This window comes from Myxococcales bacterium (genome assembly GCA_012517325.1).
Classification (GTDB): domain Bacteria; phylum Lernaellota; class Lernaellaia; order Lernaellales; family Lernaellaceae; genus JAAYVF01.
Window position 1 is genome coordinate 57672 of record JAAYVF010000007.1, and the last position, 42371, is coordinate 100042.

The window sequence follows — 42371 nt, forward strand, 5'->3', positions numbered from 1 at the left end:
AATCGGTGACCACCGGCAACGGCATCGGCGCCTTCCCTTCCCTCGCCGTGGACGGCGACGGGGTGCCGTACATCACCTTCAACACCGGCGGCGCGGTCCGGTTGGCCGTGCGCACGGCCAAGGGCTGGTCGATCGACGATCTGTCCGACAGCGTCTCGATCGGGCGCGCCAGCGGCGTGGCGATCGACGGCAGCGGCGTTTGCCACGTGATCTATCACGCCACCGACGCGTCATCGAATTTGCGCCACGCGTACGGCGAGGCCAAGGCGCTGACGAGCGAATTGATCCCCGGCGCGACTGGCGTCGGCGACACCCTCGCCATGACCGTGGACGACGACGACGTGGTGCATTTCGTCTATTACAACTCGTCCCTCGGCGCGCGCTACGGCAACAACGCCGCCAAGGATTGGCAGATCGCGACGATCGGCAGCGCCTATCCCGTGTATATCGCGGCCCGGTCGGTCGACAACGTCGCCATTTCCATCGCCCGCCTCGGCGTTTACCGCCAGACCGGCTGCGGCTGGCAGCAGCTTTATCTCGATAACGGTTTCGTAGCCCAGGACACGGCGCTGGATCGCGACGCGGCCGGCCACTTGCAACTGGCCTACATCGACGACGCCCAAACCATCTGGCACATGACCGACGCCGGCGGGGAATGGACCCGCGATCAGGTGACCGGGGTGATCGGCAATACGGCGCTGAACATCGATCTGAAAACCGACGGCAACAACCACGCGCACATCTGTTACTACAACGGCGTCGCCTTCCAACTGGAATACGCGACCAACGCGACCGGCTCCTGGGTCAGCGAAGTGGTCGACGAGGGCGATCTGTCGGGCCGCCACTGCGCCATGTTCATTTCGAACGACAACGTCGTCCACCTCAGCTATTCCGATGAGACCAACGGCACCCTGATGTACGCCAATAACGCCGGCGGCGGCTGGACCTCCACCAGCGTCGACGACGAGGGTTACGTCGGCACGTGGTCGGATATCGTGGTCAAGGCCAACGGCGAAATCGCCATCGCCTACGTCGACTTGACCGACAACGACATCAACCTGGCCCGCGGCGACGGCACCGACTGGACGATCGCCACCGTCGATCCGGAGGGCGGCGACAACGTTTCGCTCGCGGTGGACGACAGCGGTCACTACCAGTTGGCCTACATCGGCGCCGGCTTGCGGCACGCGCAACAAATCGACGACCAGTGGGTGCTATCGACGATCGACGCGGTAGCCCAGGACGAGGAAACCGGGATCGTCGCCGGCGACCCGGACCACGTGATGATCGCGTATCAAAGCATCGGCACGGATTTGAGCATCGCCTGGCGGCTGGCGACCGCCTGGCACCTGACCGTCGTGGACCAGCTCGGCTCGATGGGCGACCATCTGTCGATCACGGCCGGCGGCGCCGATCAGGCCTACGTCAGTTACCTGGGCCAGGAAGCGATCTGGCTGGCCACGGTGGGGTTTTAGCCGCCCCTACTTGGCCGAGTAATTGTAAAGCACGGTTTTCGTGCGGCTGATGCCTTCCAGGCCGTCGAAGCGCACGCAGTGGTGCGGCGCTTCCTTGGCCATGTAAATGTACAATTTGGTCGGCAGCATCCCGACCAGGCCGGTCGGCTTGAGTTCGAGTTTGTAAACAGCGATCGTGCCTTGCGGGGTCGCCAGGTTTTCCTCGCCGCGGTGAATGATTTCGCCTTTCAGCACGGTGCCGTCGCCGTTGACGACCTCGCCCTTCATCGACGTGCCGGCCCCCTTTTCGAACGGGAAACCGCGCAACACCAGGTAGAGGGCGTCGCCCGGGATCGCCGCGTCGCCGAAGGACAACGTCTTGCTTTCCTTCTTGCCGGTCGCGCGGTCCGCGTATTTGTAGTAAGCCTTGTGAGCCGCCCAATCGTACTTCAATTCCCAATCCATCTGTTCGGCGCCGGTGGAGGATTTCTTCCAGTACAACGTGCGGTAACCGGTGGGCACCTCCTCCAGTTTGGCGTCCTCGGTCCAGTCGATGCGGTCGGCGCCCTTCTTGCCGTTATCGCCCTTGAGTTGATAAACCAGGACGTTCTTGCCGCCCTCGGTCGTTTTCGTATAGGTCCACGACATGTTGTAGAGCAACTCGTCGTTCTTCATCAGCAGGTCCTTGTAGACGCCCGATTCCTGCGCGAAGACCTGCGGTCGCGCCATCTGCGCGCGCGCGTTCGAGGAAAACAGCAGCGAAACCGCAACGAACGACAACAAGACCAACAGTTTCATGAAAAGCCCCTTTTTCGGAAGGACAAACGGTGCCGGCATCGGTCTTCCCTCGTTGGTAAATGGAATCGACAAGCGGTGAACGGGCTTATCCTAGCAAAGGTCGGCGGCGGAGGAAAATCGCCCCCGGATTTGAACGCCGGATCAATAATCCAATTGATATACGTATCCGTGATGCCCGACGGCCACGACCATCAGGATGAAAACCGCCGTCACCGCCAGCCAGCCGATGGTTTTAAGCGCGAAGGTTCTCTTTTCAGCAGGCAGCGCCTGCGCCAGCAAAACCAATCCCAGCGGCAGAATCACCAAGGCACGGAACGCATTGCGGGCGTGGGTTGCCGGCGAGAGTTCACCCCAGTAAACCAGATCGATCAGGGGCAACAGACAAAACAACGCGGTCAGCGGCGTGCTGCCCTCGGCGAGCATCCGGCCGATGAACCACGCGCCGGCGATCGCCAGCCAGGGCACCAACGGGATGCGGTACCAACCGAAGGAACGGTCCGAACTGATGGTCAGCGCCATGAAGAGCAAATAGATCACGACGGGCCAGATCAGCAGGTTGGCCTTGCCGGCGGGCTGTTCCGTGGCCCGGTCCCGCTCCATCCAGAAAAGGCCGAACGAGAACCAAAGCCAGAGAAACGTCAGGGAAAGGTATTTTTTCGAGGCGACGGCGATCTGGGTCAACAGCGACCACATGCCGCGGGTGCTGATCGAAAGGCCTTTTTCGACCGCATCCATCTGCCGGGCCTGTTGCGCTTGAAATACCGCCCAGAAGGTGTGCCAGTCGTAATAGGCCCCGTAAAGAAAATAGAGGCTTAAAAACGCCAGCCCGCCCCCAACAACCCACAGCGCTTCCCGCCAGCGCCGTTCGGCCATGAAAACCGCGGCGGTGCCGCCGACGATCGCCAGGCCGGTGACCTTGAACAGGCAGCTCATTCCGGCGAACACCACGGCCGCAGCCAAGGCTTTTTTACGACCGTTGTCGAGGTAGCGCGCCGCCGCCAGTAGACTGGCCAGCGAAAAGGCGATGAGAAAATTCTCTTCCTTGAAGAGCCGGCCGGAATACACCGCCACCGGATACAGCGCGTAAAACAGCACCGCCGTCAACGCCAGGGCACGGCGGCCCAAAATCCGTCGCGCCAGGAAATAGAGCAGGACGGCGTTCAGGACGAACATCCCGATCGGCAGCCAGCGTGTTTTGTCGTTGAAGAAGCTTTGGTAGCGATCCTGGTAGCGCACTCCCAACAGCCGCAACCAGATTCCGCCGAGCAGCGACAGGCCCGGCGGATGGTCGAAAAACGGCTCAACGATCGTGAACGGTTCGCCGAAAATCCGGCGCGGCTCCTTCGACTGATAAACGTAAAACTGCGACCACGAGCTCGGGACGCCGCGATAAACGAGGTTGATCCCGTTCAGGGCGTAATTGTACTCGTCGGCCGTTTCATTCGGGTACGGCAGGCGATCGTATCGATATAGACGCGCCGCCAGCCCGGCCAGAATGATCAGCGTCAACAACAGGGCGACGCGCCGCGCCGATAGAAAACCCAGCAATGCTTCGGTGACGGCCGGCCGATACCGAGCCAGCAGCACGATTTCCACGCCGAGGAAAAGAATGAACAGACCCGCGCCGAGCCAACCACCGCCCGGCAACGCCCGACGACGGTAAAAATCGGCCCAGGTGATCGGCCGGAAGTCGGCACCACTTTTCCATTCCAATTTCGGTCCGGCCTGCCCCTGGAAGGACGCGCGGAAGCGATGCCAGCCCGCTGATAACTGCAGCGCGGCGCGTTGCGACGGATCGGTCAGGGAAATCGGTTGCGAATCGACGGTCACCGTCAACTTGCCCGGATTGGCGTTCTGGAATACATAAGCGCCGTTCGCCGGGATCTTGAGCCAGCCGCGCCAGGCAACCTCCAGGCTCGACAACGCCTGATTGGATCCGAAGCGGGCTTCATTCCAGTGATAGATCACCGGCGCTTGAAAGAGCAGCCGATGAGCAAAGTACAAATCGCTATCGGTCGTTCGGGTCGCTCGAACGGCCTGACCTTTCACCAGCACACGGTAATCGGCCCGCAGGCCGTGACGAGGAAAAGAGACGAGGATCGCCACCGTGGGAAGCGCCAGGCATCCCAGCAAAATCAGCAACGGGAAAAAAGTCGATTTTTTCATAAATATTTCAAGATTGATCGTCTGGCGGTTTCATACCGGTCCGGCCGGCGGGTGTCAAGTGATCGCCCGTCGATTTTTCACCATTCAATTGCCTTTTCAGGGGTGATGATTAAATTTTTATCAGAGCCTTCTGGGATATGAGTGTATCGGATTGTGCGGCTTATATCACCGACCAAGGGGGCGATCATGCCGAAAAGCAAACCGACGATCAAACAGATTCTCGGCAAACAACCCGGAAAATCAGGCGGCGGCGGCGGGAAAAAGCCGGAGGCGGCGCCCTCCCCGCTGATCATCGCCTTTTCCCGCGAGACCGGCAGCGGCGGCGACCTGATCGCCCAGCACGTGGCGCGGGCGTTGCACTACCCGATCTACGATCACGAGTTGATTCAAAAGGTGGCGGAAAGCGCGAATACCAGCGCTTCCGTCGTGGCCGCCGTGGACGAGAAATGGCGCTCGGTCATGGAGGATTGGATCGCGGACTGGGCCAATCGCCGCCGGTTGTGGCTCGACGATTATTTAAAACACCTCATGAAGGTCATCGGCGCGATCGCCCAGAAGGGACACAGCGTCATCGTCGGGCGCGGCGCCAATTTCATTCTCAGCCGGGACGATTTTTTCCGGGTCTTGCGCGTCCGGATTCTGGCCCCATTCGACGAACGGGTGGCGGCGATCGCCCAGGAGAAAAACCTGTCGCCGGAAGAAGCGACCAAGTACGTCAATCGCACCGACGCCGATCGCCGGGCGTTCATCCGCAAATATTTCAACGCTGCCATCGACGATCCGATGAACTACGACTTGCTGATCAACATGGAGAAAATGACCATCGAGGATGCCGTGGCGATCATCATCGCGACGGCGCGGGAGATGGAAAAATCCTGATCGGGGCTTTCTCTATTTCCGAAAGTCGAGCACGTCGACGGTAAAATCCGACACCTGGAACCGGACCTTGTTGCGGTAACCCTCGGGGTCGCCGCCCAGTTGAAACGGCATGTCGGCCTCGGTCTCGATGATGACGTCCTGGACCAGCCAGTCCTTGATCCCGTCGTAATTCCAGACACCCTTCCAAACCTTGCGGATATTCCAGATCGTCGCCGGAATATTGACCAGCGCCGTCCGCAGGTTCATGTAGCCGGGTTTCAGGCAGGCATACGGATAGGTCTTGAGGTTGAAGCCGTAGTTGGACGTGGTGGCCGCGCCGACCAACATGACCGGCCCTTCGAAAATCGTCTCGCCCTTCTTCAGCGTCAGTTGCTCCAACGGACGATGCGGATAGGCGCGATAAATCGGCCCGTCGGCGTTGTTGATGACCCGCGCTTTCACCTCGTACTTATGCCGGAGCAGGCGCGGCGCCGCCTGGAAGAACGTCGCGTACAGGTAGCCGGCCATGCTGTTGCTGATTTTCCACATAAATCCTTTGCTGAACCGGTTTTTCAGCTCGATGTAGTTGTTCAGAATCATCGCATCCAGGCCGAATCCGCCGAAGTGAAACAGCCGTTCGTCGCATTGGATCATGTTGAACGCCGTGAACTTAAGCTCGTCCTCGCGCCGCTGGCGCAATGTCCAGATCGGTTCCACCTTCGGCGGCGTCTCCAAAAGGCCCGCCCAACCGTTGCCGGTGCCGAGCTTGAGCAAGCCGAAGCGCGGCATGCGGTAGTCGCCGCCGGCCTGATTGAGCCGGCCCACCTTGTGGCGCATCTGCTCGATGATGCGCATCGCGGTGCCGTCGCCGCCGCCGCAGAGCACCAGCGGATAGCGTTTCTGGATGATCTCATCCAGGCTCTGGTCGGATTGCTCGATCGTTTTGGTGATGTAGATATCGTCGACATCGACATGCTTGGAAATCATGTCGAGCGTGGCTTGCCTGACTTTACGCGCCCGCATATTGACCGCGATGGCAAAGTTCTTAATTTTACACCTCCCCGACTGTCGTCTCAGCCGCCGCAACCACGCCGCGCATGGCCTGGCTATCGATGTAGGTAAAAAACTAAATGATCGTTTAGTCGGCTTTCAACTTAGCACCGGGAGAAGGAAAAAAACAAGTCGGCCCGGAAAGAAATCAGCAACCGCAGCCCATGTCCATTTCGTTCGGATCGTATTCCGAGCCGCTGGTATCCTCGGGTTGGACGCAGGTATCGATCGCTTCCAAACAGACTTCCCCCGCCTGGCAGGGATTGCCGGTGGTCGTGCAATCGTCGGCTTCCTCGTCGCAGGATTCGAGGCCGTTGCAATACTGTCCGTCATCGGCGCAAGGATTGCCGGAGTGATAGCAGGTCTGGGTCTCTTCATCGCAGGCTTCGGGGCCGTTGCAGAAGACGCCGTCGTCGGGACAGCGCGTCCCGGGAGTCAGCGAATGATCGCAATCGTCGATTTCCTCGTTGCAATATTCCTCGCCGTTGCACCAGAGGCCGTCATCGGGACATTCCGGAATATTTTCGACATTGCATTGCCGGCTTTCCTCGTCGCAAATTTCCTCGCCGTTGCAATAGAGATTGTCGTAGCAGGGATCGCCCGCATGCTCGACGCATCCGCCGAGAACGCAGGTATCGAAACCATTGCAGTAAATGCCGTCATCGCACCGTTCACCGTCGGGCAGATCGGTGTCCGGCGGGCATTTGGGGCCGTCGCCCGGGCAAAATTCGCCGGCATCGCATTCGTGGGCCGCGTGCCGGCATTCGACCGTCACGGCCTGAAATTCATCGGTCGGGCATAAAAACGAATCGCCCGTGCAGACTTCCGCGATATCGCATTTGCCCGCGACCGGACGGCAGGTCTCGCCGACCGCCTGATAAAGATCGGCCGGGCAGGCTGCGCTGTCGCCGGCGCAGTATTCGACCAGATCGCATGGGCCCTGCAAATCGCGACAGATCTCGGTGGTCGCCTTGAACAAGTCCGCCGGACAGGTAATGCCGGTGCCGGTGCAGAATTCGGCGGCGTCGCATAGATCGGCTTCCGGACGGCATTCGGTCGTCTCGGACTGATAGCCGTCGGCCGGGCAGTCCGGGCTGTCGCCCGGACAGATTTCCTCCCGGTCGCAAATATCGGCGGCCGGGCGGCAAACCGTGGCGTCGTCGGTGTACACATCACCCGGACAATCGGGAGTATCGCCCGAACACGTTTCCGGCCGATCGCACAACCCTGCCGCCGGACGGCATTCATACCCTTCGGAGAAGTAAAGATCCGCCGGGCATTCCGTCGCGTCGCCGGGACAATATTCCACCTGGTCGCACAGGCCGACGGCGTCACGGCAGGGGTACGTGTCCGGCTGAAGCTCGTCGGCGGGACAATCGGGAAGCGCGCCGGTGCAATGATCCGCCACGTCGCACGATCCGACCGACGGTCGGCAAATCGTGGTGTCCGGTTCCAGTTGATCGGCCGGACAAGGCTTGCTGGTTCCATCGCAGAATTCGGCGGCATCGCAATCGCCGACGGACGGGCGACACTCGGTCGTCGTCGGCGCCACGGCATCGGTCGGGCAATTATTCGTCGCGCCGTCGCAGAATTCGCCGACATCGCACAGGTCGGTCGCCGGGCGGCATTCGGTGGTCGTCGGCTCCTTGGCATCGGCCGGACAAGCGGCCGCGTCGCCCGGGCAGTATTCGGTCCGGTCGCACAACCCGGCCGCATTGCGACAGGAAGTGCTGGCGTCCAGGAACAAATCGATTGGACAATCGGGACCGTCGCCGGGACAATTTTCCGCCACATCGCAGGGGCCGGCCACGTTCCGGCAGGTGGAGGACGTCGGCAAATAGCTGTCGCTTGGGCAGGTCTTGGTCGAACCGTCGCATAGCTCGGCGACATCGCAATCACCCGCCACTCCACGGCATTCGTGAGTGGAAGGATAAACCTGATCGGCCGGGCATGCCTTGGACGAACCGGTGCAAAGTTCCGGTTGGTCGCACAGGTCGGTGCCGGCGCGGCAAATGCTGGTGCTGGCCAGCAGCGCGTCCGCCGGGCAATTGGCGCCGCTTCCGGTGCAGTATTCGACGGCGTCGCACAAGTCGGTCGCCGCGCGACAGACCGTGGTGGAAGAATAGTAAGTGTTGGTCGGACAGGCGCCGCTCGCGCCGTCGCAAAATTCATCGAGATCGCAAATCCCGGTGGCGGCGCGGCACAAGTGCGTGGTCGGTAGCGGCGTGCAGGTGCCGTCCGCCGACGCGCCGAGCGTCGCGCTGCAAACCTGACAATCGGTGGCATCACTGCCGCCGCAGGCGGTATCGCAGCAAAAACCGTCGGCGCAATAGCCGCTGATGCAATCCGTGGCCGCCGTGCACGGCAGGCCGGTCGGCAGCCACCAGACCCGGCGCGCCAGCAGGCGCATCACCGAATCGACGTTCGCCTTGTGATACATGACGAGCGAATAGCCGCCGCCCGACGAAGCGACCGCCGGCTCGAGCTTGCTGCCCGTGTCGGTCGCAACGCCCGATCCGCCGGTCGGCAAAACGACGGCATTGGGGCTGACCCAGGCGGCATAGATGTCGGACTTGCCGGAGCGGTAATCCCCCCAGGCGACGACGCTGTTATAACCGTCGAAGGCCACGGCCGGGTTCTCCTGGACGCCGGTCGTCTGCACGACCACGAACCCGTTGCCGTCCAGCGCCGTTCCGCCGGAAGTGACGCGCCCGCCGTACAAGTCGCTGTCGGTGCCGCGGGTGTCCTGCCAGACCACGACAAAGTCGACTTCATTGTAGGTGGCGGCGGGAACCGTCTGGGCGCCGCTGGCGCCGCAAAGCACAATCCCACTGGCGTCCAACACACTGCCGGCCGCGCTGACGCGCGCGCCGTAGATGTCGTAATTGCCGCCGCGGATATCCTGCCAGGCGACGAAATACTGACTGCCGTCCGCCGCGACGGCCGGATATTCCTGGGCGCCGGCATTGGTAGTGATCGGAATGCCCGTCGCTTGCAATACCGTTCCCGATTGATTGAGCTGGGCGCCGTAAATGTCGTAGTTGGCGTTGCGCTGATCCTGCCAGGTCGCCAGATAAACGCCGCCGACTTCAGCCGCCGCCGGCCGCAGTTGATCGCCGACGGCGTCGGAAATCAGGATGCCGCTCGGATCCGCGACCGTGCCGTCGGTCGCCACGCGGGCGCCGTAAATGTCGTAAACCGCGCTCCGTTTGTCCTGCCAGACGACGAGAAAATAGGAACCGCCGAAAACGACCGTGGGGTATTCCTGGGTGTTGGTCGCCCGGGAAATGGCGATGCCGGCGGGATCCAACACCACGCCGGTGGCCGTCAGCCGCGCCCCGTAGATGTTGACGTCCTCGCCGTAGCGTTGATCGCGCCACACTGCCAGGTAGTTCGCGCCGTCGTACGCCAGGGCCGCCTGCTGCTCCTGGTTGGCCGGCCGCTTGGTCGAGAAAATGAAACCCTGGCTCGGATAAACGTCGCCGTCGGTGGAAACGATCGCGCCGTAAATATCGTAGTCGGTGGTCGAGGCGTTGCGGCGGTCGTGCCAGACGACCAGATACTGTTCCTCGGTCGAATCGTAGGCGACCGCCGGAATGTCCTGGACGTCAGTCGCGGTGGAAATCGCCAGGCCGGACGGATCGATGACCGTCCCACTGCCGGAAATCCGCGCGCCGTATATGTCGGCGTTCCCATTGCGCTGGTCTTTCCAGACCGCGAGATAATCGGACCCGCTGGTAGCGACCGCCGGGCTGCTCTGGTCTTCCGTCGTGGTCGCGATCGCCACTCCCGACGAATCGAGCACGTTGCCCGTCATGTTGACCCGCGACCCATAGATATCGTTATTGCCGCTGCGGGCGTCGCGCCACACGACGAAATAGTTGCTGCCGCCGAAGGCGACGTCCGGCGAATCCTGCGTATTGTCGGCGGTGGAGATCGGAATCCCCGAAGAGTCGATGACCACGGCCGACGGATTCACCCGCGCGCCGTAGATATCCTCGCCGGTGGTGGCGAAATTGCGGGTATCCTGCCAGACGACGAGGTAGTTGACGCCGTCGAAGGCGATCGCCGGGTATTTCTGGTTACCGCCGGCGGCGGCGATCACGAAACCCGAGGCGTCGAGGTTGACGCCGGCGGTCGTCACGCGGTTGCCGTAAATATCCGGATAGCTCACCCGGTTGTCGTGCCAGACCACCAGGTAATTGATGCCGTCGAACGCCGCGTCCGGCGCCTCCTGTTGGCCGCCCGCGACGCAAATCAGCAAGCCGCTCGTGTCGAGAACCGTTCCCGCGGAACTGACGCGCGCCCCGAACACGTCGGTCGTGCCGTAGCGCGAATCCTGCCAGACGACCAGGAAGTTGCTGCCGTCGGAGGTCACCGACGGATAGTATTGCGTGTTGGTCGCGTTGGTGATCGCGATGCCGTCGGGATCCAAAACCCCGCCGGCCGTGTTGACCCGCGTTCCGTAAATGTCGTAACCGGAAAAGGAATAGAGCCGCCGGTCATGCCACGCGACGAAATATTCGGAACCGTTGAACGCCACACCCGGCGAGTTCTGTTCCACTTCCAACGGCGGATAAACCGGGTTGTCGATGCTGAACTCCGGCGAAACCGTCGGATCGAGAACCGCCGGATAGGTCGATTCGGCCAACACCTCGGCCGGCACTGTCAACACGATCCGGCCGTGCTGAAAACGCGGCTCGACGATCGTTTCCCGCCCCGTCCCGTCGCGCCAAACGGCCAGGCTGTAGGCAACGCCCAGACCGCCGACTTCATCGAAGAAATGCAGGCCCGTTTCGCTCGCCCCGGCGAAGGTTTGTCCGGAGACGCGGACCTCCACCCGCAGGTCGCCCGATCCGGGCGGCGGCGTCGCAAACGACCAACTCTGTTCCAAACCTTCGGCCCGGTTGCTCAATCCCTCGGTGGCCGCGCCGCGCCGCAGGGCCAGACTCTGTTTTTCACCGTACTCGATTTTGTCCGCCGGCCCCCGTTCCGACCACTTGCCGCGTGAAACGCGAACGGTCTGCAAAACGAGCGGCGCGCCGAGCTGGTCGTCGGCCGGATTGTCCGCCTGAATGCCGGGCAAAAAGGTGATTTCACCTTCGGGCGTAACCCAGACGCCATAGGTCGTATGGCCTCCGACATAGGAATCTTCTTCCCAACGAAAGGCAAAATGTACCTGCTCGATAATTCCGGCGAGATCGAATGAAGGAGAGAGTTTCGGCCCGTCCAGCGGATTGGGCAGCGGCTCGGCGGCGCTGTCGTCGTCCGTCGCGCCGACGGTTTCGGCGACTTTTTCTTTTTCGTTTTCAGGGGTTACGCCGCACGATACCTGACCAAACGCCAGTCCGACGCCGGCCAGCAATAGAAAAAGAAGAATTGTCTTCCGCGGAATCAATTTCATCCAGTGATGCCCGCTCCTTCGCGCTCCTGCTATATCATCGGTCAAATCGGTTGTCTTCTCCATGGTTTATTGCAAAAAATAGTCCAAATTGCATCGTTTCGTATCGGCCCGTTTCAAAAGAGCGCCCGCCGACGACGAAAAACCTGAAAAATCATCGAATAGCCGATCGAAAAAAAATTCTTGTCTTGACACTCGATATTGCTTTGATCAAACTCGGAATCGCGGTTCGGTTAATCCAGCCATTATTCGCTGTCCTGTTCAGGCGGTGGGAATGGAGAATCAATCCATGCGTTCATTTGGAAAATTCTCGGTCATTTTATGCCTTTCGGCACTTCTCCTCCTCGGTTCGGGCGTCGGCAAAGCCATGGCTTCCTCGTCGCTGGACGGCGAATCCCTATCGTTGTTGGAATCGCCGGCGTTCGCGCAATCCGTCGAAGGCTTTGACGGCATGGCAAAGGTCGTGCGGATCGACAATCTGGCCCTCTTCATTCTGGAAGATGGCTTCGTTTGGGAGATCACCGATCTGACGGAGTTCGGCCTCGAGATTCGCCCTACCGCCAAAGTCAAAGAAGTAGTGGAAGCGATGCAGCCGGGCGATTATCTGGTCAGCCCCTGGACGAAGTCGCGTGAAATCCAGTATGTCGAAATCGGCGCCGAATCCATCTACCTTGAAACGTCGGTCCTCGACAAATATGACGAATCGGAAGACGCCAAGGGTCAGTTCGTCGGCGAATATGCCTGGCCGTATGAAATTCCCATCATGGATATCGAAGACCAGATCCTGATCGACACCGAGCTGGAAGGCGTCCCGGTCACGATCAAGGCCAACCACCTATACCTCGAAATGGCGGGCAACATTCTGTTCGGCTACAACTTCGACATCATTCCGCCCGACATTTATTACCTGCTCGTCGAATTCGATTCCTCGATGACGGTCATGATCGACTACATCGCGATGATCGGCGGCGCGATCAACTACAATTTCGACTTGCTCACCTTCAGTATCCCGGTGTACAGCGTCGGCTACGCGACGATCAACGTCGACGTGGCCTTGCCGACGCAATTGACGACCGACGGCCCGGTGTGCCTGGGCGGCGGTCTTTCGTTCACCTTCGGCTATTCGGTGGGCTTTGAAGCCCTGAGCGGCGAGTTCAATCCGATCTGGACGACCGACCCCGAGAATTTCACCAATCTCGATCCGAGCTACGGCGATCAGTCAAACGCGAACATCAAGACCACGGTCGATGTCGGAGTTTCGGCGACGGTGGGCATTCCCCAGTTGCTCGATCTGGTCGACGCGGCCTTCGACATCGGCATTTACGCCAACACGGTCGGCGTGAAGGATCCCTGCGGCTGGTCGCTCGATTCGGGTGTGACCGCCAACCTGGAAATCACGGAATTCACCGGCCTCATTTGCGGCCCGGGCGAATGCGACTGGCAGTTGTTCGACGCCTCGATCTATTCCGACAACGAAAGCTGCGACAACCTGACGGACAACTGCGAATGCAACGCCCAGGTCTGCCCGAGCGGCTGTTGCAGCGGCGACGATTGCCTGCCCGGAGACACCGACGCCGCCTGCGGCCAGACCGGCGACGCCTGCGTGACCTGCAGCGGCGACCAGCACTGCGTCAACGGGAACTGCGTCGCGGCCTGCGATGCCCAACTCTGCCCGGACGGCTGTTGCGACGGCACCACGTGCCACCCCGGTGACACGGACCTGCATTGCGGCACGGGCGGCGAGGCTTGTGCGCCGTGCACTGCCAATCAGCAATGCGAGAACCACATCTGCGAGCAGATGTGCGATTCGTTTTTATGCCCGATGGGTTGCTGCGACGGCAAGCAATGCATGCCGGGCGATGCCCACGACCTTTGCGGCACCGAAGGCGCGGAATGCAAGAAATGCGGCCCAAAACAACATTGCGAGGACGGCGCTTGCCTCCCGGGTGTCGACGATGACGACAACGACGACAATGACGATAACGATGATAACGACGACAACGACGATATCAATTTGAACGACGACGATTCGCCGGCGGATAAAGGCGACGACGACGCCAACGACTCCGGCGGCTGCGGCTGCTAGACGAGCGGCGAATGGTTCGACTGGCGTTGCCGGTATTTCCCTGTGGACGGCGGCCCGATTCCGCCGACCTGGAGCGGTAGATGAAGAAACGATTGATCCCAGCGGTTACCTTTTTCGCCGCGCTCGCGGCTGTTTTCTGCCTCCTTGCCTTCCCCGCCGAGGCGCCGGCCGCGCCGGATGGGAATTTTTCTTCCCTATCCGAATATGACGAAAGCAAGGCGTGCAATTTCTTCTCCTGCCCGTTCGGCTGCTGCGACGAACAGGACAATTGCCACACCGAATGGAGCGCCGAATACTGCGGTTATTACGGCGAAGATTGCGAAGCCTGCGAATATCCGACGCCCTACTGCTTCTTCGAAGTCGCTTACGCCCAATGCGTGGCGTGCAGCATCCTGACCTGCCCGTTCGGCTGCTGCGACGAGGAAGGCGGCTGCCACAGCGACGGCGATCCGGACTATTGCGGCTACTACGGCGAGGATTGCGAAACCTGCACCGTCCCGACGCCCTATTGCTTCAACGAGGGCGTCTACGCCCAATGCACCGAATGCAACGCCCTGACCTGCCCGCTGGGCTGCTGCGGCGATGACGGCTACTGCCACGAGGAGAACAACGCCCAGTATTGCGGCCTCGCCGGCGTTTCCTGCAGCACCTGCACCTCGCCGGAACCCAACTGCTTCGTCGGCCTTTGCGTCGGCTGCGACGCCATCACCTGCGCCACCGGTTGCTGTGACCCCGACAGCGTCTGTCACGACGACAACACCCCGGAATACTGCGGCATCGCCGGCACCGATTGCGGCACCTGCGAGGGCGACACCCCGAATTGCTACAACGGCTGGTGCGTCGGTTGCAGCGACGATTTCCCCTGCCCGGAAGGTTGCTGCGAGATGCGGACCAGCATCTGCCACCCGGGCACTTCCAATGAAGAGTGCGGCGTCGTCGGCGGCGAATGTTCGAACTGCGAAATCGACCAACTCTTCTGCCAGGCAGGCCAATGCGCCGTTTGCAACGCGGGCTCTTGCGGTAGCGGTTGTTGCGACACCAACGGTGCGTGCCGTCCGGGAACGGAAGACAACTTCTGCGGCACCGGCGCCACCGGATGCGTCAACTGCGCCTCCTCCGGCCAGGTCTGCGTCGACTTCACTTGCGTCTACCCCGGCGACGACGACACCACGGTCGACGACGACGACAACGACGACAACGACACCGTCACCTGCGGGCCGGACAATTGCCAGTTCGGCTGCTGCCAGGACGGCCAATGCTGGCCCGGCGACCTGGACGACAAATGCGGGATCGCCGCCGCCGCTTGCGTGGACTGCGAATCGGACGGCCTGGTCTGCCTGGATTATCAATGCACCGCGCCGGCCGACGACGACACCGCGCCGGTCGACGACGATAACGACGATAACGACGACAACGACGACAATTTCTTCGACGACGACAACGACGTCGACTCTTTGGCCGACGACGGCGGCAACGATAGCGGGAGTTGCGGCTGCTGAAAATCCAATCCCTTGGCAAAATAAGGGCGCGATCTTCCGCGCCCTTTCTCTTCCACCTTTTCAACAACTAGTTGGTCACCCGTGGATTACAAGAAAAGGGTAAATTGATGAGCAAACCGACGAGTCGGAGGCGGCCATGCGAAGCATGATAACCTCCGTTATCAAATGGATCCTGACGATGTTTTTACTGCTTTTGCCGATCGCCCTGGTCACCGCGACGGTCATCAAATCAATGAAATAACGGACCGGCCGTAGTCCGCATCAACTTCTTCGGACCGCCAACTCGGCGTGGGCGACGCGATAGAAGGAGAAGCCGCGCATCCGCCGCCCCGCCTCGCCCCAATAACGGGCGCGATAATCGTCGGCGCCCGCATCCGCGAGCAGCCGAAATCCGCGTTCGGCCAAAAACGCCGGCATTTTTTCCGGAACCATCCCCCAGACCCAAGGTTCGCCATCGCCCGCGACCTGCTCCTTCGAAATGTGCGCGCCTTCGAACGGCACGGAACCGTCGAGCAGGCCGCCGTGAAGGTAGGTAAACACCAGGCGGCTGCCGGGTTCGCAGACCGCGGCCAGGGTGCGCAGCGTCGCATCCACGCCGGCTTCGCCCAGGTAATGCGTCACCCCCTCCCACAAGACGAACGAAGGCTTGCCCGGCGTCAGGCCGGCGGTTTGCAACACTTCGCGCAAATCCTGCCGCTTCAAATCGGCCTCATGAAAGGTCACCGTGGCCGGGACCGCTTGCCCGATCCGCGCCAATCGCTCCCGCTTCAGCGCCTGGGTGGCGGGATGATCCACCTCGACGACCCGGCAAGCGGCGAGTTCCGCCAGGCGAAAGGCCCGGCAGTCGAAGCCGGCGCCGAGGATGATCACCTGCCGGATTCCTTCGCCGACCGCGGCGCGCAACAGATCGTCGATCAACCGGGTGCGCGCGATGCCCGAGGTCATCGCTCCGGGCCAGCGCCGATCGACGTACGCGCGCACCACCGGCCCGGCCAACGGCAGCCCGGAAAATCGGACGATCCGCTGCAACTTCGCCGACAGGAAGAGGATCGCGTAGGAATCGTCGAACAGCCGGACCGCGGCCGGACGCCGGATCGCTTCCAGGGCGCGGAAGGCCGCGGCGTACTCGGCGGTGTGACTGGCTTGATTATCCAGCATCCCTTCCACCTCCCCGCAGTGTTGGCGTTCAGCGGCAGCTTAGCACACCCGGCGAAACAACCGTCAAGCATCCGGCGGGCGAGTCCGGCGTCGGCGAAAGGCCGCCGCCTTCGGTTGACAAGGCTCTCCGGATCGAGGATTATTGATTGGGCGGCCGGTTAATTTCATCCCCGAGGAACGACATCATGAACACCAAGGAAAAGATTCTGCTCACGGCGGACGAACTGTTTGCGCGCGTCGGTTACGATGCGACTTCCACGCGCGAGATCGCCGAACAGAGCGGCGTCAACAAGGCGTTGATTCACTATCATTTCAAAAACAAGGAAGCGTTGCTCGGCAGCGTGCTGGAGATGTACTACACGCGGCTCGGCGCCATGTTGGCGCAAACGATTGGCGTTTCGGGGACCTTCCGCGAAAAAATGACGGCGCTGGTCTCGGCCTACCTGGAGTTCCTCAACCAGAACCGCAATTTCAGCCGCATCGTCCAGCATGAAATGTCCGGCGGCGCCAACCTCGGCCTGATCCGCGACCGCATGCGGCCGTTTTTCCGCCTGGGCCGCCGCATGCTGGAGGCCGAATATCCGGCCACGCGCCAGGGGCCGCTGGCTGCCGAGCAATTGCTGCTCAGCTTCTTCGGCCTGATCGTCAGCTATTTTTCCTACGCCGAGGTCGTCGGCGACCTGCTGGGCAAAGATCCGTTGTCGCCGGCCGCATTGCGACGCCGGCGCGAGCATGTGCTGGCCGTCATGAACACTTTGATCGCCGCCGTCGAGGCGTCGAAACATGAGGAACGTGGTGGCTGATCCAAGTCGATCCCCGGTCGCATGCGACGCCGATCCCGGCGATCGCCTCGCGCGGTTGCGGCTTCGCTACCAGACGGAAACGCCGGTCATTTCCATCGAGCGGGCCCGCTATTACACCGCCAGTTGGTTCGCCCCCGAAAACCAGGCCAAACCGTTGCCGATCCGCGTCGCGCTGGCGATGCTCCACGTCTACCGCCACTTGAATCTGTACATCGACGCCGACGACCGGATCGCCGGTCATTGGACCGAAAATTTCCTGGGCGTGCCGATTCCGATCGAGCGCGGCGAGTACAACCGCGTCCTGGCCGCCGAACTGACCACCGCCACCCTCGCGGCCTTCCGGGCGAAGAGCGCGACCAAGGGCATCGCCTATCTCGCCCGCCGCCGGTCCTGGCGCGAGTTTCTGCACAACCAACGAATCACCCGCGCCGCCGGCACGCCGCCCTTGAACCTGAGCCTCAAAACGATGGCCGAGCGCGAGATCAATCCTTACACGATCGATCCGGCCGACCGCGAGATTTTGCTGAAGCAATTGCTGCCGGCCTGGGAAGGCCGGACGTTGGCCGATCATCTCGAAACCGCGCTGGCCGCGGCGGGACTGTATTCCGGCGAAATGCACGATTTCGTCACCGCGATGCCGGGCAGCACGTCGCGGCAGGTGCTCTGGCTGTCGACCTGCGCGACGGTCGCCACGATTCAAGGGCACGTGGTGCTGGATTACGACCGTGTGTTGCACCACGGGTTGTGTGGCCTTCGCGACGAGGTCGCCCGGCGCCTGGCGGCCGCCGACGATGACGAGCAGCGGGATTTTCTGACCGCGGCCCAACTGGCCTTGGAGGGCGTCACGCTCTTCGCGCAGCGGTTGGCGGCGCGCCTCGAACAAGCGGCGAAGGCGGCGGCCGATCCCGGGCGGCAAACCGAACTGGCGGAGCTGGCGCGCCTCTGCGCCCGCGTTCCCGAGCATCCGGCGCGCACCTTTCGCGAGGCGGTGCAGTCCTTGTGGACGATCAAGACGGCCGTCGAGATCGCCCAGCCGATCAACCTGCATTGTTTCGGGCGGCTGGATCAGTCGCTGCAACCGTATTATCACCGCGATCGTCGCGCCGGGCGCCTGACGCGCGACGAAGCGGTCGAGTTGCTGGCGGAACTACAGCTCAAGATCATGGCGCAGAACATCCGCCCCGAGAGCAATATCCTCGGCAATTTTTACCAGCGCTACCTCGGCTCGGCGCCGGTGACCGTCGGCGGCAAACGCCGGGACGGCCGCGACGGCACCAACGACACGACCTACCTGTTCATCGAGGCGGCCCGCCGTTCGAAGGCGGTGACGAACCTTTCGATCCGCGTCCACCCGGGCACGCCGGACGAATTGTTCCAGGCCGCCGCCGCGGGCCTTGCCGACGGTACGTCGTCCTTCTCGTTCTTCAACGACGAAGTGATGATCCCGGCGATGCGACAACGCGGCTTCGCCCTTCGCGACGCGCGCGATTACGCCATCATGGGCTGCGTCGAGGCGACCTGCCCGGGCAAGACCGGCAGCATGAGCGCCAACGGCCTGCAATTGTGCCGCCTATTGGACATCACGTTGCGCAACGGCGATTCCAAAATCCTCGCCGGCACGATCCACGGCGACGGACTGCCGACCGGCGGCGCCGGCCGCTTCGCCGACTTCGACGAACTGCTCGCCGCGTTCCTGCGGCAAGGCCGCTACTTCATCGAAAAAATCGCCGTCGGGTCGAACCTTCGCGATCGGCTGCACGCCGAGCGGCTGCCGGCGCCGTTGATTTCGGTTTTCATCGACGGTTGCGTGGAATCGGGAAAGGACGTCACCCGCGGCGGCGCGCGCTACGATTTGAGCGGGATCTCGATGATCAATTCGATCGCCAATCTGGTCGATTCGCTGTACGTCATAAAAAAATTGGTTTTCGAGCGGCGCCGGCTGTCCCTGCCCGAACTCGTCGCGGCGGTGGACGACAATTTTCAAGGGCACGAGGCGTTGGCGGCCGAGATCGCCGCGCTGCCCGGCATGTGGGGCAACGGCGATCCCGAAACCGACGAACTGGCCCGCTACGTGATGGCCGGCCTGTTCGCCGAAACCTACCACCACCGGTCGTTTAAAAACGCGCCTTTCGTGGTCTATCTGATCAGCATGATCACCCACACCGTCGAGGGCCGCCTTTCACCGGCCACGCCCGACGGACGTCGCGCCGCCACTCCCTTCGCGGCCAGCGCCAATCCGTACAACGTCGAGCACGCGGGCATCACCGGCGTTTTGCGCTCGGTGGCGTCGCTGCCTTACCGCGATGTGCTCGGGGCGGCGGTCAACGTGAAATTCCACCCCAGCGCCATCGGTAAAAATCGCCTCACGCGGGATAAATGGATCCATTTGATCCGCGCCTACTTCGGCCTCGGCGGTCTGCAGATCCAGCCGACGGTCGCCGACGCGGCGATGCTGCGCGACGCGCAAATCCATCCGGAAAATCACCGCGACCTGATCGTCAAGGTCGGCGGTTACAGCACCTATTTCGTCGACCTGGGACGGGAGATCCAAGCCGAGGTGATCGCCCGGACCCAGCACGACTGACCGCCGCGGAGCGACAACGATGAAAGTTCTGGTCACCGGCGCCGACGGCATGCTCGGCAGCTACCTGGTCCGCGAACTGCTGGCGCGGCGCCATGCCGTGCGTGCCTTCGTGCAGCCGGGCAGCGCCTCGCCGACCCTCGACGGATTGCCGCTCGAACGGGTCGCCGGCGATTTGCGCGCCGACCGGGATGTCGACGGCGCGGTCGCCGGCTGCGATGCCGTTTGCCATTGCGCCGCGGTGATCGACCTCAACGCCGCGCCGGCGCTGATCCGCGAGGTCAACCTCGAAGGGACCCGACGACTGGTCAGGGCCGCCCGGACCAACCGGGTGCGCCGTTTCGTTTTCGTCAGTTCCGCCAGCGCCTTCCAATTCGGCACCCCCGACGATCCCGCCGAAACCTGCGGCGACTTCCCGGAAGTTTATCGGGGCGTCGCGTACGCCGAATCCAAGCGGGCCGCAACCGACCTGGTGCGGGCCGCCGTCCGCGAACACGGCCTGAACGCCGTCGTCGTGGCGCCGACCTTCATGATCGGCGGATTCAACTGCCGCCCCGGATCGAGCGACCTGTTGCGCGCCTTTGCCGCGGGGCGGCTGCGCGTCTCCTCGCCCGGCGGCCGGAATTTCGTTTTCGCCGGCGACGCGGCGGTCGCGACCGCCAACGCGCTGCAACAAGGCGAGATCGGCGAAGCCTATCTGCTGGCCGGGGAAAACCTCACCTATACGCAATTTCTGACCCTCGCCGCGGTCCCGGCGCGCCGGCGTCCCCCGCTGTTCACCCTGCCCGGCGCCCTGGTGCTCGCGGCGGGAACCGTTTGCACCTGGAGCGAAAAAATCACCGGCCGAAAATTGAAGCTCAACGCCCAACTGGCGCGCTTGTCGCTGTCGTTTCCGTGTTACCGCGCCACCCGCGCGATCCGCGACCTCGATCTGCCGCAAACGCCGATCCGCGCGGCGATCGAGGAATCGTTGGCGGGCCTGCGCGCCTACGGCTTGTTGCCGGGAGAAAAACCATGACCCGTTTCCGCAACCAAGTGGCCCTGATCACCGGCGGCAGCCGGGGAGTGGGTCTGGCCACCGCTCGCGCCCTGCTGGCGCGCGGCGCGAAGGTCGTCATCACCGCACGGGGCGAAGAGCGCCTGCGGCGTTCGCACCGCGAATTGGCCACGCTCGGCGAAGTGGCCTCGTGCGCCGGCGATATCGCCGACTGGAACGACGCCGGCCGGATGGTGGAAACGGTGCTGGCGAACTTCGGCCGGCTCGACATCCTGATCAACAACGCCGGGGTCTCGATGCGCGGCGACCTGGTCGATCTGGCGCCCGCGGTCTGCCGCCGGGTCGTGGACACGAACCTGCTGGGCAGCATCTACGTGACCCGCGCCGCTTTGGCGCACCTGGTCGAATCGCGCGGCCAGGTCGTTTTCATCTCGAGCATCGCGGGGCTGTTCGGCTTGCCGGGCGCCTCCGTCTACAGCGCGACCAAGGCGGCGCTCACGGCGTTCGCCGAATCGTTGCGCCTGGAACTGGCCGGCGCCGGCGTGCACGCGGGCGTCGTGTATCTCGGCTACACCGAGCACGACCCGGAGAAGCGCATTCTGGCGGCCGACGGGTCGCCGGTGCCGCCCGACCGGCCCGCGCACCACAGCCAGGCCCACGCCGCCGAGTTGATCCTGAAAATGATCGAAAAACGCCGCAATCGGCTGATCATGACGCCCGTCGGCGCGCTCGGCTATTTGGCGCATCGCCTGTCGCCCGACGCGGTGGAATCGGCGATTCGGCTGGCCAAGGACGGCGATTGGGAAATTTACCGGCGGTTTTCTTGATCCGCTCACGATCCGGGAGGGAAAATTCATGAGCTTTGTCAAAACGCAAGCGGAACTCGATCGCTACTACGGCCTCGGCGTCCGGCGCTTTACCGGCGCCCAAATGATGGGAGTGATGTTTCAGACCCGGCCCGAAATCGTCGTCGGGTTGCTGCCCCCGCCGCTGGCGCCGACCGATTCGCCCGACGGGCTGATCTTCATCGCCCAGTACCCCGAAACGAACCTCGGGCCGGGCTATCGCGAGGCCGCGCTCTACCTCAAGTGCCAGTATCGCGGCGAGGCGGGCACCTACTGCCTGTCGATGCCGATCACCGCCGAGGCGCGGATGCACAACGGCCGCGACATTTTCGGCCTGCCGAAAAAATTGGCCGACATTCACTTCGCGCGCGAAGGCGACCAGGTGCACGGCTACGTCGAGCGGGCCGGCGTGCGGTTCGTGGAAATCAGCCTCAAGCTGCTGGGCAATCTGCCCAACGCGCCCGAAACCGGGCCGACCTTTTTGTTCAAGGCGATGCCGCGGATCGATTTGCAGCCGGGTTTCGACGGGCCGGTGTTTCTGGCCAAACAGCGCACGCTCGTCGCGGCCCGGCAATTCGAAATCGGCGTCCCGGAGATCGTCCTGCGGCCGTCGCCGACCGATCCGTGGGCGGAGGTGGAAATCGTCACGATCATGGCCGGTTTCTGCATGGTCGCGGACAACACGATGTTGCCGGGGGAGATTCTCGGCGAAGTCGATGCCGCCGCCTTTCTGCCCCACTATTTCAAAATGACCGACTTCGCGACCGGCGACTGAAAAAGGAGCAGCCGATGATTGATTTCACGCCCGACCCCATGCAGCAACAGTTGATCGAAACCGCCCGGAAATTCGGCCGCGACCACGTCGCCCCGGCCGAGATCGCGCTGGACAAGATCGGCGACCCGAAGGAGACGTTCGCGGCGGACGCCTACTGGAGCGTGTTGGCGCAGGCCTGCGAACTCGGCTTTCACAAAATGGGCATCATGGAGGAATACGGCGGCCTCGGGCTCGACGCGCAGTCGATCGGCCTGGTGTGGGAGGAACTGGCGTTTCACGGCGCCGGGTTCACCGCGTCGCTGATCGCCAGTTCGGTGGCGCAGCAATTGATCACGGTGATGGCCTCGCACAACAAGGAATTGATCGACCAATATGTACTGCCTTTCTGCGCCGACCGGACCGGCCGCAAATTCAGCGCCTGGGGCAGCAGCGAGCCGAACGTCGGCTCGGACGGCAAGAACTACTACGACCCCAACGTCCGCCATCACACGACCGCGGTCAAAAAGGACGGCGGTTGGTCGATCAGCGGCACCAAGTCCGATTTCGTCTCCAACGCGGGCATCGCCGACGTGTTCGTCATTTTCGCCAACGTCGACCCGGCGCTGGGCATTCGCGGCTCGGGCGCGTTCATCGTGCCGGCCGACGCGCCGGGCGTGCAGCGCGGCCTGCCGATCGACAAGCTCGGCCTGCGCGTCCTCAACCAGGCGGCGCTCTACTTCGAGGACGTCTGGATTCCGGAAGGCAACATGATCTTCCCGCCGGGCGAAGGCTTCCCGATGCTGCACCAGATGATCATCACCGTCGGCAGCCTGGCGGTCGGCTACCTGGCCGTCGGCCTGATGCGCGCCGCGTACCAGGAGGCGCTGGAGTATTCGAAAGTGCGCGTCCAGTGGGGCAAGCCGATCTTCGAGCACCAATTGGTCGCTCGGAAACTGTTCGAATGCTACCAGACGATCGAGGCGGCGCGCGCCCTCTTGTGGAAAGCCAGTTGGCTGGCCCGGACCCGTTTTCCGGGCGATCTGAAAGCCTCGCTGGCCGGCCGGATCTTCGCGACCGACAACGCGATCCGGCACACCGCCGAGATGGTGCAGGTGCTGGGCGGTTACGGCATCTCGAAGGAGTACAAGCTGGAAAAATACCTGCGCGACGCGAAGCTGCTCCAGATCATGGACGGCACGAACGAAACCCTGATGATGAAGGCGGCCGCGCAACTCTGAGCGGCCGGCCGCGCGGCGAAGGAAACCATTCATGGACCTGATGGTGCTGCTGGGCTTTGGCGCGGGCATGATCGGCGCCCTGCTGCTCAACGTGGGCAAAGGCGTCCAGAAGCAGAAGGTCCGGGTGTTTCTGCAGGGCCGGCGGATGTTCGCGCCGCCGCATCGGCGCGACCTGGGCATCTGGCTGATCGGCCTGGCGATGACCGGCAGCGCGATGTTCTTCTTTCCGGTCGGCGTGGCGCTCTCCAACCGCCCTTCGGTGATTTCCGCGATGACCGGCATCGGCCTGATCGGCCTGCTGGTCTATGCCGTCGCGGCGATCGGCGAAAAAATCGGCCGGGCCGACGCGCTCGGCGTCGCTTTGATCGTGATCGGCACCTCGGCGCTCGGCTACGTCGGCTCGTCCCGCGAAGCCGTCGACCGCCGCTTTCACGACCCGACCCTCTGGCTGGTCCTCGGATCGATCCTGCTGGTACTGATCGCGCTCTGCGCCGGCGCCTGGCGCCGCCGCTGGCAACGCCTGCACGGCATCGCCTTCGGCGCGCTGGCCGGGCTTTTGATCGGCGGGGGCATTTTTCTGGCGCATGCCGCCCGCGTCCGCGCCGGGATCTCCTTCGGCGATCAACTGCGGACGCCCTACCTGTACGTCGCGTTCGTTTTCGCGTTGGCGGCGACGCTGGCGTCGCAACTGGGCTTCCTGCGCGGCCGGGCGCTGGAGGTGGTTCCCGCGGTCAATTCGGCGACCATGCTCGTTCCGCTGGGGTTGGAAATCGCGGTGTACGGCGCGCGGCCCGATCCGCTCGAACTGGCGTTGACCGGAGTGATTCTGATCGGCGTTTTGCTGCTTTCGCTGGGCGCGGCGGCGGCGAATTTCCGAGCGCCGGCGGCGAGCGGCTAACGCAGGATCAAGGCCAGGCCCGAGACGCAAAGCAGCAGGTAGACCGCGATCCGGAAAATCCGCTCGGGCAATTTTTCATGCAGGTATTCGGCGATGAAGATCGACAGCACGACCACCGGAATCAGCGCCGCGATGGTGCGCACCGTTTGGCCGGTGATCCGCCCGAAGGCGAGGTGCACGATCATCAGGATGAGGTTCAGCACCACCCACAATCCCGACAGTGTCGCGCGGAATTCCCCCTTGCCTTGGATGTTGCGGCCGCCCCAGTAGGCGATCAGCGGCCCGCCCGACGCCCAGAGCCCTTGCGCGAAACCGCCGATGCACAAGACCAGAGCGCTTCGCGGCCCGGTCAGTTCGCCGCGGTTCCGGCCGCCGTCGCCGCGCCGCATCAGCGCCAGTTCCCAGAGTGAAATGCCCACGACGAACAGCCCCAGCGCCCAGCTCAGGTTCTGCGTCTGCATGGTCAGAAAAACCGTCAACCCGACCGGCAGGCCGACGCACGTCCACGGCAAAATCCGCTTTAGCAGCATGTCCTTCTGAATCAGCCGGCGGTGCCGCACCGCCAGGTAGCCGAGCGCCACGAGGTTGCACGGGACGAGGACGGGCACCACGAAATCGATCGGCAGAAAAAACGCCGCGAACGTCGCGCCGATCAGCGACGAGCCGAAACCGATGCTGGTCCCGACCGTGTACGAAAACAGTACGATCGCGCCCAGCAGGATCATCGATCCGGTCATGAAATGCCGTCCTTAGATAGGGAAAATTTGTTGAAGTGTATCATGTCGCCGGGAAGTGGCAACCAAAAGAGCAGATTCCCAATAATTATTTCGAGCCGCTTGTTGGTCCTGCTTGTCCGCCAACTAACTTCTATTCGCCTTCGCTGACCAAATTGACCTTCCGCCCCAAGGCCCCTATTCTTTTCGGCGAATCTAGGCGCATTGGTGAGGAGCAACTCTTGTCCGGTTCGATCGGCAATGGCTTTTCGCTGGCCCGGCGACTCGGCGGGGTCTGGTTCGCGCGACAATTCGGGCGCGCGCCGGCCGGCCTGCCGATTCTGGACCTCTATCTGACCAATCGGTGCAACCTGCATTGCCGCCCGTGCGGCGCGCGCTTCCTGCCGCCGCCGCAATCCGGGGCTGCGGAACTGAGCACCGCCGAATGGAAAGCCGTCCTCGATTCCGCCGCCCGCCTGCATTGCTCGCTGGTCAGCCTTTCGGGCGGCGAACCGCTGCTGCGGCCGGACCTCGCCGAGATCATCCGTCACGGCGACTCGTTGGGAATGTCGATGCACATTTCCAGCAACGGGCACCTGCTGGACGAACCAACGGTCGCCGACTTGCGCGCCAGCGGCCTGCGGTCGATCCAGATTTCGCTGCACGGCCCCACGCCGGCGATTCACGACGCCATCAGCGGCGCGGGCAGCTTCGAAAAAGCGGTGCATGCGATCGCCCTGCTGCGCCGGATCGCGCCCGAAATACCGATCGGCGTGAATTGCACGCTGATCCCGGAACTGCCCCACCCCTTCGCGGAGATGGTCCCGTTCGTCAAAAGCCTGGGCGTTCGGCAGTTCAAAATCACCCCGGCTTACGGAAACCTGCTGCATCGCGCCCTCCCCGCGGCGTCCCGCCCCGGCCTGATCTACGACGAGCAAAAGATGCGCGACCTGTGGCCGGAGATCGAACGGTTGCGGCGCGCTTTGAACGAGCATGGGCTGTTCGGTTCCTCGCGCGCCTATGCGCGGCTGATCGGCGGCCGGTCGCCCGGCCCCCGCGGGCGTTATTGTTACGCCGCTTACGCGCTGTGCGCCGTCGATCCCTACGGCGTGGCCGGGGCTTGCCTCGATCTGCCGGGGACGATCTCGGTGCGCGAGCGGCCGCTGGAGGAGATCTGGCGCGGCCCCGAGTTCGCCCGCCTGCGCAACGACGTGCGCCGCTGCCGCCTCGCCTGCTGGGATTGCACGACGATGGAAGTCAGCCTGCGTTTCCGCGCCCGCCATCTGCTCGGCGATCTCGCCCAGAACGTCCGCGACTTGCGGCATTATGTCGGGTGACGGCCGATCCGGGTATAATGGCCCCGATCCATTTTTCACGAAGCGAGCCGCGGATGAATCGCGAGGACAAAATCCTGCTGATCAACTGCCCTTTCGGGTTCTACGGATCCCCGGATCTGGGCCTGGCGCGGGTCGCCTCGTTTCTGAAAAACCACGGCGTCGAGGTGGCCGTTCGCGATCTGAACCTCGAGCTGTACGAGGAATCGGGCCGTCCCGAACTTTGGAATCGGCGCTATCACTATTCCAACCCGGAACGCTTCGCCGCCGAATTTCCGCGCTTCGAGAGTTTTTTCCGGCGCACCTGCGCGGCGATCCTCGCCACGGGCTATCGCCTGTTCGGCTTCAACGTCCACCTGTTCAACCTGTTGTACGTCAATCGCCTGGCGGCGGAACTCGACCGCAACCTCGGCGCCAAAATCATCCTGGGCGGCGGCGCGGTCGCGCTCGCCGACACGCGCGAGCGGCTTTACCGGTCGTGCAATGTCTCCCTCGTGAAGGGCCGCGGCGAGAGTGTGTTGCGCGCCCTGCTGGCGGATCGGGCGCGCGGCAAGCTGCGGCCGCTGTATCGCGATGACGATCCGGGAAGCGACCCGGAAGCCGACTTCGTCACCGCATTCGACGCGTTCGATCTCGACCGTTATCCGGGCCGCAACTACCCGCTGATCTTCACCGAAGGATGCAACCGCCGTTGCGTCTATTGCAGCGAACCGTTCTACAAAGCGCCGTGCCGGGCGCGCGACGCGGCAATGGTGCGGCGGGAAATCGAAGCGGCTTTGGCGCGCCGGCCCGACACCTTCTTTGAATTTCACGATCTGGCCATCAATCTTTTCCCGGATTCGCTCCTGGCCCTCTGCCGCGAATTGAGCGACCGGGACTGGCAACCTCGCTGGTGCGCGAACGCCATCCCCGACCGTTTTTTCACGACGGAACACTGCGCGCGGCTCGCCCGCGGCGGGTGTGTCTACCTGCGCTTCGGCCTGGAAAGCGGCTCGCCCGAAACCGTCCGCCGGATGAGAAAAGCATTTCAACTGGACGACGCGCGCACCGCCCTGCGCCGCTGCGCGGCAAGCGGCATCAAGACCGGCGTCAACCTCATCGTCGGCTTTCCCGGCGAAACCGAGGCGGACTTCGCGCAAACTCTCGCTTTTCTCAAAGAGAACAAGGATTCGATCGGCCTCGTCGACAACCTCTTCACCTGCTACATCACCGGCGGCTCGGACTTGGAGCACCGGGCCGTGGAATGGGGTATTGTCCGCCCAGAAAACGATCCTTGGTATCGCTGGTACACGGTCGATCCGCCCAACGACTTTGCCTTGCGACGGGCGCGCCAGGAACGGCTGCTCGCGTTTTGCCGGGCCGAGGGTATCGCCGTCGGCACGCCCGACGCGGAGTTGAACACGCAACTGATGGATTGGCGGGAAGCCGAGGCGGCGGAACCTTCGCCGGCGATTTCACCGGCCGATCGCCGGTCCGCGATCATGGAACTGGCGCGGAACGACGAGGCGTCGGCCGATCCGGTCCCCGATTGGGACGCGCCTTGGCCGGACAATATGGCGGTCGTCAATTATACCAAGGGATTTCTGCTCCCCGAGTTGTGTCCGCCGGGCGAAGCCGTTTCGTCCGCGCGGCGGCCGATTCCCGCGGTTTTGGACGAGATCGCAGCCGCGCTGGCCCACGGCATCAGGCATTTCTATTTTTCGGACGAAGCGATCAATCAGGATCTGCCCGCGCTGGCGGGCTTGTGCGAGCACTTGATCGCCCGGCGTTGGGATTTGCGCTGGTGGGCGCGGCTGGCGGCGCGGGAGGCGCAAGACGGTCGCTTGTTCGCGCTTCTGCGGCGCGCGGGATGCGTCGGCGTGGATTATTTATTCACGCCCGCCGCCGGTCGCGACGATCCGCCGGGGTTTGCACCTCCAGATGTTGAAACGGCCGCGCGGCAGATAAGGGATCTGAGCGATGCCGGGTTGTGGGTCGTCTGGCGAACGACCGCCGATCCCGCCGGACTCAAGAGCCTGGGCGCCGAAGCGGACCTCGTCGTGATGGAACGCGCGGCGTCGGAAGACGCGCCACGCCTGCTGTATGAGCCGAGCGACCGCGCGATCATCAATCGAGTGGTGACGCAACCGCGCCGCCGGCCGCAGTTGATCGTCGAAGCGGCAAACGGCCGTTTGCATTTTTACCGCGATGGAACCGCGCTGCTGGGACCGGCCGGCTTCTTCCTTGACTGGGACCTCGCCGGACAACGCTATTTATCCTTCGATGCCGCATGGAAACCCGCGCCCGATTTAACCCTGCGGACGGAATCTCCCGCCAGTTTCGAATTTCGCCTGACGCTTCATTTTGCAAACGATGAATTGCTCCTCGAACTGCGTGGCGCGGCAAAAATGGAAACGGTTTTAACGCGTCTGAAAATCAACTTGCTTTTCAATCCCGCCACCCTGCGCTGCCTGCAATCCGGGCCCGATGATTTCCCGCTGAAAAATTTCCGGGATGCCGCCGCCGACTGGCATCCGGTCGGGCCGCTGGACAGGAACGGCCGTCCGGCGTTATCCGAAAATTTTCAATGGAACGCGCCATGCCGGTGGTCGTTGGTTCACGAGCCGACCGCGACGCGCGCCGATTTTTCCATGGAGTCGCCGGGCTGGAAACCGGTGGCGCAGGCGCGATGCCGCCCCGGCGCCGCCGTCTGTTTCTACCGTGACGACCGCCTGACGATCGGTCCGGTTCCGCAAGTTTTGGGGAGGTTGAAAATCGCCGCCCGCGATGCCCGAACCGGCGCGACGTTACCGGTTCGTTTGACGGATTTCGCGCGCCGCAACTGGAATTCTCCCCGTAGCGGACTTTTCGATTAGCCCCGCCGCCGCGCGCGCCGAAAATCGCCCGACGATTATCCACTACGGCGGATATCAATAAAAAGCCTGAAAGGAGACTCGCCGCGCGATGAAAAGGCCTCGCGCCGATGGTCTTTCGATCGTTGACAAGCATCGGGATTGTGAGAGAATCGCGGCGATTTGAAAAGCTCAAACGCCAACGGTCTGCTGGTCGCTATTCTCATCGCGGCTGTTTTATCGGTCGGGTGTATCATTCTCATCCATAATCATTATCTGGAATTGGGCCAGCGATTCGATCGCGCCTGCCCCATTTGTCAAATCCTGCTGGGTTTCATCGCTTTGATCGCGGTGGGATGGTCCCTTCTGGTTCGGCCGTTATTTTCACGGGTATTGAGATCCGATCGACGCCCTGAAACCCCGTTTCATTTTCCTTTCTTAAGCCAGCCGCGCGCGCCTCCTTCACTTTTATTTTTCAAAGCCGGTTTTTAATGTAAAATTCAAGAAGAAAAAGGAGGACCAACCGATGAATAAATCGTTAGCGTTTCTTTTCTGCGCCTTATTTATCATGGTCATCGCGCTGTTGACCGGCGCCTGCGCCGACAATGATGATGACGACTCGGCCGACCAAAACCCGTCGGAAGACGATACCGCGGACGACGATTCGAACGATGACGACATTTCCGATGACGATGCGTCGGACGATGATGCCGGCGATGACGACTCCGGCGACGACGATTCCGGCGACGACGATTCCGGCGACGACGATTCCGGCGACGACGATTCCGGCGACGACGATTCCGGCGACGACGATTCGAGCCCGGGCGACTACTGGGAACCCTCAACGGTCGTGCCGATCGGTGTTTATCCGGAAATTCGCGGCCTGATGGTCGAACGGGGCATCATCCACATCCATTCCGTTTACTCGCACGACGCCTGCGACAACAACCCCATGCCGGGCGGGCAGCCCAATGAAAAATGTCTGGCCGAGCTTCGCGAGGCCATGTGCACAACCAACCAGCAGTATATCATGCTGACCGACCATGCCTCGATCTTTGCCGACAACGAATTCCCCGATGTCCTTTTGTACCGCCCGGACGAAGGCGATGAACTCGTCTATGACGACGACGATCCCATTGCCAACATCATTTCCTGCCCGGACGGCAACAAAACGATTTTGATGGCCGGCAGCGAAAACGATCTCATGCCGCTTCATTTGCACCGCGCGCCGGGAGATACCCCCGAAGAACGCCACGCCGTGTTGGGAGCGAAAGACGAGGCGGCGGTCGAATTGCTCAAGACTTTCGGCGCCCAGTTGATCGTGAATCATTCCGAACTATGGACCACCGAGGAACTCGCCGCGCTGAGCATTGACGGCATCGAACTATACAACCTGCACGCCAACCTGGGCACCGAAACATGGCCCATCGTCGAAACGGTGCTCAAAGTGCTGCCGTACCTTTTCCCTCGCGACGAGGCGGGGCATTGCGACCTCCTGCTCATGAGCTTCTTCGAGGAAAACGCGACCGACCTCGCCCACTTCGACAAACTGCTGGCCCTGCGCCGTCAAGTGGGCGTTCTGGCCACCGACGTTCATCGCAACTCCATTCCGTTCCCGCTTTGGGACGGCGACCGCGGCGATAGTTACCGGCGTCTGATGCGCTGGTTCGCCAATTACATCCTGGTGGAAAATCACGAGGTGCCGGACATCGAGGAAGCGCTCGCCAAGGGGCGGATGTACGGCGCGTTCCAGTTGTTCGGCGAGCCGGTGGGCTTCGATTTCTATGCCCAGACCGCGAAAAGCGTGGCGGAAATGGGCGACGAGATCGCGCTTGACGACGATCCGGTGCTGCATGTCGAGATCCCGACCTTCTACAACATGGACCCCACCCTGCCCGCGCCGGAGTTTTCCGCGCGGATCATTCAGGCGGGGGCCGACGGCGGCACGGTCGTGGCCGAAAGTGACGGCGACCCGATTGATTACCAGGTAACCGAATCCGGCGCCTATCGCGTCGAGGTACACGTGGTTCCCAACCATCTCCTGAAATGGCTGGGCGGTCATCCCGACCGCTATATCCATGAGTATCCGCTCATTTACGCGAACCCGATTTACGTGACGGAATAAAGGGAAAGCGAGAACAATGCGGCTCGCGCTCCCGGCGCCTCTCTTGGGCATTTTCCGCCTTGCCGGCTGGCGGCGGCGGCCGGCCATGGCGCTGCGGCGCTTTCGCCGGACAATCCCGGCGAACCGGTTTACTCGATGATCAATCCGCTCCGGGTGTCTGACGCTTTCGGGCGCGAATTCACCGGTCCGCTGCTTCGCCGAGGCGATCACGGTCTCCTGACGAACAACTTTTGGGACGGAAAAATTTGAAAACCACTCTTGATCGCCTTCGCGACGGCCAGCACGCGATGATCGTCGAGATCCAAGGCGGATATCGCCTGCGGCAAAACCTTGGCGGTTTGGGCATTCATCCGGGAGACACTGTGGAGGTGCTTCAAAAAGGCCATTTTGGCGGGCCCGTGCTGATCGAGATTCATGGCGTGAAAGTGGCCATCGGCCTGGGTCAAGTAAAAAAGATCGAAGTCGAGGTCGATGAGGAATGATGCGAATCGCCCTCGTCGGGCAACCCAATTGCGGTAAAAGCACGCTCTTCAATGCCATCGCCGGGTACAAGACCGAAGTTGGCAATTTCCCCGGCACCACCATTGAATTCACTCGCTGCAAGGTCGGCTGTGAAGGGCACACCTTCGAATTGGTGGACGTGCCCGGCCTCTATTCGCTTGAAACAAGCGGGGCAAACGACCTCCACGCCCTGGACCAATTGGCGAAAATCGCCCCCGACGTGATTGTCAATGTCGCCGACGCGAGCATCCTTTCCCGCAGCCTGGAACTCACCTTGGAGCTCCTGGAAATCGAATTCCCCCTCGTCCTTTGCCTGAACATGATGGATGAGGCCGCGCATAAGGGAATCAGCATCGATGCCGATCGCCTCGCGGCGGGCCTCGGCATCCCCGTGGTGCCCACCATCGCCAGCCGCGGCCAAGGGATCCCGGAATTGTTCAAGACCGCCCTTCAAACGGCTTGTGACAAGCGCCTCGGCCGGCCGCTGGGCATGAGCCGCGACGTGGAATCCGCCATCGGCGAACTGGCGGCGGGGATCGCGCCGGAGACCGCCGCCCGCGTCGGCCTGCCGCCTCGGTTCATCGCGTTGCAATGGCTGCAACGGGACGAGGTTTTCGGCAAGCGGCTCGGCGACGAAACCGTGAAAAACGGCGCGCTGATCCAACGGTTGGCGGCCGAACTGGAAACGGCGCACGGCCGTCCATCCGACGTGGTCATCGGTTCCGAGCGTCATGCCCTGGCTATGAACTTGTTTGAATCGACCTCGACCGTCCTGGTTCGCACCAAGAAAACCCAAGGCGTGGATTGGGATCGTTATGCCATGCATCCGGTCTGGGGCTTTCTTCTGCTCGCGACCGTGCTCTTTTTCTTCTTTTACGCGGTGTTCGGCTTCGGGCGTCTGCTCGAGCCGCCGCTCCTGGATCTCTTCGCTCGCTTGCAGGGACTGTTGGACAACAAGCTGCCGCCCGCCAGCTTGATCGCCTTTTTAATGAAGGGTCTGATCCAAGGCTTCTCCGGCGGGATCGGAATCGTCCTCCCCTATTTGTTTCCCTTTTTGTTGGCGTTGGCGCTTCTGGAGGATGTCGGCTACCTTCCCCGCGCGGCTTTCCTGATGGACACCCTGATGCATCGAATCGGCCTCCATGGCAAGGCCGTGATTCCTTTCGTCTTGGGATACGGCTGCACGGTGCCGGCGATCATGAGTGTCCGGATCCTGGAAACCCGGCGGGACCGTTTTGTCGCCGCGTTGCTGGTGAACCTGATCCCCTGCGCCGCGCGCTCGACCGTGATCTTCGCGGTGGTGGGATTTTTCGTCGGCGGCGGCTGGGCTCTCGCTTTCTACGCGCTGGATCTCCTGGTGATCGCCCTTGCCGGCCGCTTGTTTTTAAAATTCCTGCCGGGCGAACTGACCGGCCTCATCCTGGAAATACCTTCCTGGAAAAAACCCGCCCTCGCGACCGTTCTTCACAAGGTGTGGTTCCGGCTGCGTGAATTCATCGTTGTCGCCTGGCCGATTCTGATCGTCGGCAGCGTGCTGCTCAGCCTGCTGGAATATTACCGCCTGGACGACGCGGTGAATGGCCTTCTTTCGCCGCTTACCAGCGGCTTGCTCGGCCTGCCCGCCGCCGTGGGCATCACGCTGGTGTTCGGCATTTTGCGAAAAGAACTGACAATCGTCATGCTCATTCAGGCGCTCGGCACGGCGAATCTTGCTTTGGTGATGACCACCGAACAAATGGTCGTCTTCACCGCGTTCATTCTTTTCTATATCCCCTGCCTCGCCACCCTGACGATGGTCCATTCCGCATTTCGCGGCAAGGGAGTTCTCGCAAGCATTGCCTTCACCACCGGCGTCGCCACCTTGGTCGCGCTTCTCTTCCGCTTGGGTTTCACCCTTTTCGGATAACCGCTTGATTACTTGACCTCGCAAGCTGCGAATCAAATCAGCGCGTTGCCTTCGGTCACCACGCGAACTCCAGCGGTGTGAACGCCTGACGGAAACCCACCACCGAGGTCAAACAGGCGCCCTCCGGCCATGCCACGGCTGAGACACAGGTGAGACAACGGCAAAATGGGCTTGCGACATCAATGAGACACATCAGCCGGTTCGCTGCATCCGGCGAATGGCTATCTAGTGTGACAACTGCCTGATCTTGTTAGAAATTGTTGCCACAGGGTCAATCTCCTCCAACTTGGCACGGGCAGTGCTTTGGTTAATAAACGGCGTAAGAGGAGGAGTAGTTTAGCTGGCGTATTGCTCTGTCGAGGCTCAGCGGGAGGGTGAAATGAAGCTTCGCAACGCGGCGTGAAATCAGGCGCCCTTGCCTTTTTCAGCCGTCAAGAACCCATAACTTTGGAGGTCAGAAAAAAATGAGCGTCCCGGAATCCATTGTCCAGAATCACGTTGCACCGAGCGCACCGCGACTCCATTCGGTGAAAGAAGACGAGGAACAACAACCCAACGGAATCGAGCGCCTTGATCTTATTGAAATGGCCGAGACGACCGTGAGCCTGGCTGAGGATTCGACGGGCCGCCTCTGGCTTCTGATCAGGAACGAGGACAATGAAATTGGGGTTTTGAATCTTGCGGAGATCGCCGGGCAATGGACGAAGAGCCTGTTCATGGAATTCGCGCGCCGGCATCTCGAGCAGGACGGCCGCGAGGTCAAACTGCACGCTCGTAGCATCCGGGTCTGCCCGGATTATATCTGAGCGGCGCTTACGTCCCGTTGCACAGACGTTACCGTCGAGTTTTGGTTTGCTTGGAACGTTGAGGAGCGAATTCGTGATGGATGCCAGTCCAACCCGACTTGTTTTGCTTGCGATAAATGTCCTCTGCGGCCTTGAGATTGTTCACAGCTACTTCTATTGCATGGCGCGTGATTGCGGTTGGGCCGCGCGATCGTGGACGAGCGCGTCGGCGCGCTTTCGCGGCCATTACACGGCCTTGATATGGTTCGGCTTGGCCGGCTATCTGTTGAGTTTCCACCACATCGTCTGGCACATGGACGTGGCGACGCCGGTTTTCCCGGGTGGTTTGACGGGCGCGCTGTTCGTGCTGCCATTCGTCCTGATACTCTTGCCGTCGGTGTTGTGGATCCCAACCACCTACGACTATCTGAAGACCCGTTCTCCGCGCGAGTTGCTCAGGGTTCAAATGGTCCGGTACCTTGTCGCGGCTGGTTCCTTGATCCTGCTCGTCATGCTGGCCCTGCTGAAGCCATTCGCGCCTGAGCTCTTCTCCTGGCCGTCGACGGTGGGCGCCGCCCTTTTCGCCTGCTTTGTCTTGACAAGTGCGCGCCGCCATGGACGGCGCGGCTCGACGCCAAAACCGGAATGATCTAGCCGGCCATCGCCGTGGCGGCCAAAGAATTCACCCCGGAACTCGTTGTAGCGCGCCTGCCTCGACGTCAGCCCCAGACAATCTCCATCCATTCAATAAAAAGAAAAAGGGCCGTAACTCATTGGAATTACGACCCTTTAGATTGGTCGGGATGACTGGATTTGAATTTCAGTCTCAATAACACAAAAAGCAGAGCCATTACGCTATGTTGCCGTTCTTTCAGAGAAACAAGATAACTGGCGAAGGTACTCTAAGGCACGCGAAGGACGAAGATAGGTTCTTCAGGTAGCGAGTTTCTGGCAATTGCCACTTCGTGAACGCCTCTTCAAAATCGAACGTGCTCACCGACGCACCCACCCTACTTCCAAGGGCCACCAGGTGGCCAAGTGCCGGAGTAGGTCTTCCCTTCGACCAGTGCCTTGATGATCGGCCCGAGGAACCTCCGCAGTCGGGTGATGATCGCGTCGAGGCTCGCGGGAGCGTCATCGAGCCGTGCCTTCCGCCGAAGCGCAGTCCACTGCGCGACTTTCGTCGGGTCGGTCACGAACTTCTCCGACAACGCCGTCGGCCGCAGTCTGAACTCGGTGCCACGACGGGCGAAGGTCGTCTTGATCGCCGTCGCAACTCTCTCCCCGTCGAACTCGAACCGCTGCGAGAGCAACCAGATGTCGTAGTAGTCCTTGAGGCGGCTGTTGATGATCCCGAGCTTCATCATCGTCTCGAACTTCTCGGCGATGACGCTATCGCGCGTGTAACCCTGCATCCTTACCGGCGGAAGGTCGAACCTTGCAGGCAGCATGATCTTGGCCGGAGCCGGAACTACCGCATCGCCGAAACCTATGTCGATCTGCATGGTGATCCGCGCCCTGGCCAGTTCACCCTTGAAGCTGACGCGCACTCCTTCGTAGACGGCCTCCTCGGTGATCCGCACGGCCCTAACGCTGTCAGCATCGAACACGAGGCCGTCCGGCTCGACCGGTTGGATGCAGATCGCCTTCACGGCGCTGGCGATCTCTTCTGGATCGTTGTGCAGGCGACCGAGAAGGTCGATGTCGCGGGTCGGGCGATATAGCGCCGCGCCCCAAGTATCAAGCAGCAGCGCACCCTTGAGGACGAAGCGGCTGGCGTAGGCCGACCGTGATAGGCGGTAGAGGAAGCGCTCCATCGCGTAGCGAAGCAGCACTTCGTCGAAGGGAGTCGATGTCTCCTGCGCCGCGTTGAGCAGGCGCTGCCGTACTGACGCCGCCAGGTCCTTCTTCTGCTCCTTCGCCGTCATAGAATGGCTTCCAGGTAGGGCCGCATGATCCTCTCCACGCGGCAGACCCGCGCGTACTCCATGAGCTTGTCGACGTTGATCTTCCGGCGTTCGCGGTAGAGCTTGAGGGCTTCAAGCGCAACATCGAGGCCGATCTTATTGCGAAACTTGAAGCAGTCGGCCACTGTCTTCTCCGGCGAGTAGACGCGAACGGTGAACTCGTCGACCCGGTGTTCTTCGATCCCTTCGGTGAAAGCTCGCCCGGTGTACCAGAAGACGCGCACCGGCGGAAAGTCGATCCGTGGCGTCCAAGCGTGGTTCTCCAGGGCAACGTAGACCTCATGGGGTATCTGGGTCGTCAGCTCGTGAAACGAGAGCGCCGAGATCAAGCAGATCACGCCGGAAGGCACTCGTGCGGCGACAGCGGCAAGATCGGGAGCGCTCAGCGGCGGTAGATCAGCCAGACGATAGACGCCGCGTGCAACCCGTTCGAGGAGTCCCTCCGAAACCATCGTCCGGAACGCGCGTTCCGGGACTCCGGTAGCGATGATCTCCGAGTAGCGCATCACGCCGCCTCGACTTTGAAGCGCTGCTCTCACCTTCTCGATGTTGGACGGTTCTGGCTTCATGGCCCACCGGATGAAATGCTAGGTACTTATAAACAACTACCTAGACTATCCTCCATAGCCTTTTTAGTGTCAAGCGGTTTCTTCTTACTCATCGAAGCCGACATGTGCCCGCGCGCGCGAGACGCGGATTTTTTTGAAAACATTTTCCGGGGGTCGGCCGCGTCGCGCGCATAGCGCGTATGCCCGCGTGCTCCACCGCCCTACCGGGATCGAACCGCCCCCACCGGCAAGCTCTTGACAAACTTCGTGCTGAACTTCACCGTCGACAGTAGAGACCATCACGAGCGGGTAAGGCACACGGGCCTGTGACCCCGCACCAACCGGCCCACCCAGGGCATCGGTGGTAACGCCGTGAACGATGGAGGCACCATGAACGAACCCAAGCAGCTTCGCGTCGTCTTCTACACCAGAGTCTCGACCTCAGCGCAGACCGTGGACAACCAGATGCTTCAGCTTCAGCAGGTGGCTGAGACCCGGCGCTGGAACGTCGTCGGCACTTACTCCGACACCGCTTCGGGTGCCCGGGATCGCAGACCGGCGCTCGACGAGATGATGAAGGCCGTCCGGCGCGGCCAGGTTGATCTCATCAGTATCACGGCGCTGGATCGGCTCGGACGCGATGTGCGGCATTTGCTGACGGTGGTCGAAGAACTCCGGCAAGCGGGCGTGGGGCTGTTCAGCCTAAGGGAAGGCATCGACACCAATTCGCCGAGCGGCAGGATGGTCATGGTTATTTTTAGTGGCTTAGCGGAGTTCGAGTTGAACATCCTGCGCGAACGAACTGTTCATGGTCTCCAGCGAGCCCGGGCTAAAGGGGTGCGCTTAGGTCGGCCTCCCCGCGTCGCTGTCGACGTGGCCGAAGCGCGGCGGCTGATCGCCGATGGCATGAGCAAGAAGGCCGTCGCCCTCCACCTCGGCGTGCCGAGAACCAGCCTGCTTCGCGCCCTCAACGGGGTGTCCAAAAACGCCTCGAAAACCGAGGCCGTAAGTGGTTGATTTTACGAGGGGTGGCTTCCGCATGTTCTCGGTGTCCGAACCGGTCGTTTTGGACACCCGATTCGGCCATCGAAAAAGCGGGAGGTGGGCGAGATGGGTTTAGCCTATGACGCCATCTGCTCCGGTTGCGGCCACAAGTTTCGCGTCTTCCAGGGCGGCACCTTCCATTCCGAGCAATTTCGCTGCGACCGCTGCGGTCGGACGAAGACCGTTGATCGAGTAAGGCCATGCGGTGACCCAATGCCGCTCAAGCATAAAAAGTGCCGGTGCGGTGGAACCTATAGCACTGGCTCTCCCGTTCGATGTCCGGCGTGCAGATCAACCGACCTGCGGGAAGCTACCGATCCGCATCGGATCATGTTCGACTAAGGAGGCTCATGCCCGGCCAGGATGACCGCAATACGACGATCATGGGACGGCTCGGTTTCCAGGTCGTCGGCGAGGTTGATTTCGCCCTGGTTGCCTACTCTTCGCTTCCGGACGATCAACTCATTGCAGTCATGCGTCGCCTCGCCCTCGGCCTCGATCCCGGCGTCGATCTGGCAACCCACACGATCAACGAAGAAGAGTGGTTGCACCGCCGAGGCCGACGGCTCGCCCGCGTGGCCGATCCGGATCGTCGTCGGCGCAGGCGAGCGAAGAAGAAGCGTCATCGTCATCGTTGAGGTAAATCGGTCTGATACTGATCGTCGGTCCAGCTCCCGCTGGTGTGAGTCGATTACTACCGCTTTAGATAAAGCTCTAGCCAATTCCGAACCTCATCATCAACCGGTTCACGTAGAGTCTCGCGCACGGCATCAACCTTGTTGGGCGAAACCGCCGCATGAAACGCCCGAAACCGTCGATCCTGCTTACGCAGCAGGCCGAGAATGAACTCTCGAAACTCCTCCATCAGTCCGGTACCGGGTGGGCGGTGTGGCTCCTCGGGGTAGACACGCCGTTCGTGGCGGTTGCGATGCCGCAGGAGTTCCTTCGGCGCGTACAGGTTGACGAGGAACTCCTCGAAGTTGTGACCGACGACGCGGTATGCGAGGGAGGCCGACCTGGGGATACTGCCACCGGCCGCGCCTTTCATGTGTTCGCTATTTGCCATGAAGAGTGGTGTCCAAGCAGGATCGCGTAGCCAGTCGCGCCCCCTAATTGGCACCTTCCCCAAACGGTCGCGTTGCCGGTTCTCCGTCGATGCGACCGGTGCGAACCGCATAGGGTAGCAGGCGATGGACGCCCTCGGCTCGCCATCACCGTTCGTCGCCAGCTCGGCGTTCAACTCGATGTTCAGACGCAGCCGCTCGTACAGGTCGCGGGGCGAGTCGTCGAAGTTATAGAGCAAGTAGTTACTAATGTCCTTGAAGCCGTGCGCTACGGCGAGACGAACGGCTCGGAGGTAGGTCTGCTTGTCGCGAAGCCGGTCGAAAGCAATACGGAGGGGTTGAACGTTCAAACGCGCGAGGAGGCCGACGGTACGCTCGTTGACGAGCCTGGCATCCACACCCTGATTGAAGTCAACCACGCGCGTGCGTGGTGGGTCCGTCGCGGTCGCCTGTCCGCGCCCGTAGCCGAGGGCTTCTAGGTCGGCCACGATTCGCGCCAGATCGGGCGAGGCGAGGACATTGTTGTCCATCACCAGTAGGCGCGGAGGGTCGCCGAGGTGGGCGCGCAGAGCCGCGACCATCGGTTTGATGTCCACGTAAGGCTCGAACCTCGGCTCGATGTTCCGAACGGCGCACCAAGAACAACGACGGATGCAGCCGCGAGTAGTGTACGCATAGATGGTCTCACCGACCGCGTATAGGTCGGGGTCGAGCAGATCATAGGCAGGGACGAGCGTGTCGACATTCGTGTCGTCGTTCAGGCCGAGTTGGCGAGCCGAGGTCAGTAGCCCACCGACCGGCCGCACACCGGTCGCCTGCTCGATGTCGTCGGCCAGCAGCGTCGCGCCGACACCGCCGATGACCACGCGCCCACCATCGCGCAGGGTGCTTGAGAAGGATTTGACAGTCCGGACGAGATCATCGTGGTGCCATGTAAATACGCAAGGCACGTACACCCGGTCCCACCGCTCTCTTAGTGCTTGCGCGTCGCGTCCCTGGACGAACCGTACTACGTCTCCCCGGTCGAGGTGCAGGCGTCCGACCTTCAGCAACCCCAACGGGGGATACCAGCGGGTCTCGTCGGTAGTCGCGTTCGTGTGCCGCCGCCGGTTGAACGTCGGGTCCACGAGCAACACCCGCAAGTTGGCGGTGAGCCGTCTAAGCTCCTCGTGAAGCTGGGCAACGCCGGACCTTCCCCGAAGCCGGGCCAAGGGACCGTCGTTGCTCCAGTCCACGTGTCCGATAGCCCCGCGCAGGCGGGCGCAGAAATACGACTCGTTCAACTGGTCGGACGGCGTCTCGCAGACGAAGCCAGTCAAGAGGCGCACAAGGACCTGGAGTCCCAAACCCTTGCACAGCAACCCGTGTCGGTCATCGCTCCACTCGTTCGGGAACGTCGCCGCCACTGCCCGCCAGAACGCGAGGACGAGTGCGTAGAGCTGCTCCGGTTCGGTCGGCGTCGCTCCACCGCCGTCGCGGAGGAACCGTCGGAGCGCGGTCTCCATCATCCCCAGTGAAACCCGCCGATGCAGGCCCGAGGTTGCGCCGGGCTCCCGGCGGAGACGACCGAACCACGGTGACGCCGGGTCCGATGCGAGCCGTCGGGCGAGCAGAACATGCAGATGAGTGGCGGCGAGGTCCTCCGGGAGGTCGGGGCCGACCAAGTCGACGGTTTCCTGGGTCCGAGGCATCGGCAGGTAGATGGCTACCGGCACGAGGGTTTCGCCGGTGCCGGGACGCCACCGCCGGGTACGCTCGTCGAGGGCGGTGAGGCCACCGCCGTGCAGCACCCTCAGCATTGCCGCGTCGCCGTCGCGGCGGAGCGTCCAGGCGCGCCCGCGACGCCCCCGCAGCTCGACGGCTAGAGGGAGCGACACGTTGCTTCTCGCGGAAGCCACCCGCTCACTACTCTGCCTGTCATCACCGAGTACCAGGGCCACGGCGGTCGATTGGACGAGCGCGAGGAGTATCTCTCGGTTGCCGATCAGGCCGAGCTGTCCGACGATCTCGACCGGGTGGTTGGGCATCTTTTTTGCCATGTTGCAGAAAATATCTGCAATATGGTCGCTACGCAAGCGGAAAACCGCCGTCGCTCTCCTCGCCGTTAGTCCTCCTTGGTGAGCTGGCCGCCGCTGACAAGGCGGTGCTCGTCGCGACCGACGCGATCAGCGAGGAAGCGTGGCTGTCGCGCCGACGCGGCCGACGGCTCGCCCGCGAAGTTGATTCGGCTCGCCGCCGCCTCCGCAAGATGAAGAAAAACGTCACCGCCACCGTTGAACATCATGTAGGCGCTGATCGTCGGGCAGCGCGCACGAGGATTCGACGCACCGCGTCACGTCCCAGTAGGGTTCAAACTAACACGGGTTAGACCGTATTACCGTATATAGCAGCCATCTGCCGATCTGCGTTTTTTCCATCAACACTTGATCCTACTCGCATCCACCCTGCGTCGGGTTGCTCGGGAAGCTGCCCGCGTCATACAACACGCGCACGAAGACAAGGTTGTTGGCCAACAGCCGCGTGACCGGCGACAGCACGACGGCCTCGTTCGCGTCGGCCTGGAAGGCGTACTCGTTCGGCGAGTAGTTCTGAGCGAAGAAGAAGCCGTTGTTCGGGGCCGTGTCGCTCCAGCGGATGTTGCTTTGCCAGTATCGAATCTTCCCCTGCGAACCAGGGTTCCGGTCGGGCGTCACCACCGCGCAACCAACGGGCTCGTAGCCGGTGCCACCCTCCCAACTCACGACGCCGATGACTCCCGCCTTGCCGTCCTGCAAACCTCCAAAACGCAGACGGAGACTATAGTCAGGAGCGTAGAGTTCGAGGTCAGTCATACTGACCCCCTTTGAAGGCGAGACACCTGATAGAGTGATGTTGGGTCGTGTTGCGGTTGCGACGGACGGAGGCCGGAGGCCGACGGGAGCCGCAACCGCGACGGCCGCACCACCCGGGGGTATCGATGTCCAAGGA

At 62.2% G+C, this 42371-nt stretch carries 31 protein-coding genes and 1 riboswitch (1 of these 32 only partly in view); of the genes, 20 read left to right on the forward strand and 11 right to left on the reverse strand.

Annotated features, from left to right (window positions below; all coding sequences use genetic code 11):
* Positions 1-1475 carry the 3' portion of an exo-alpha-sialidase gene (locus GX444_01305; protein NLH47219.1) on the forward strand. 700 nt of this gene lie to the left of the window's left edge, so 1475 of the gene's 2175 nt are visible here — the last part of the coding sequence; the start codon falls outside the window, past its left edge; its stop codon occupies positions 1473-1475.
* A gap of 6 nt (positions 1476-1481) precedes the next feature.
* Here the strand turns inward: GX444_01305 and GX444_01310 are convergent, their stop codons facing one another.
* Both GX444_01310 and GX444_01315 read right to left on the reverse strand, forming a co-directional pair.
* The gene (locus GX444_01310; protein NLH47220.1) at positions 1482-2252 is read right to left on the reverse strand and encodes a hypothetical protein; all 771 of its coding nucleotides are present in this window, start codon (positions 2250-2252) and stop codon (positions 1482-1484) included.
* Between the two features lie 141 nt (positions 2253-2393).
* Positions 2394-4418 (reverse strand): glycosyltransferase family 39 protein, encoded by a 2025-nt coding sequence (locus GX444_01315; protein NLH47221.1) that lies wholly within the window; start codon positions 4416-4418, stop codon positions 2394-2396.
* 186 nt (positions 4419-4604) lie between these two features.
* Here GX444_01315 and GX444_01320 point away from each other — a divergent pair, with 186 nt between their 5' ends.
* Entirely contained in the window at positions 4605-5297 is a 693-nt protein-coding gene (locus GX444_01320) for a cytidylate kinase-like family protein (GenBank protein NLH47222.1), read from the forward strand.
* Between the two features lie 12 nt (positions 5298-5309).
* Here the strand turns inward: GX444_01320 and GX444_01325 are convergent, their stop codons facing one another.
* Entirely contained in the window at positions 5310-6299 is a 990-nt protein-coding gene (locus GX444_01325) for a hypothetical protein (GenBank protein NLH47223.1), read from the reverse strand.
* Between the two features lie 175 nt (positions 6300-6474).
* Positions 6475-11730, reverse strand: coding sequence for a hypothetical protein (locus GX444_01330; protein NLH47224.1), 5256 nt, complete (start codon positions 11728-11730; stop codon positions 6475-6477).
* Positions 11731-12016: 286 nt separating this feature from the next.
* Here GX444_01330 and GX444_01335 point away from each other — a divergent pair, with 286 nt between their 5' ends.
* Together GX444_01335 and GX444_01340 are read left to right on the forward strand one after the other, a co-directional pair.
* Positions 12017-13813, forward strand: a complete 1797-nt coding sequence (locus GX444_01335) for a hypothetical protein (protein NLH47225.1) — start codon at positions 12017-12019, stop codon at positions 13811-13813.
* Positions 13814-13893: 80 nt separating this feature from the next.
* Positions 13894-15312, forward strand: coding sequence for a hypothetical protein (locus GX444_01340; GenBank protein NLH47226.1), 1419 nt, complete (start codon positions 13894-13896; stop codon positions 15310-15312).
* Between the two features lie 261 nt (positions 15313-15573).
* Here GX444_01340 and GX444_01345 read toward each other — a convergent pair whose 3' ends face one another.
* A complete protein-coding gene (locus GX444_01345) occupies positions 15574-16470 on the reverse strand; it encodes an SAM-dependent methyltransferase (protein ID NLH47227.1) in 897 nt (298 codons plus the stop codon).
* A gap of 185 nt (positions 16471-16655) precedes the next feature.
* Here GX444_01345 and GX444_01350 point away from each other — a divergent pair, with 185 nt between their 5' ends.
* The 7 genes from GX444_01350 to GX444_01380 are packed head-to-tail and all read left to right on the forward strand — an operon-like array spanning position 16656 to position 24586.
* The gene (locus tag GX444_01350) at positions 16656-17273 is read left to right on the forward strand and encodes a TetR/AcrR family transcriptional regulator (protein NLH47228.1); all 618 of its coding nucleotides are present in this window, start codon (positions 16656-16658) and stop codon (positions 17271-17273) included.
* The gene (locus tag GX444_01355; protein ID NLH47229.1) at positions 17254-19857 is read left to right on the forward strand and encodes a hypothetical protein; all 2604 of its coding nucleotides are present in this window, start codon (positions 17254-17256) and stop codon (positions 19855-19857) included. The genes GX444_01350 and GX444_01355 overlap by 20 nt, the downstream gene beginning before the upstream one ends.
* Before the next feature lie 19 nt (positions 19858-19876).
* Complete coding sequence (locus GX444_01360; GenBank protein NLH47230.1) at positions 19877-20872, forward strand: NAD-dependent epimerase/dehydratase family protein; 996 nt, start codon at positions 19877-19879, stop codon at positions 20870-20872.
* The gene (locus GX444_01365) at positions 20869-21678 is read left to right on the forward strand and encodes an SDR family oxidoreductase (GenBank protein NLH47231.1); all 810 of its coding nucleotides are present in this window, start codon (positions 20869-20871) and stop codon (positions 21676-21678) included. Before GX444_01360 ends, GX444_01365 begins: the two co-directional genes overlap by 4 nt.
* Before the next feature lie 28 nt (positions 21679-21706).
* Entirely contained in the window at positions 21707-22471 is a 765-nt protein-coding gene (locus GX444_01370; protein NLH47232.1) for an acetoacetate decarboxylase family protein, read from the forward strand.
* Between the two features lie 14 nt (positions 22472-22485).
* Positions 22486-23688: an acyl-CoA/acyl-ACP dehydrogenase gene (locus tag GX444_01375; GenBank protein ID NLH47233.1), complete on the forward strand. Its 1203-nt coding sequence runs from the start codon at positions 22486-22488 to the stop codon at positions 23686-23688.
* Positions 23689-23719: 31 nt separating this feature from the next.
* Positions 23720-24586 (forward strand): hypothetical protein, encoded by an 867-nt coding sequence (locus tag GX444_01380; GenBank protein ID NLH47234.1) that lies wholly within the window; start codon positions 23720-23722, stop codon positions 24584-24586.
* Here the strand turns inward: GX444_01380 and GX444_01385 are convergent.
* Entirely contained in the window at positions 24583-25323 is a 741-nt protein-coding gene (locus GX444_01385; protein NLH47235.1) for a sulfite exporter TauE/SafE family protein, read from the reverse strand. The two genes, GX444_01380 and GX444_01385, sit on opposite strands and share 4 nt — an antisense overlap.
* A 218-nt stretch (positions 25324-25541) precedes the next feature.
* Between GX444_01385 and GX444_01390 the strand changes: the two genes are divergently transcribed.
* The 7 genes from GX444_01390 to GX444_01420 all read left to right on the forward strand — a co-directional run bounded on the left by GX444_01390 (position 25542) and on the right by GX444_01420 (position 35430).
* Entirely contained in the window at positions 25542-26636 is a 1095-nt protein-coding gene (locus GX444_01390) for a radical SAM protein (GenBank protein NLH47236.1), read from the forward strand.
* Between the two features lie 53 nt (positions 26637-26689).
* Positions 26690-29488, forward strand: coding sequence for a radical SAM protein (locus tag GX444_01395; GenBank protein NLH47237.1), 2799 nt, complete (start codon positions 26690-26692; stop codon positions 29486-29488).
* A 502-nt stretch (positions 29489-29990) separates the two neighbouring features.
* Positions 29991-31589 (forward strand): hypothetical protein, encoded by a 1599-nt coding sequence (locus tag GX444_01400; GenBank protein ID NLH47238.1) that lies wholly within the window; start codon positions 29991-29993, stop codon positions 31587-31589.
* A 287-nt stretch (positions 31590-31876) separates the two neighbouring features.
* The gene (locus GX444_01405) at positions 31877-32071 is read left to right on the forward strand and encodes a ferrous iron transport protein A (GenBank protein NLH47239.1); all 195 of its coding nucleotides are present in this window, start codon (positions 31877-31879) and stop codon (positions 32069-32071) included.
* The gene (feoB, locus tag GX444_01410) at positions 32071-33996 is read left to right on the forward strand and encodes a ferrous iron transport protein B (GenBank protein NLH47240.1); all 1926 of its coding nucleotides are present in this window, start codon (positions 32071-32073) and stop codon (positions 33994-33996) included. Before GX444_01405 ends, feoB begins: the two co-directional genes overlap by 1 nt.
* A gap of 464 nt (positions 33997-34460) precedes the next feature.
* On the forward strand, positions 34461-34802 hold the full coding sequence (locus GX444_01415) for a hypothetical protein (protein NLH47241.1): 342 nt from the start codon (positions 34461-34463) through the stop codon (positions 34800-34802).
* A 73-nt stretch (positions 34803-34875) separates the two neighbouring features.
* Complete coding sequence (locus tag GX444_01420) at positions 34876-35430, forward strand: hypothetical protein (GenBank protein ID NLH47242.1); 555 nt, start codon at positions 34876-34878, stop codon at positions 35428-35430.
* Between the two features lie 361 nt (positions 35431-35791).
* On the opposite strand, the gene GX444_01425 is transcribed toward GX444_01420, so the two are convergent.
* Positions 35792-36709, reverse strand: coding sequence for a nucleotidyl transferase AbiEii/AbiGii toxin family protein (locus GX444_01425; GenBank protein NLH47243.1), 918 nt, complete (start codon positions 36707-36709; stop codon positions 35792-35794).
* On the reverse strand, positions 36706-37317 hold the full coding sequence (locus GX444_01430) for a transcriptional regulator (GenBank protein ID NLH47244.1): 612 nt from the start codon (positions 37315-37317) through the stop codon (positions 36706-36708). The genes GX444_01425 and GX444_01430 overlap by 4 nt, the downstream gene beginning before the upstream one ends.
* Positions 37318-37589: 272 nt before the next feature.
* Positions 37590-37682: riboswitch (SAM riboswitch) on the forward strand.
* Between the two features lie 4 nt (positions 37683-37686).
* Between GX444_01430 and GX444_01435 the strand changes: the two genes are divergently transcribed.
* Together GX444_01435 and GX444_01440 are read left to right on the forward strand one after the other, a co-directional pair.
* On the forward strand, positions 37687-38313 hold the full coding sequence (locus tag GX444_01435; protein ID NLH47245.1) for a recombinase family protein: 627 nt from the start codon (positions 37687-37689) through the stop codon (positions 38311-38313).
* A 377-nt stretch (positions 38314-38690) separates the two neighbouring features.
* Complete coding sequence (locus GX444_01440; GenBank protein NLH47246.1) at positions 38691-38978, forward strand: hypothetical protein; 288 nt, start codon at positions 38691-38693, stop codon at positions 38976-38978.
* 56 nt (positions 38979-39034) lie between these two features.
* Here the strand turns inward: GX444_01440 and GX444_01445 are convergent, their stop codons facing one another.
* The 3 genes from GX444_01445 to GX444_01455 form a co-directional block, all read right to left on the reverse strand.
* Positions 39035-41443, reverse strand: coding sequence for a hypothetical protein (locus GX444_01445; protein NLH47247.1), 2409 nt, complete (start codon positions 41441-41443; stop codon positions 39035-39037).
* A 65-nt stretch (positions 41444-41508) separates the two neighbouring features.
* Positions 41509-41688 carry a hypothetical protein gene (locus GX444_01450; GenBank protein ID NLH47248.1) on the reverse strand — a complete coding sequence of 60 codons (180 nt, stop codon included), beginning with the start codon at positions 41686-41688 and terminating at the stop codon, positions 41509-41511.
* Between the two features lie 145 nt (positions 41689-41833).
* Positions 41834-42145, reverse strand: a complete 312-nt coding sequence (locus GX444_01455; GenBank protein ID NLH47249.1) for a hypothetical protein — start codon at positions 42143-42145, stop codon at positions 41834-41836.
* Between the last annotated feature and the right edge of the window lie 226 nt (positions 42146-42371).

Coding starts and splice junctions, on each gene's coding strand:
- GX444_01310 (NLH47220.1), bottom strand. CDS start 2,252: ATGAAACTGTTGGTCTTGTTGTCGTTCGTTGCGGTTTCGCTGCTGTTT.
- GX444_01315 (NLH47221.1), bottom strand. CDS start 4,418: ATGAAAAAATCGACTTTTTTCCCGTTGCTGATTTTGCTGGGATGCCTG.
- GX444_01320 (NLH47222.1), top strand. CDS start 4,605: ATGCCGAAAAGCAAACCGACGATCAAACAGATTCTCGGCAAACAACCC.
- GX444_01325 (NLH47223.1), bottom strand. CDS start 6,299: ATGCGGGCGCGTAAAGTCAGGCAAGCCACGCTCGACATGATTTCCAAG.
- GX444_01330 (NLH47224.1), bottom strand. CDS start 11,730: ATGAAATTGATTCCGCGGAAGACAATTCTTCTTTTTCTATTGCTGGCC.
- GX444_01335 (NLH47225.1), top strand. CDS start 12,017: ATGCGTTCATTTGGAAAATTCTCGGTCATTTTATGCCTTTCGGCACTT.
- GX444_01340 (NLH47226.1), top strand. CDS start 13,894: ATGAAGAAACGATTGATCCCAGCGGTTACCTTTTTCGCCGCGCTCGCG.
- GX444_01345 (NLH47227.1), bottom strand. CDS start 16,470: ATGCTGGATAATCAAGCCAGTCACACCGCCGAGTACGCCGCGGCCTTC.
- GX444_01350 (NLH47228.1), top strand. CDS start 16,656: ATGAACACCAAGGAAAAGATTCTGCTCACGGCGGACGAACTGTTTGCG.
- GX444_01355 (NLH47229.1), top strand. CDS start 17,254: ATGAGGAACGTGGTGGCTGATCCAAGTCGATCCCCGGTCGCATGCGAC.
- GX444_01360 (NLH47230.1), top strand. CDS start 19,877: ATGAAAGTTCTGGTCACCGGCGCCGACGGCATGCTCGGCAGCTACCTG.
- GX444_01365 (NLH47231.1), top strand. CDS start 20,869: ATGACCCGTTTCCGCAACCAAGTGGCCCTGATCACCGGCGGCAGCCGG.
- GX444_01370 (NLH47232.1), top strand. CDS start 21,707: ATGAGCTTTGTCAAAACGCAAGCGGAACTCGATCGCTACTACGGCCTC.
- GX444_01375 (NLH47233.1), top strand. CDS start 22,486: ATGATTGATTTCACGCCCGACCCCATGCAGCAACAGTTGATCGAAACC.
- GX444_01380 (NLH47234.1), top strand. CDS start 23,720: ATGGACCTGATGGTGCTGCTGGGCTTTGGCGCGGGCATGATCGGCGCC.
- GX444_01385 (NLH47235.1), bottom strand. CDS start 25,323: ATGACCGGATCGATGATCCTGCTGGGCGCGATCGTACTGTTTTCGTAC.
- GX444_01395 (NLH47237.1), top strand. CDS start 26,690: ATGAATCGCGAGGACAAAATCCTGCTGATCAACTGCCCTTTCGGGTTC.
- GX444_01400 (NLH47238.1), top strand. CDS start 29,991: ATGAATAAATCGTTAGCGTTTCTTTTCTGCGCCTTATTTATCATGGTC.
- GX444_01405 (NLH47239.1), top strand. CDS start 31,877: ATGATCGTCGAGATCCAAGGCGGATATCGCCTGCGGCAAAACCTTGGC.
- feoB (NLH47240.1), top strand. CDS start 32,071: ATGCGAATCGCCCTCGTCGGGCAACCCAATTGCGGTAAAAGCACGCTC.
- GX444_01415 (NLH47241.1), top strand. CDS start 34,461: ATGAGCGTCCCGGAATCCATTGTCCAGAATCACGTTGCACCGAGCGCA.
- GX444_01425 (NLH47243.1), bottom strand. CDS start 36,709: ATGACGGCGAAGGAGCAGAAGAAGGACCTGGCGGCGTCAGTACGGCAG.
- GX444_01430 (NLH47244.1), bottom strand. CDS start 37,317: ATGAAGCCAGAACCGTCCAACATCGAGAAGGTGAGAGCAGCGCTTCAA.
- GX444_01435 (NLH47245.1), top strand. CDS start 37,687: ATGAACGAACCCAAGCAGCTTCGCGTCGTCTTCTACACCAGAGTCTCG.
- GX444_01440 (NLH47246.1), top strand. CDS start 38,691: ATGCCCGGCCAGGATGACCGCAATACGACGATCATGGGACGGCTCGGT.
- GX444_01445 (NLH47247.1), bottom strand. CDS start 41,443: ATGGCAAAAAAGATGCCCAACCACCCGGTCGAGATCGTCGGACAGCTC.
- GX444_01450 (NLH47248.1), bottom strand. CDS start 41,688: ATGATGTTCAACGGTGGCGGTGACGTTTTTCTTCATCTTGCGGAGGCG.